Source organism: Candidatus Poseidoniia archaeon, from assembly GCA_030748895.1.
Taxonomy (GTDB): Archaea; Thermoplasmatota; Poseidoniia; order MGIII; family CG-Epi1; genus UBA8886.
Window position 1 is genome coordinate 1 of the sequence record JASMLC010000011.1, and the last position, 49,542, is coordinate 49,542.

The 49,542-nt window shown below is 62.9% G+C and carries 42 protein-coding genes, 1 tRNA gene and 1 pseudogene; 24 read left to right on the forward strand and 20 right to left on the reverse strand.

The window, feature by feature from the left end; all coding sequences use genetic code 11:
• Positions 1–941: hypothetical protein (locus QGG57_05320; GenBank protein ID MDP7007588.1), on the forward strand; the 941-nt coding region annotated here is incomplete at its 5' end.
• A gap of 26 nt (positions 942–967) precedes the next feature.
• Positions 968–2,461: a sodium-dependent transporter gene (locus QGG57_05325; GenBank protein ID MDP7007589.1), complete on the forward strand. Its 1,494-nt coding sequence runs from the start codon at positions 968–970 to the stop codon at positions 2,459–2,461.
• On the opposite strand, the gene QGG57_05330 is transcribed toward QGG57_05325, so the two are convergent.
• From QGG57_05330 to QGG57_05345, 4 genes are read right to left on the reverse strand one after another with little or no spacing between them, the layout of a single operon-like run.
• Positions 2,458–4,551, reverse strand: coding sequence for a HEAT repeat domain-containing protein (locus tag QGG57_05330; GenBank protein ID MDP7007590.1), 2,094 nt, complete (start codon positions 4,549–4,551; stop codon positions 2,458–2,460). The two genes, QGG57_05325 and QGG57_05330, sit on opposite strands and share 4 nt — an antisense overlap.
• A 52-nt stretch (positions 4,552–4,603) precedes the next feature.
• Complete coding sequence (gene dnaK / locus QGG57_05335) at positions 4,604–6,460, reverse strand: molecular chaperone DnaK (GenBank protein MDP7007591.1); 1,857 nt, start codon at positions 6,458–6,460, stop codon at positions 4,604–4,606.
• A gap of 2 nt (positions 6,461–6,462) precedes the next feature.
• On the reverse strand, positions 6,463–6,999 hold the full coding sequence (locus QGG57_05340; GenBank protein MDP7007592.1) for a nucleotide exchange factor GrpE: 537 nt from the start codon (positions 6,997–6,999) through the stop codon (positions 6,463–6,465).
• 59 nt (positions 7,000–7,058) lie between these two features.
• Entirely contained in the window at positions 7,059–7,460 is a 402-nt protein-coding gene (locus tag QGG57_05345) for a hypothetical protein (protein MDP7007593.1), read from the reverse strand.
• Between the two features lie 73 nt (positions 7,461–7,533).
• Between QGG57_05345 and QGG57_05350 the strand changes: the two genes are divergently transcribed.
• On the forward strand, positions 7,534–8,733 hold the full coding sequence (locus tag QGG57_05350; protein MDP7007594.1) for an aminotransferase class I/II-fold pyridoxal phosphate-dependent enzyme: 1,200 nt from the start codon (positions 7,534–7,536) through the stop codon (positions 8,731–8,733).
• On the opposite strand, the gene QGG57_05355 is transcribed toward QGG57_05350, so the two are convergent.
• Positions 8,730–8,897: a hypothetical protein gene (locus tag QGG57_05355; GenBank protein ID MDP7007595.1), complete on the reverse strand. Its 168-nt coding sequence runs from the start codon at positions 8,895–8,897 to the stop codon at positions 8,730–8,732. The two genes, QGG57_05350 and QGG57_05355, sit on opposite strands and share 4 nt — an antisense overlap.
• A gap of 98 nt (positions 8,898–8,995) precedes the next feature.
• Here QGG57_05355 and QGG57_05360 point away from each other — a divergent pair, with 98 nt between their 5' ends.
• Positions 8,996–9,973, forward strand: coding sequence for a malate dehydrogenase (locus QGG57_05360; protein ID MDP7007596.1), 978 nt, complete (start codon positions 8,996–8,998; stop codon positions 9,971–9,973).
• Here the strand turns inward: QGG57_05360 and pckA are convergent.
• Entirely contained in the window at positions 9,970–11,538 is a 1,569-nt protein-coding gene (gene pckA / locus QGG57_05365) for a phosphoenolpyruvate carboxykinase (ATP) (protein MDP7007597.1), read from the reverse strand. The genes QGG57_05360 and pckA overlap by 4 nt on opposite strands.
• Positions 11,539–11,600: 62 nt before the next feature.
• Here pckA and QGG57_05370 point away from each other — a divergent pair.
• Together QGG57_05370 and rsmA are read left to right on the forward strand one after the other, a co-directional pair.
• Positions 11,601–11,676: transfer RNA gene (locus QGG57_05370), tRNA-Val, on the forward strand.
• Positions 11,677–11,695: 19 nt separating this feature from the next.
• A pseudogene (gene rsmA, locus QGG57_05375) lies at positions 11,696–12,415 on the forward strand (16S rRNA (adenine(1518)-N(6)/adenine(1519)-N(6))-dimethyltransferase RsmA).
• Between the two features lies 1 nt (position 12,416).
• Here the strand turns inward: rsmA and QGG57_05380 are convergent.
• The 6 genes from QGG57_05380 to QGG57_05405 form a co-directional block, all read right to left on the reverse strand.
• Positions 12,417–12,755: an SCP2 sterol-binding domain-containing protein gene (locus QGG57_05380; GenBank protein MDP7007598.1), complete on the reverse strand. Its 339-nt coding sequence runs from the start codon at positions 12,753–12,755 to the stop codon at positions 12,417–12,419.
• Positions 12,748–13,425 carry a ribonuclease HII gene (rnhB, locus tag QGG57_05385; protein ID MDP7007599.1) on the reverse strand — a complete coding sequence of 226 codons (678 nt, stop codon included), beginning with the start codon at positions 13,423–13,425 and terminating at the stop codon, positions 12,748–12,750. The genes QGG57_05380 and rnhB overlap by 8 nt, the downstream gene beginning before the upstream one ends.
• Positions 13,422–14,633 (reverse strand): DNA primase small subunit PriS, encoded by a 1,212-nt coding sequence (locus QGG57_05390; GenBank protein ID MDP7007600.1) that lies wholly within the window; start codon positions 14,631–14,633, stop codon positions 13,422–13,424. Before QGG57_05390 ends, rnhB begins: the two co-directional genes overlap by 4 nt.
• Positions 14,630–15,025 (reverse strand): hypothetical protein, encoded by a 396-nt coding sequence (locus tag QGG57_05395; protein ID MDP7007601.1) that lies wholly within the window; start codon positions 15,023–15,025, stop codon positions 14,630–14,632. Before QGG57_05395 ends, QGG57_05390 begins: the two co-directional genes overlap by 4 nt.
• On the reverse strand, positions 15,022–16,638 hold the full coding sequence (pheT, locus tag QGG57_05400) for a phenylalanine--tRNA ligase subunit beta (protein MDP7007602.1): 1,617 nt from the start codon (positions 16,636–16,638) through the stop codon (positions 15,022–15,024). Before pheT ends, QGG57_05395 begins: the two co-directional genes overlap by 4 nt.
• A gap of 161 nt (positions 16,639–16,799) precedes the next feature.
• Positions 16,800–17,210, reverse strand: coding sequence for a hypothetical protein (locus QGG57_05405; protein ID MDP7007603.1), 411 nt, complete (start codon positions 17,208–17,210; stop codon positions 16,800–16,802).
• A 56-nt stretch (positions 17,211–17,266) separates the two neighbouring features.
• Between QGG57_05405 and QGG57_05410 the strand changes: the two genes are divergently transcribed.
• Together QGG57_05410 and asnS are read left to right on the forward strand one after the other, a co-directional pair.
• The gene (locus tag QGG57_05410; protein ID MDP7007604.1) at positions 17,267–17,872 is read left to right on the forward strand and encodes a LysE family translocator; all 606 of its coding nucleotides are present in this window, start codon (positions 17,267–17,269) and stop codon (positions 17,870–17,872) included.
• 39 nt (positions 17,873–17,911) lie between these two features.
• Positions 17,912–19,252 carry an asparagine--tRNA ligase gene (gene asnS / locus QGG57_05415; GenBank protein ID MDP7007605.1) on the forward strand — a complete coding sequence of 447 codons (1,341 nt, stop codon included), beginning with the start codon at positions 17,912–17,914 and terminating at the stop codon, positions 19,250–19,252.
• Positions 19,253–19,259: 7 nt separating this feature from the next.
• Here the strand turns inward: asnS and QGG57_05420 are convergent, their stop codons facing one another.
• Positions 19,260–20,054, reverse strand: coding sequence for a HEAT repeat domain-containing protein (locus QGG57_05420; GenBank protein ID MDP7007606.1), 795 nt, complete (start codon positions 20,052–20,054; stop codon positions 19,260–19,262).
• Between the two features lie 59 nt (positions 20,055–20,113).
• Here QGG57_05420 and QGG57_05425 point away from each other — a divergent pair, with 59 nt between their 5' ends.
• The 5 genes from QGG57_05425 to QGG57_05445 are packed head-to-tail and all read left to right on the forward strand — an operon-like array spanning position 20,114 to position 23,461.
• Complete coding sequence (locus tag QGG57_05425; GenBank protein MDP7007607.1) at positions 20,114–20,800, forward strand: glycerophosphodiester phosphodiesterase; 687 nt, start codon at positions 20,114–20,116, stop codon at positions 20,798–20,800.
• 24 nt (positions 20,801–20,824) lie between these two features.
• A complete protein-coding gene (locus QGG57_05430; GenBank protein MDP7007608.1) occupies positions 20,825–22,090 on the forward strand; it encodes a tRNA pseudouridine(54/55) synthase Pus10 in 1,266 nt (421 codons plus the stop codon).
• A complete protein-coding gene (locus QGG57_05435; GenBank protein MDP7007609.1) occupies positions 22,087–22,377 on the forward strand; it encodes a 50S ribosomal protein L21e in 291 nt (96 codons plus the stop codon). Before QGG57_05430 ends, QGG57_05435 begins: the two co-directional genes overlap by 4 nt.
• Before the next feature lie 2 nt (positions 22,378–22,379).
• Positions 22,380–22,919 (forward strand): hypothetical protein, encoded by a 540-nt coding sequence (locus tag QGG57_05440; GenBank protein MDP7007610.1) that lies wholly within the window; start codon positions 22,380–22,382, stop codon positions 22,917–22,919.
• Between the two features lie 2 nt (positions 22,920–22,921).
• The gene (locus QGG57_05445; protein ID MDP7007611.1) at positions 22,922–23,461 is read left to right on the forward strand and encodes a DUF655 domain-containing protein; all 540 of its coding nucleotides are present in this window, start codon (positions 22,922–22,924) and stop codon (positions 23,459–23,461) included.
• Positions 23,462–23,464: 3 nt separating this feature from the next.
• Here the strand turns inward: QGG57_05445 and QGG57_05450 are convergent, their stop codons facing one another.
• The 3 genes from QGG57_05450 to QGG57_05460 are packed head-to-tail and all read right to left on the reverse strand — an operon-like array spanning position 23,465 to position 25,819.
• Entirely contained in the window at positions 23,465–24,391 is a 927-nt protein-coding gene (locus tag QGG57_05450) for a hypothetical protein (protein ID MDP7007612.1), read from the reverse strand.
• A gap of 23 nt (positions 24,392–24,414) precedes the next feature.
• The gene (locus QGG57_05455) at positions 24,415–25,521 is read right to left on the reverse strand and encodes a Mur ligase family protein (protein MDP7007613.1); all 1,107 of its coding nucleotides are present in this window, start codon (positions 25,519–25,521) and stop codon (positions 24,415–24,417) included.
• Positions 25,522–25,528: 7 nt separating this feature from the next.
• The gene (locus QGG57_05460; protein ID MDP7007614.1) at positions 25,529–25,819 is read right to left on the reverse strand and encodes a UPF0175 family protein; all 291 of its coding nucleotides are present in this window, start codon (positions 25,817–25,819) and stop codon (positions 25,529–25,531) included.
• An 82-nt stretch (positions 25,820–25,901) separates the two neighbouring features.
• Here QGG57_05460 and QGG57_05465 point away from each other — a divergent pair, with 82 nt between their 5' ends.
• On the forward strand, positions 25,902–31,898 hold the full coding sequence (locus QGG57_05465; GenBank protein ID MDP7007615.1) for a FixG Ig-like domain-containing protein: 5,997 nt from the start codon (positions 25,902–25,904) through the stop codon (positions 31,896–31,898).
• Entirely contained in the window at positions 31,895–33,073 is a 1,179-nt protein-coding gene (locus QGG57_05470; protein ID MDP7007616.1) for an NAD(P)/FAD-dependent oxidoreductase, read from the forward strand. Before QGG57_05465 ends, QGG57_05470 begins: the two co-directional genes overlap by 4 nt.
• On the opposite strand, the gene QGG57_05475 is transcribed toward QGG57_05470, so the two are convergent.
• The gene (locus tag QGG57_05475) at positions 32,993–33,889 is read right to left on the reverse strand and encodes a hypothetical protein (protein ID MDP7007617.1); all 897 of its coding nucleotides are present in this window, start codon (positions 33,887–33,889) and stop codon (positions 32,993–32,995) included. The genes QGG57_05470 and QGG57_05475 overlap by 81 nt on opposite strands.
• Positions 33,890–33,959: 70 nt before the next feature.
• Between QGG57_05475 and QGG57_05480 the strand changes: the two genes are divergently transcribed.
• The 7 genes from QGG57_05480 to QGG57_05510 all read left to right on the forward strand — a co-directional run bounded on the left by QGG57_05480 (position 33,960) and on the right by QGG57_05510 (position 44,970).
• Positions 33,960–35,471 (forward strand): hypothetical protein, encoded by a 1,512-nt coding sequence (locus QGG57_05480; protein ID MDP7007618.1) that lies wholly within the window; start codon positions 33,960–33,962, stop codon positions 35,469–35,471.
• Positions 35,468–36,451 carry a bifunctional N(6)-L-threonylcarbamoyladenine synthase/serine/threonine protein kinase gene (locus tag QGG57_05485; GenBank protein MDP7007619.1) on the forward strand — a complete coding sequence of 328 codons (984 nt, stop codon included), beginning with the start codon at positions 35,468–35,470 and terminating at the stop codon, positions 36,449–36,451. The genes QGG57_05480 and QGG57_05485 overlap by 4 nt, the downstream gene beginning before the upstream one ends.
• A complete protein-coding gene (locus tag QGG57_05490) occupies positions 36,442–37,056 on the forward strand; it encodes a KEOPS complex kinase/ATPase Bud32 (GenBank protein MDP7007620.1) in 615 nt (204 codons plus the stop codon). The genes QGG57_05485 and QGG57_05490 overlap by 10 nt, the downstream gene beginning before the upstream one ends.
• Positions 37,057–37,308: 252 nt before the next feature.
• Positions 37,309–39,906: a hypothetical protein gene (locus tag QGG57_05495; protein MDP7007621.1), complete on the forward strand. Its 2,598-nt coding sequence runs from the start codon at positions 37,309–37,311 to the stop codon at positions 39,904–39,906.
• 43 nt (positions 39,907–39,949) lie between these two features.
• A complete protein-coding gene (locus QGG57_05500) occupies positions 39,950–40,450 on the forward strand; it encodes an ArsR family transcriptional regulator (protein MDP7007622.1) in 501 nt (166 codons plus the stop codon).
• Positions 40,450–40,956, forward strand: a complete 507-nt coding sequence (locus QGG57_05505; protein MDP7007623.1) for a hypothetical protein — start codon at positions 40,450–40,452, stop codon at positions 40,954–40,956. The genes QGG57_05500 and QGG57_05505 overlap by 1 nt, the downstream gene beginning before the upstream one ends.
• Before the next feature lie 24 nt (positions 40,957–40,980).
• Positions 40,981–44,970: a M6 family metalloprotease domain-containing protein gene (locus QGG57_05510; GenBank protein ID MDP7007624.1), complete on the forward strand. Its 3,990-nt coding sequence runs from the start codon at positions 40,981–40,983 to the stop codon at positions 44,968–44,970.
• Positions 44,971–45,030: 60 nt separating this feature from the next.
• Here QGG57_05510 and QGG57_05515 read toward each other — a convergent pair whose 3' ends face one another.
• From QGG57_05515 to QGG57_05525, 3 genes are read right to left on the reverse strand one after another with little or no spacing between them, the layout of a single operon-like run.
• Positions 45,031–46,095, reverse strand: a complete 1,065-nt coding sequence (locus QGG57_05515) for a hypothetical protein (GenBank protein MDP7007625.1) — start codon at positions 46,093–46,095, stop codon at positions 45,031–45,033.
• Complete coding sequence (locus QGG57_05520) at positions 46,092–46,589, reverse strand: CRISPR-associated ring nuclease (protein MDP7007626.1); 498 nt, start codon at positions 46,587–46,589, stop codon at positions 46,092–46,094. Before QGG57_05520 ends, QGG57_05515 begins: the two co-directional genes overlap by 4 nt.
• Before the next feature lie 57 nt (positions 46,590–46,646).
• The gene (locus QGG57_05525; GenBank protein ID MDP7007627.1) at positions 46,647–47,294 is read right to left on the reverse strand and encodes a DUF6293 family protein; all 648 of its coding nucleotides are present in this window, start codon (positions 47,292–47,294) and stop codon (positions 46,647–46,649) included.
• A 52-nt stretch (positions 47,295–47,346) separates the two neighbouring features.
• On the opposite strand from QGG57_05525, the gene QGG57_05530 reads away from it, so the two are divergent.
• Both QGG57_05530 and QGG57_05535 read left to right on the forward strand, forming a co-directional pair.
• Positions 47,347–48,309: a viperin family antiviral radical SAM protein gene (locus tag QGG57_05530; protein MDP7007628.1), complete on the forward strand. Its 963-nt coding sequence runs from the start codon at positions 47,347–47,349 to the stop codon at positions 48,307–48,309.
• Positions 48,302–49,542, forward strand: a 1,241-nt coding sequence (locus QGG57_05535; protein MDP7007629.1) for an AAA domain-containing protein, incomplete at its 3' end; no start/stop codon positions are given. The genes QGG57_05530 and QGG57_05535, both read left to right, overlap by 8 nt.

A 49,542-nucleotide genomic window follows, 5' to 3' on the forward strand; every position in this document is an offset into this window, starting at 1 on the left:
ACGAGGACCCGCCGCACGAGCTTTACATGGAAAACCAGGTCAAGGGACTGATGGCCGCCACCGGCTACGGGAACTGGAAGGACCAGGGTGGCTACAAGGTTTCGGGCGACTTCACTGACCAGCTTTACGGCATGCAGGGCTCATTTTCCTACACCGTCGAGCTGAACAGCTGCGGAAGTCAGGGAGGTCTGCAGGGTGGTTTCCACGCCGACCCGCTGCTCATCCGCCCCACCGTGCGGATGCACCTGCTGACCAACATGCATCTGCTGGACGAGTCACCCGAAGCCCGGATTGGGCAGATGTTCCCTGACTATGGAGACCTTAATGGCCCCGGAATCCACTCACCGGAGCAGACCCTGATGCCGTCGTTGACCCTTCTCTCGAAGGGGGAGAGCATAGGCTTCCAGTCCGACACCGAAGTTGACTTCGGCGACTACTACTCGGATGACAAGCTGCCGGTAAGGATTAAGGTAGCGAACGCCCAGTTCATGCTGAAGGATTCGCTGGTCCTGCGGTACCGGACGGCCGAAATGGTGGCCGGTGCCTGGAACGAATTGCCCATGTCCTGCATCGTTGACTGTGACCCGCGGGATTACTCGGATTTTAGCCCCAACCTCACGATTCCGCAACGTGAATCTGTCTTCCGGGCCTACATCCCCGCCACCGAATCCTCCACACACATCCAGTTCTACGCTGTGGCGCAGGACTCCCGCCTCGCTAACGAATTCGGTGGCGGTTTCGTCTACACCGGTTACGGAGCTGCCGCGCCTGTCAAGATTTTCGTCGACGACATCATCGGCTTCGGCAACTCTGTGCTGGACTTCATCGCAGTCGGCTTCATGATGGTCATCATCTACGGCGTCATCTGGGGCGGGCTCTACCGCATGGTGGACCTCGCCATCGCTGCGGAGCGGCGCAAGCGGGCGGAGGAAGACGGTTGAAAGAAACGGCCGCCGGAGGCGGCGAGGTGTTCTCCTCACGACTGGGGTTGATTCTGACCACCATCGGTGCCGCAGTCGGCACTGGCAATATCTGGCGCTTCCCGCGCGAGGCGGCCGCCAACGGAGGCGGGTCGTTCATGATTGGCTGGTTGCTCTTCCTCTTCGCGTGGTCGATTCCGCTGCTGATGGCCGAGTTCGCCATCGGCAAGAAGACGCGACTCGGCACCATCGGCTCGATGCGCGACATGGCGGGGCGCAACTGGACCTGGATGGGGATGTGGATGGTGTGGGTCGGCGTCGCGGTTGGATTCTACTACGCGGTCGTGATGGGCTGGACCATTCGCTACTTCTGGGTTGCGCTCTCTGGTGAAATCAACCTCGCGACCGATACTGAGGCGACAATGCTGATGTGGGAGAACTTCATCCACGATTCGCCGCTGGAAGTGGTCATGTTCCAGCTCATCGCCGTCAGCATCTCGGGGGTAATAGTCTACGGTGGTATCCGCGGGATTGAGCGCGCCAATACCATCCTGATTCCCTGCCTGGTCGGCTTCCTGATTATCGCGATGATTTATCCATTTATCCTCAACCCGTCGGGCGCGGCGACCGGCCTGCGCTTCCTCTTCATCCCACAGTGGGACTATTTCTTTAGGGGTGAAACCTGGATTCGGGCGCTGACGCAGTCGGCCTGGTCCACTTCGGCCGGCTTCGGGATGGCGATTACCTACGCCGTGGCGATGAAGAAGAAGGAGGACATCGCGCTCAACGCCTTCCTCACCGGCCTGGGCAATAACTCGGTCTCGCTGATTGCGGGTGTCGCCGTGCTTGGCACCATCTTCGCCATGTCCGAAACCACGGCCGACGGCCTCGCCGCAGTCGAGGCCGGCTCCTCCGGCTTGACCTTCGTCCACCTGACCGCGCTCTTCGCGGCGATGCCGGCGGGGCGACTGATGGGCGCCATATTCTTCCTGGCGATGTCGTTCGCCGCGCTGACGTCGATGATTGCGACTGTCGAGATTGCGGCGCGCAATTTTGTTGATATGGGCTGGGAGCGCAACGAGGCGGTGAAGTACATCTGCGTCGCCATCGCACTCTGCGGGTTGCCTTCAGCTTACAGCCTCGAGTTCCTTGACAACCAGGACTTCGTCTGGGGCACCGGGCTGATTGTCTCAGGGCTGATGGTGGCGGTTGTCGTGATGCGGTTCGGCACCAGCGAATTCCGCGAGACTTTCATCAACACCGAATACAGTGACCTCTACATCGGCAAGTGGTGGGAATACATCATCCGCTACGCTTTCCCCCTCGAGTTCGCGCTAGTCTTCGGCTTCTTCATCTACGAGAAATTGCAGGATAGCTCGTCTTCGCCGATTGGCGGCATGGACCTCGGGCTCTTCACAATCCTGACGATGGTGGTGCAATGGCTGATTATCATTTCCCTCTTCGCCTTCGGCTTCAACGACCGCGTCGCCGATAAAATCAAGGCCGGGCCGCTCACGGTCGCCGAGGCTGAGGAAGTCTAGGCCAGGATTACCGGCGCGCCGCAGCCGCCGCAGAACTTCTGCCCGGCCTCCAGCGCACCGCCGCACTGCCGGCAGCTAGTGGGCGCCTCCGGTTTGGCTGGCGTCGCGCTACCGCAGCCGCCGCAGAACTTCTGGTTCAGCGAGAGCGGTGAATTGCATTCGAGGCAGTGGTAGCCGGTATCGCTGCGCTCGACTCGCTCGCGCAGCCGGACGCCACACTTGCCGCAAATGCGGAAGTCGGACGGCAGGCGTGCACCGCAATTGTCGCAGTCGATGTGGAAGTGGCGAGTGACGACAGAGGTCTGCGTCTCCGGCACTACGGTCGCGCCGACTGCCGAGGCAAAGAGCTCGCGCGACTCGAATTCGGTCGAGTCATTCACCTCGACGATATCCTGTTTCTGCTGGTGGAAATTAGCTCCCTCGAAGCTGTGATAGACCACGTCCACCGTCAGCGGTACCAGCCCCTTGCCTTTCGGGTAGACCTCGATTTCCAGCGTGCGCTTCTCGGTCGCCTCCATGCCGTGCAACAGCGTCTGTCCACGCGTTGCAAAGCTGTCGCCGAAATCCAGCGTTATCTGCCGCGCGACCGCGCCGCCGATGTTTTCCAGCTCCAGCGACAGGACGCTCCAGTCGTCGGGAACCAGCGGGCTCTCGACCCGCCCTCGCAGGACGATATCGGGCCGTGATTCGACCGCCTGCTGCTGTGAGAGCAGGAGCGCCTGCTCTGCCTTCTCATGCGCTTCCTTGTAGCGCTGCTTTTCCAAAAGCTTCTCCGCCTCCGCCAGCAACGCTTCGGCCGCGGCGATCGAGACGCCTTTGTGGGAAACCGACTGGATAGTTGACTCGGCGCGGGTCAATGCCGCCTTCACCCGGTCACTCTCCTTCTCAGCACGCGCCGCGATATCTTCGGCGCGTGTGGAATAGTCCATGCATTTCGGGTAGTCACCGCGCCCGTACGCTTTCTCGGCGTCCGCCAGCAACTTATCTGCTTGACCGGTTGCGACGCCGAAGTTCTGCGCCGAATGGAGGACGCCGCGCGCTGATTCGAGCGCTGCGGACGCCTTCTGGAGGGCATCGTAGTCGAGCGAGGAGACCTTGATTTCCTCCATAGCCTTCGCCGCCGCGGTCCGCACAAGGTCGTCACCGTCGTTGAGCGCGTGCACCAGCGATGGCACCGCGTCCTTGATGAGGCTCATTTTCTTGCGCCCCATGATTCCCAGCAGCAGCGCCGCCTGTTCGCGAATCTCCCAGCGCTGGTGGCCAAGGTCATGCGCGAGGTGGCGCACCGCCGGGGCGAACAGTCCCGGGTCGCGCTCAGCCAGCGGCTGCGCGGTCAGGATGGCGTGCAGTCTCAGTTCCGGGTCGACCTTGCGTGCGGTCAGCGGCCGCAGCAGCAGCCGCGGCACCGCCGCGACGCCCGCCGCGCCGGCCGAAATCAGCATCAGCCCCGCCTGTTTCTGGATAGCAGAATTGCGGTGCCCGAGCAGCTTCACCAGCCGCGGTGCCGCGCGGGCGAGCGCTGCCGGCTGTTTTTCGGCCACCTGTTCCAGTAGTGCCAGCGCGTTCCGGACGGTCGCCGGCTTCCTCGAGCCGAGCTGCTTCGCCAGCTGCGCCGCTACCGCCGTGGGGGCGCGGCGCCCGAGGTCAGTAATCAGCTGCAACAGCGGTGCCTGGACTCCCGGCTGGGGGTTGTCCAGCCGCTCGACCAGCTTGGCCAGCTGTGGCAGCACCGCCTTAGGTTCCTGGCGGGCGACCTTGTCGAGCAGCTCCAGCGCAGTGGTGCGATTGTCCATGCGGGTGTCCTGCACCAGGCCCGCCAGCGGTCCGCTCGCTTTCGCGAAGCCTTTGGGATGGAGGTCGAACAGGTGCTGCAGCAGCAGCACCGCCTGATGGCGCACTGCGGGATTATCGTCGGAAAGCAGCTTCGTGACTTGCGGCAGGAACTTGGGAACCAGCCGCGGCACGAAGTGGTCATGCAGCTGGCGTACGAGGGTGATACGCCGGTCCGCCGAGGCTTCGGCGATAGACTTCAACCGCCGTTCAATCTGGGTTGCTTCATGAGCAGCCCTGATATCTTCGCCAACACCCATGGGAGTTACTCTCCCGCCATAGGACGCACTGCAGGATATAGCGTTTGCCCAGCTATTTCTCGTCGACTTCTTCGTAGTCAACGTCGACTACGTTCTCGTCGGCGGCAGGTGTGTCGCCCTCACCGCCGGGAGCCTGCTGTGCAGCCTCCTCGGCCGCCTGCTGGTACATCTGCTGGCCGACCACCTGCGAAGCGGTCATGTACGCCTCGCTAGCTGCCTTCAGCGCGTCGAGGTCGTCGCCCCGGATGGCCTCCTCGAGAGCAGGCTTCGCCGCCTCGATGCCCTTGCGGGTCTCCTCGTCGACCTTGTCGCCCAGTTCCTTGAGCGACTTCTCGGTGGCGTAAATCAGCGATTCGCCCTGGTTGCGCGTCTCGACGAGCTCGCGCAGTTTCCTGTCCTCCTCGGCGTGCGCTTCCCCCTCCTTGACCTTGGCCTCGATTTCCTCGTCGCTCAGGTTTGACTTGGCCTTGATTTCGATTTTCTGCTCGTTCCCGGTGCCCAAATCCTTGGCGCTGACGTTCAGGATACCGTTGCGGTCGATGTCGAACTTGACCTCAACCTGTGGTACGCCGCGCGGCGCGGGGGGGATGCCGGTGAGCATGAACTTGCCGAGCGTCGTGTTCTGCCCCGCCATAGTGCGTTCGCCCTGCAGGATGTGGATTTCGACGCTGGGCTGGTTGTCGGCCGCGGTCGAAAAGGTGTTCTGCTTGCCAGTAGGAATGGTGGTGTTGCGCTCGATGAGCGGCGTCATCACGCCCCCCTCGGTCTCGATGCCGAGCGTCAGCGGCGTCACGTCAAGCAGCAGCACGTCCTTGACGTCGCCCGCAATCACGCCGCCCTGCAGGGCCGCCCCCATCGCGACGCACTGCATCGGGTCGATGCCGCTCTCCGCCTTGCGGCCGATGATTTTCTCGAACCGTTCGCGGACAATCGGCATGCGCGTCGGCCCGCCCACCAGCAGCACGCGGTCGACGTCGCCCGGCTTGAGCTTGGCGTCCTTGAACGCCTGCTTGATGGGCTTGTCGCACTTGGCGAGCACCGGCTCGACCAGTTTCTGCAGCTTTGCCCGCGTCAGGTCCACTTCCAGGTGCTTGGGACCAGCCGAATCAGCCCAGATGTAAGGGAGATTGATGGTCGCCTTGACCGTGCTGGAAAGCTCGATTTTCGCTTTCTCGCCTGCGTCGCGCAGCCGCTGGAACGCAGCGGGGTCCTGCCGCAGGTCGACGCCGTTATCGGCCTTGAAATTCTCGGCCAGCCAGTCGATAATCGCGTCGTCCATATCGGTCCCGCCAAGGAGGGTGTCTCCCGACGTGGAGAGCACTTCGAAAACGCCTTCGGCCATCTCCATGATAGTGACGTCGAAAGTGCCGCCGCCCAGGTCCAGTACGGCGACCTTGTGTTCGCCCTCACGGTCCTGGTCGAGGCCGTACGCCAGCGCAGCCGCGGTCGGCTCGTTGATGATGCGCTCGACCTCGAGCCCCGCGATATGGCCGGCGTCCTTGGTCGCCTGCCGCTGGTTATCGTTGAAGTAGGCGGGGACCGTGATTACGGCCTTGCTGATTTCCTGTCCCAGATGCGCCTCGGCGTCAGCCTTGATTTTCTGCAGAATCATCGCCGAAATTTCCTCGGGCGAGTATTTCTTCTTGCCTATCTTGACGCGCTCGTCGGTTCCCATCTTGCGCTTGATGCGCATGATGGTGCGCTCGGGGTTGAGGACCGCCTGCCGCTTGGCCAGGTCGCCCACCAGCCGCTCGCCGTCCCTGGTGAAGGCGACGACCGACGGGAACATCTTGCCGCCGAAGGTCGACCCCTCGGCCGAGGGGATGATGGTCGGGCGGCCGCCCTCAAGGTGCGCCGCTTCCGAATTCGTGGTTCCGAGGTCTATGCCGATTATGATTTCCTTAGCCATTTTTACTCCGTTGTTTCAATTTCTGTTGCCGGTTGGGGTGTGCGGCTGACGATGACCCGCGCGGGTCGCAGCAGCTCGCCCTGCAGGAGGTAGCCCGGCTGGACCACCTCGATAATCGTTTCTTCCTCGAGGTCTTCACGCTCGACCGCGCTCAGCGCCTCGTGCAGTCGGTGGTCGAACTGGCCGGCGGGGTTAATCGCCTCAAGGCCCAGCGCGTCCATCGCCGCCTGTAGCTGTTTCTGGATTCCCGTCAGGCCAGCGACCGCCGCCTCGACGTCGGGGTAGCTCGCTTCCGCCGCCTGCGCCGCAGTCTCCAGCACTTCGAGGAATGGCGTCGCAACGGCGCCGCGCGCCCGTAGCGCATCGCGCGAGCGGTCGCGCTCGACCCGCTTGCGGAAGTTGTCGAAGTCAGCGGCGACGCGGTGCAGCTGCTCCTGCACTTCGCCCAGCTCCGCCTGCGCTGCGGCGAGCGGGTCTGCGACCTCCACTTCCGCCTCTTCTGCGGGCTCTTTTATGGCTTTCTTCGTCTTGCGTGGCATCGGTAGTCAACCTCAGGTTGTCAACCTGTCATTACGCCACTTTGGGCCTGTATATAAAATTACTTGAGTCCGAACCTGCGCCCTGCCTCGAGCGCGCGCTTCCAGTAGCGGCTCGGGAGCTGGTAGCGGCTCATCTGCTGTAGCTCGGTCCACTCGCGCTGAAAATTCGCCTTTGAGTTGACGGCGATTAGTTCTTCAAAGCGCGCCATGTACCAGCGCACCAGCCAGAGCTGGTAGCTGCTGACGGCGAGTAGCACGATGCCGAAGACCAGTGCCCAGATGTCGTATTCGCCCAGCGCCTCGAGGATGGCGCCCGGCGCCCAGCTTTCGGTGCGATACCATGTTCCAATGGCGCCCACCAGCGCCAGTGCGCCCGAAAGGATGGTGCCGACAGTCGCCAGCGCCAGCATGTTCTCGCGTCGCCATTCGGCGAAATCTTTGCGCCATTGCTCGAAGTCCATTGCCGCGGCACCCGGCCCGCCTTCAAAAAAGTGGCGTCCGAATGCTCTTAACAGCAGCGGGGGTCGCCGCGGCATGTCGCGCGTCGCCGCTCGCATGGGTCGCCTGGGCACCGAGACCGCTATGGCCATCTCGGTCGAAGCGGGTGCGCACGCGGCCGCCGGCAACCGCGTTTTCCCGTTCCATCTCGGCGACCTGAACCTGCCGACTCCCGCGCCGGTACGCGACGCAGCCAGCGCTGCGCTCGGGGCGGGCCACACCGGTTACTGCCCCGCGGCCGGGATTCCCGCGCTGCGCGAGGCGCTGGCGGCCGACGTCGGCGGGGCACGCGGGCTAGACTACGGCGCCGCCAACGTCTCGGTCCAGCCTGGCGGCAAGCCCACCATTGGCAAGTACATCGCCGCGGTGATGGAGCGCGGCGACGCGGTACTCTACCCCAACCCCGGCTACCCCATCTACGAGTCGCAAATCGAGTTCTTCGGTGGCGTTGCGCATCCCTACGGCTACGTCGATACGCCCGACGGGCTGCGGCTTGATTTCGACGCCATCGAGGCCGGCATCGCCGTCGGCGCGCGACATTTGTTCTACAATAACTACAACAATCCCACCGGCGCCTCTTCGCCGCCGGCGGAGATGGAGCGGCTGGCGCAGCTCGCCATCGAGCACGACCTGCTCGTGGTGAGCGACGAGGCGTACTTCGATATCCTGTTCGACGGCGAGCCGCGCTCGATTGCGAGCCTGCCGGGGATGCGCGCGCGGACGCTGATTCTCTACACCTTCTCGAAGAAGTTCGCGATGACCGGCTGGCGGCTGGGCAGTGCCATCGGCCCGCGCTGGCTGGTCGATGAAATCAACCGGCTCAACGTCAACGCCGAATCCTGCACCGCCCATTTCGTCCAACACGCTGGCGTCGCTGCGCTGGCGCTGTCGCGGGACGCGACAGCGCCACTCGTCGACCGGCTGCGCGCGCGGCGCGACCGGCTGGCGGGGCTGCTCAACGACATCGACGGTGTTTCCGCGCACCTGCCGGAGGCGGGTTTCTACCTCTTCCCGCGCGTCACCGGCCTGCTGCAGCGCACCGGCTTCGACGACCCCGAGGAGTTCCGCAAGGCGGTGCTGGCGGAAACGGGGGTCAGCTTCTGCGGCCGGCACCACTTCGGGCGGCCACTGCCGGGCGAGCGCGAGCATTACCTGCGCTTCGCCTTTTCCGGGATTTCGCTGGACGCCCTCGCGGAAGGCGCCGCGCGGCTCGCGGAGTGGGCTGACAGCCGCTAGGCGATGGTAATGGCGACCTTCTTGATGAGGACCTCGTCACCACTCTTGACGAAGGTCACGTAGGTTTCGCCAGCAACCAGGTTGAGTTCCTCCTCGACCCAGCGGGGAAGGTAGATGCGCCGGTTCATGTCATACTTCTTGACGTCGGTAACGGCTGGTGCCATGCCTTGCCACCCCTTGTGGCCTAAAAGGGTTATGTGCATTTAGGGTGTTTGACAGGCGGGCGAGGATTGCCTTTATCTCATCCCCGCAGTCGCCCGTTATGTCCTCCGCAACCACGGTCGCCGTCACCGGTGCCGCCGGCCAGATTGGCTACAGCCTGCTGCCGCGGATTGCCGCCGGCGAGATGTTCGGCCCCGACCGCAAAATCCGCCTGCAATTGCTCGAAATCCCGCCGGCACTCGACGCGCTGCGCGGAGTCGCGATGGAGTTGCAGGACTGCGCCTTCCCGCTGCTCGAAGAAGTCATAACCACGACCGACCCCGACATGGCGTTCGGTGGCGCAAACTGGTGCCTTCTGGTCGGCAGCAAGCCACGCGGTCCCGGCATGGAGCGCGCCGATCTGCTGCTCGAGAACGGCCGCATCTTCGTCGGACAGGGCGCAAGCATCGACGCCCGCGCGGCCGCCGACTGCCGCGTCGTCGTCGTCGGCAATCCCTGTAACACCAACTGCATGATAGCCGCTGCGCAGGGCTCACGGCTCGGGCCGGAGCGCTACAGCGCGATGATGCGGCTCGACCAGAACCGCGCCACGGCGCTGCTGGCGCAGAAGGCGGGCGTCGCCGTCGGGGAAGTCAGCGACGTCATCGTCTACGGTAACCACAGCCCCAGCATGTATCCCGACGCGACCAACGCGCGCATCGCCGGCCAGCCAGCCCCGGAGGTCATCGGCGACGGGGAGTGGCTGCGCGGCGAGTTCCTCGAGACTGTTGGCCAGCGCGGCGCAGCAATCATCGCCGCGCGCGGCCTCTCGAGCGCGGCCTCAGCCGCCAACGCATTGGTGGACCACGTTCGTGCGCTCAACACACCCGGCAAGACGCTCCACGGCCTGGCGGTCTGCTCGCGCGGTGAATACGGAATGCCGCGCGGCGTCTGGGCGGGGCTGCCGGTGCGCACCGCCGCCCCCGGAGTCTTCGCGGTGGTGGAAGGTATCGAGCACGATTCTTTCGCCCGCGACGCCCTCGAGAAGACGGGTGCCGAACTGGCACACGAGCGCGAACTGGTCGCTGATTTTCTTTAAATATCGGTCTTCGGGAACGCCGCATCCAGGCCGGCGTGGTCGCCATACTGCGCGAAGTTGGTATTGAAGAGCTGTGCCAGCTCCCGCGCCTTGGTATCGTAGGCGTCGCCGTCCGCCCACGTCGCGCGCGGGTCGAGCAGTCGCGAATCAACGCCCGGGACCGCCTGCGGCACCAGTACGCGGAAAACCGGGTGCGGGGCGAACTCGGCGTCGCTGAGTTCGCCGCCCAGAATGGCGGCCAGCATGCGCCGTGTGTCGGCCAGCGCCATGCGCTGCCCGCTCCCGTAAGGCCCGCCGGTCCAGCCGGTATTCACCAGCCACGCCTGCGTCGCGTGCCGCTCCAGCTTTTCGCCCAGCAGCTTCGCGTAGGCGGCGGGGTGCTGCGGCATGAAGGGCGCGCCGAAGCAGGTCGAGAAAGTAACGGTCGGCTCGGTGACACCGCGCTCGGTCCCGGCGACCTTGGCGGTGTAGCCGCTCAGGAAATGATACATCGCCATTTCGGGCGTCAGCTTCGCGACCGGCGGCAGCACGCCGAACGCGTCGCATGTCAGGAAGATGACATTGCGCGGATGGCCGCCGCGGCCTGACGGCTCGGAGTTGGCGATGTGGTCGAGCGGGTAGGAGACGCGGGTGTTCTCGGTAATCGAGCCGTTAGCGTAATCGACGCTGCCGTCGTCACGCACGACGACGTTCTCGAGCAGCGCACCGGGCCGGATGGCGTCGTAGATTTCCGGCTCGCGGGCGCGCTCGAGCTCGATGGTCTTGGCGTAGCAACCGCCCTCGAAGTTGAAAATTCCGCTGTCCGACCAGCCGTGCTCGTCGTCGCCGATGAGTCGCCGTGCGGGGTCGGTCGAAAGCGTCGTCTTCCCGGTGCCGCTCAACCCGAAGAAGAGCGCGGTGTCGCCGTCGCCGCCGACGTTGGCCGAGCAGTGCATCGGCATCACGCCTTCGAGCGGCAGCAGGTAGTTGAGTACGGTGAAAATTCCTTTCTTGATCTCGCCGCCGTATTCGGTGCCGCCAATCACGATGAGCCGCTGTTCCAGGTTGACGGCGATGAAAATCTCGGAGTTCAGCCCCAGCTCTTTCCAGTCGTCGGCGCGGGCGGAGATGGCGTTGAGCACCGTGAACTGCGGCGCGAAATCGTGCAGCTCCTCGCGCGACGGGCGGATGAACATGTTGTGGGCGAAGTGCGCCTGCCACGCGCGCAGCGTCACGACGCGCAGCGGCAGCCGGTAGCGCTCGTCGGCGCCAGCGTAGCCGTCGAAGACAAACAATTCTTCGTTTGTCATCGCCTCGCGGACGAGCGCATGCAGCCGCTCGAACGCCTCCGGCGCGAGCGGCTGGTTGACCGCGCCCCAGTCAATGCGCGCTTCCGACGGCGGCTGCCGCACGAAAAAGCGGTCCTGCGGCGAGCGGCCGGTGTAGATGCCGGTGCCGACCGCGACGGTGCCGGACTCGGTCGCGACACCTTCGCCGCGGTGCAGCTCCATATCGCGGTAATCCTGCTGCGAAAGGTTGCGGTGCACCAGCTTCGGCGAGAGCCCCAGCTCGCCCGCGAAATCCATGGCGGCGGGACCAGAGCGTGCATTAAATAGTTGGGTGTCCCGTCGGGCGGGCGCTTATCTGCGGGCCGGTGGTCTAGGGGTTATGACGTCGCCCTTACAAGGCGAAGATCGGCGGTTCAAATCCGCCCCGGCCCACCAATCCCCACGCCGCCGCAAGGCGCTGGGGCAGCACTTCCTCGTCGACGAGAACCTCGCCGACCGCATCGTTGCTGCCGCCGAAATCGCCCCGGGCGAGCGCATCCTTGAAATCGGCCCCGGCCGCGGCGTCCTGACCGAGCGGCTGGCGCCGCTTGGCAAGCTGGTCGCGGTCGAGAAGGACCGCTGGCTGGCGGCGGTGCTGCGGCAGCGCTTCGGCGACGCGTTAACGCTCATCGAAGGCGACGCGCTGGAAGTCGAGCTGCCGCCGTCGGACGTCGTCGTCGCCAACCTGCCCTACGCCATCTCGTCGCCGTTGCTGTTCCGCCTCTTCGACGTCGAGTGGGGGCGGGCGGTGCTGATGTTCCAGGAAGAGTTCGCCCGCCGGCTCGCCGCTTCGCCGGGAACGAAGGCGTACGGTCGCCTGTCGGTGATGGCGCAGCACCACGTCGCCTGCCGCAAGCTGTTCCGTGTCTCGCGCACCGCGTTCCTGCCGCAGCCGCGGGTGCATTCGCTGGTGGTTCGGCTCGAGCGGCGCGCGCCGGACTACGAAGTCCGCGACTTCGCCATCTTCGAGCGCGTCGTCGCGACGCTGTTCCAGCACCGGCGCAAGACCGTCCGCAACGCGCTGCGCCTCGAGTTCCCCGACGCGGCGGTCGAGCGGCTGCCGCACCTGCAAGAGCGCGGCGAAGTGCTGACGCCGGCGCAGATGGCGGGGCTGGCGGACTTGCTATCGGGCTGATTCAGAAAAACTTCTTCATCATCAGCAAATCGCGGAAGCTCGCCTTCACCTTCAGCTCGCCCTTTGTGTAAGCCTTGATGGGCGAGAGCTCGCGCTTCAGTAGCGCCAGCAGCGTGGCCGCGCTCGCCTTGACGACCACGTCGGCGTCGGTCGAGTCGCCCTCGGCGAACTGCGGCAGGCTGCCGCCCTCGAGCCGCGCGATGAGCGTCGGGCCGTCGATAATGATGATGGCGACGGTGCGGTCGTTGCCCTCGACCAGCTTCGCGAAGCCTTCGTCCTCGGCGACGCGCACGTTGAACGCGGCAGCCTTGGCCTGCAGCTTCTCCAGCATTTCACTCATCGTCGGTTCCGAAGTCGTCCAGCGTTACCCGCGGCTCCAGTCGCTCGAGCGTCTTCCAGCTTTTGCGGGTGCCGGGGGGCCACTTCCCGCGCTCACGCCGGTATTCCTTCAAAAACGTGATGGTCCGCTCGTCGGATGGATAGCCGCTGCCGCATTCGCCCAGCTCCTCGCGTAGCCGCGCCATCGCCGCCTCGCGTGCCTCCTTGGCCAGGATTGACGCCGCTGCGGCGGCCGGGATGTTCTGGTCAGCTTTCGTTCGCGCGATGACCTGGCACTCCAGACCGGGCGGCAGACGGCCGCTGATGCGGGCGCCCACCTTCTCGCCATCCAGCTCGGGCGAATCGACGAACGCCACCGTCGGCGCCAGCTGCGCAATCAGTCGCGCGAAGGCGCGCTCCTCAAGCCGGTTGAGCCCCCCTTCGGCGACGAAGCGGTCGATGGTCTCCGGTTCAATGAGTTCCACCGCGCATTCGCAGCTCTGCCGGATGGCAGCGGCGAGCTCGGCTCGCCGCTGCGGCGAGAGCTGCTTCGAGTCGCGCACGCCGAGTGCCCTGAGTGCCTCTTCGTCGTCGGTCGCGACAATCGCGACCGCCATCGGCCCCAGCACCGGTCCGCGCCCCGCCTCGTCGAGTCCGGCGACCAGCCCCGGCCTTTTCGCGTCGTCATTCACGCCTCAACCTCCAGCGTCGCAAAGCCGCGCGCCATGAAGTAGGCGCCCTGCGCCGCGGGCAGCTCGACGACTTCCCCCGGCTCCAGCGCCGCAATATCGCCCATCGCGACCGGGTGCTTCACTGCCGACCGCACTTTTACGGGCGCGTCGCCCAGCACGGTCGCCTGCCGGTAGGGGTCGAAGTCGCGCAGTTCGTTGAGCGTCACGCTGCGTGCCAGCAGTCCCGTGCCGCCATGGAGCGTCCCCGGCAGCCGGATGAGTCGATGCAGGTCCCCCGTCACCGGCTCGTCGGCGTGCACTGCGCATGCGCTGAGCGCCGCGTCGCGCAGTGCAGTTTGTGCGCGGCGCGGCAGCGCGTCGAAAACTTCCTGCGGTGTGCCGTCGAGCTGCGCCTGCTTTGCCAGCTTGGAGCCAACGCCCGGCAGCGACTCCAGCCGCGCCAGCCGCTCCTTCGCTGGGAGTGCCTGCGCCTCCTCGAGCCATGCGCTCGCGTAGCGCGCGACGCGTCCCTGCCAGCCCGGCGCGTCGGTCGCAGGTAGCCGTAGCTCGCCCGTCAAGTAGCGTTTGTCGCCATACTGCCGCGTGTGGCCCGCGTCGACCAGCAACCGCTCTTTGTCGGCATCGAGCCCGGTCAGGTAGTCGGCCAGCTCGCGCCGCGCCCCCGACGGCAGCTCAAGCACCGCCGGCGCACGCACGTGCACGTGGTAGCCGCGGCCGCCGCTGAAGACCAGCTGCAGGTCCTCCAGCGCAAGGCCAAGGTCGCCGAGCAGGAAGTCCTCGGCGAGCCGCACTGCCTGCCCGCGGGTGATTTCCATTAGCGCCCCGAAGCTGGTCTTCCCCTGCTTGAGCAGCTCCATCTCCGGCAGGTGGTCAGCATCAAGGTCGAAAATCAGGTCGGCCGCCTGCCACTGCTTTTCGTCCATCTTGCCGGCCGACGGGTGCGCGTAATACGCCACGGAGTGATAGACGTGCGCGGGCGCCTCGCGCGCCAGCTTCGCCTGCAGCTCGCCCTCGCTGCGGAACGCCAGGTGGCGTTGCATCAGCTTGCCGCCCCAGCCGAGCATCCCCCACTCGCGCGCGGTGAACCGTGGTGGCAGTTCTGGCTCAGCCGTGGCGTAGAATTCGCGGAAGCGCGCCTGCAGCCACTCCTGCGTGTAGCGCAGCGGCAGGCTCGCCTTGTGCTTCGCGATGTCCTCCTTCAGGCTCATTTCAGCGCCGACTCCCACTTCTTTCGCGCGCCGCGCACGGTCAGCAGCCCGACGCGCAGCCGCTGGCCGAACGTGAATTCCCACGGCCGCCGCGGCAGCCCTTCGGCGAAGGCGGCGAGCAGCTCGCGCCGCGGTTCCGCGTCGCCCCGCGCCTCGAGCCAGGTGACGCTGCCGCTGCTGCCGGGCGTCTCGGCCCAGAGCTCCAGCAGCAGGTCGCCGTGCGGGATTTCGTAGCGGAAGAGATGTGCGGCGCGCTGGAACGGGATTACCAGCGCTACCTGCGTGAAGGCGCGCGTATCGTCGCTGCGGCTGTATTCCCACCCGAGCCGTTCGAGCGTTGCACGCAGCGCGGTGGCTGCCGAGCGCGGCTCGAAGCAGACCGGCAGCTTCACCACAGCACTTCGCCGCCGATGGCGGGATACCCCAGCTCGCAGCCCTCGAGCACGCGCGGGTGGATTTCGCCGAAAACCAGCGCGTCGCCCAGCGACGCGCAGCGGCCGGCGATGAACATCCCGTCCTCGACCGGCTGCGTATCGCCCGCGATGCCGAGCCGCTGTGCGACCGCCACGGCTGTCGCGCGCGCCTGCGAAAACGGGGCGCGGCTGTTCAGCTCGACCCAGCCCAGCGCCAGCCGGTTGGCGTGGTCGCGCACGACCCAGCCGACCTCGAAGATGCGCTGCGGCAGCTCGTGGTGCCGGTTGGTGCGCAGCAGCTCGAGCAGTCCCGGCAGCAGCGCCGGCCGCAACAGGTGGTATTCCTCGCCGACCGGGTTCGCAACGTGCGCCTCGCCTGCCGGCTCGCGCGCCGGCAGCTCGTGCTGCGCGCGCGCCGAGCTCAACGTGAGCGAAACCACTTCCTGAAATCCAAGCCCGAGCAACGCCTCGCGGCATTCGCGCTCGCGCTGGCGCGACGCGGTCTCGCGGCCGAAAGTGGCGAGCTGAGGCAGCTGTTCGGGGATTTCGTCGTATTCGAGCCCGATGGCGAGCTCCTCGAGCAAATCCACAGGGTGCAGCAGGTCCGCTCGCCAGGCGGGCACCTGCACAATCCACTCACCGTCGCGCAGCACCCCCTCGAGCCCGCAGCGGCCGAACGCGCGGCGCACCTGCTCCTCGCCGGGGTCCCAGCCGAGCAGCCGCGTCAGGTAATCGTGGTCGGCGCGGTGTTCGCGCGGCGCCATGTCGGGGACGATGTATTTCTCGCTCGGGTAGCGAATCTCCAGCGCCTCGGCACTCCCGCCGCGCTCGACGAGCGCGGCGGTGACGATGTTCAGGCAGGTCTCCACGGCCTGCCGGTCCAGCCCCTGGACGTCAATCAGCACGTCCGTGGTCGCTTCGGAGAGGGCGGTCAGCTGGCCGTTGATAATCGGCGGCATCGAGAGCACCTGTTCCTGCGAGTCGACAATCAGCGGGTAGCGCTCTTCATCGGCGATGATGTGCGCATACGCGACGCCTTTCGGATGCTCCTGCAGGATTTCCTCGGGCGTCATAGGCTCGTCGCAGCCGAGCGGGATGAAGGCGGGTTCGTGCGGCGAGCAGCCGTAGAAACGGAAAGGCGGCTTGAGTGGCGCCATATCATGGATGCCGATGGACGCCTTGCGGCGGCGGCGGCCGAGCGTGACGTGCAGCTTCTCCTGCAATTCCATCAGCGACCGCAGCGCCACGTCGTCGAGCGTCACGCCGCGGACGATGCCGCCCAGGAACCAGGGGCGGATGTCGGTGATGCTCGGCTCGACCGAGAGCCATGTTTTCGGCTTCGCGACGGCGCAGCGCGTCAGCCCCGGCGCCTGCCCCGTGAAGGCGCGCAGCGCCCGCGCGACGCCTTCGGTCGAGAGCAGGTCGGGTCGGTCGGGGAAGAACTCGATGACCGTTTCGCGGTCGCCAATCTCGTCGGGGTCGGCGCCGAGCAGCGGGATGGTCTCGCGCAGTTCCTCGGTCGAAAGCGGCTGCGGCAGCAGCCGGTTCAGGTCTTCAAGGTCGATGGTGATAACCGGCATCGGGTAAACCACTCCAGCGGGGCTTTTAGCGCTACTTGTTGCGGCGGCGCTCGCGCTTGCGGCGGCGCATCTTCTTCTTGCGCCACTTCCAGCGCTGCTGGCCCTTCTTCTTCCAGACGCGGGAGCTCCGTTTCATGCCTGAGAGTGGGCGCACCCAACCGCCCTATTAAAAGTCAGACCTTCGCCAGCCAGCCCGGCCGCGGTTCGCAGAGCGTGCCGTCGGCGAGCAGCGCCGCCAGCATCTCGCGCGCCCGCTCCTCCGGGATGCGCGCCGCGCGTGCCCGCGCCAGCAGCGCCTCCTCCTCGATTTCGCCGTCGGGCAGCGCCGCGAGCAGCCGCGTCCGCATGTCGCCTTGCGGGGGCGCCTCCGACGGCGCTGCTTCTGCCCGCAGCGCCGGTGCCGCGAGTTCGTTCCTGACGCGCGCGATGGCGCCCGCCAGTTCCGGCTGCGAATCGCACCGCTCCCAGATGCGCACTTTCGTCAGCACCATGCGGTAGCCGCACCGCTGGCAGCCGGCGCTGCGGTGCGCCAGCTCGACCGACCGCACGGAACGGCATTTGGGACAGGCGACGACGCCGAACACGGCTCGGGAATGCGCCGGCCGCATAATGTTTTCACCCACTCCGCCTCCGCGTCGGCATGGAGCTGGCGGTGCTGGCGCAGATTGGCGCAGTCTGCGTGCTGGGGGCGATGTCACCCGGCCCGAGCCTCGCCGTCGTGCTGCGCAATACGGTCGCCGGCGGGCGGCTGCGCGGCGTCATGACCGGGCTCGGCCACGGTATCGGCTTCTTTTTCTACGCGCTGCTCGCCGTCTCGGGACTCGCAGCGGCGATGGACGCGAGCGACGCCGCCGCCCGCGCGTTGCAATGGGGCGGCGCGGCGGTGCTGGTTTGGCTCGGCTGGCAGTTCCTGCACTCCGACGGAGTGGTGGCCGACGAGCACGACAGCGGCGGTCGCGAAGGCTTCGTGGCGGGCTTCCTCGTCGCGTTCCTCAACCCGAAGATACTGGCGTTCTTCGTCGCGGTCTTCTCGCAGTTCATCGAGCCCGGGCTCCCGGCAGGCGACCGGCTGGCGGTCGCGCTGCTCGCCGGCACCATCGATGCCAGCTGGTACATGCTCGTCGCGACCGCGATTGCCGGCACGCCGCTACTCGACGCGTTGCGGCGCCACGCGCAGGGCATTGACCGCGTCGTTGGCAGCGCGCTATTGCTACTCGCGGGCGCGCTGCTGCTGCGCCTCGCCTGACGGCAAAGCGTTTTCACCCTTGGCGCGGTCGGCGGCCCGATGGCGTACCCGGAGTTCCCCGACCATTCGCGCTTCACCCCCGTCGCGAGCGTGCTCGCTGGCGCCGCCGAAGGCGAAGTCATGGTGCGCGGCTGGGTCTACCGCACCCGCTCCTCGGGTAAGCTGGCGTTCGTCGTACTGCGCGACTCGACCGGCATCCTGCAATGCACCGTCTCGCAGGCGAAAGTCGCCGCGGATGACTTCGACGCGGCGTGCAGCGCGCTGCGCGAGTCATCGGTCATCGTTACCGGCACTCCCGCTGCCGACGGCCGCGCGCCGGGCGGCTACGAGCTCAGGGCAACTGCCTTCGAAGTATTGCACCACGCCGAGCCGTTCCCGATTACGCAGGACCTCGGCGACGAGCACCTGCTCGACAACCGCCATTTGTGGCTACGCAGCCGGCCGATGGTCGACGCGCTCAAGGTGCGCGCGACCGCCTTCGGCGCGTTCCGCGCTTTCTGGGACTCGCAGGGCTATACGGAAGTGCAGTCGCCCTCGTTCGTCTCGGGCGCCTGCGAAGGCGGCTCGAGCCTCTTCGACACATACTACCCCGACGAGTCGGCCGAAGGTGGCAAGTCATTCTACGCGCACCTGTCGCAGTCGTGGCAGCTCTACGCCGAGGCGACCATGTTCGGACTCGAGCGCATCTACACGCTGGCACCCTCGTTCCGCGCCGAGAAGTCGCGGACGCGCCGCCACCTGACCGAGTTCTGGCACGGCGAGGTCGAGGCGGCGTGGGTCCACAACGACCAGATGATGTCCCAGGAAGAGGCGATGCTCGCCGCCATCATCGCGGCAGTGCTGGCGCGCAACCGCCCCGAACTGGAGCGGCTCGGCCGCGACCCCGCCGTGCTGGAGGCGGTGCAGCCGCCATTCGAGCGGCTGCGGTACGAGGCGGTGCTCGAAATGCTGAACGGCATGGGCTTCGATCTGGCGTGGGGCGACGATTTCGGCTACCGCGAGGAGAAGGCGCTGACGCAGGAGCGGACGCAGCCGCTCTACATCACTCACTTCCCGCGTGAGAAGGGTTTCTACCACCGCCCCGACCCGGCCGACCCCAAGGCGCTGGTCTGCCACGACCTGCTCGCGCCGGAAGGCTACGGCGAAATCATCGGCGGCGGCGAGCGCGTCTGGTCGCCCGAGGAGCTGGCGGAGCGCATTATCGAGCAGGGCCACGAGCCGGAATCGTACGGCTGGTACCTTGACCTGCGCAAATACGGCAGCGTCCCGCACTCGGGCTTCGGGCTGGGGCTCGACCGGCTGGTGGCGTGGCTCTGCGGCGCCGACCACATCCGCGACGTCATCCCTTTCCCGCGCACCATGCGGCGCACGACCCCGTAGGCGACCTTTAGCCGCCGCGCTTGAGCAGCGTCCGTGAGACGTTGCCCTGCTTGTCAATGTAGTAGAGCCAGCCCCGCTCGCGCGTGACGCCCGCGTCGGCCACCTTTTCGGCGCCGCCGCCCGGCACCGTGCCGCGCGCCATGCGGGTGCGCCAGACGTCGCCATCCTTGCCGAGGTAGTAGAGGAAGCCCGACTCCTTCTCGAGACCGGTCTCCACGACCACGCCCCCCTCGCCCTCCGGCTTTGGTGCCGGCGGCCGGAACTTCTTGCGCAGCGCGCGCCACCGCCCCGGTTTCCAGCCCTCGACCGCAGCCTTGCCGTCCGCGCCGTGCCGCATCAGCGACGCCGCCACGCGGTCACGCACCAGCGGGTGGCGGTCCCGGAGCGCCTCGGTCAGCGCAGCCGTCGCGTCGCCTCCGGGGAATCGCGCCAGCCCTTTCGCCGCCTGCCAGCGAACGTAGTGGTCGGAGCTGGTGAGCCCCTTCACGAGGTACGGCACGCCCGCGTCCGCGCCGACGCGGCCGATGGCATCCATCGCGGCGCGCTGGACGAAGAAGTCGTCCGAGTTGAGCCCGCCGTTGATTATCGGCTCGAGCGCCTGCTCGCTCATCCTGCTGAACAGTGCCAGCGCCGACTGCCGCACGAAGTGGTTTTCGTCGTCGAGATGGTCGACCAGCGCCGTTGCAACCTGCTTTTCGCTGTGAGGAATTTTTGCTTCAAGCTGTGTTATCGCGCTGCGTCGTCCAGCGTCGTCATCGCGACCAAGGTGCGAAATCAGTTCTTCAATATCGTTACGGGCCATAGGTTCACCTGTCCCGGCCCACGCTCCTCAGCATATTAAAACCTCGCGCATCCCGCCCCGTGCGCCTCATCGCCCACCGCGGCCGTTCGGCAGCGGGCCATCCCGACAACACCCTCGCGGCGTTTGCAGCGGCGCTCGACGAGGGCGCCGACATGGTCGAGTGTGACGTCCACCGCCTCGCCGACGGCAGCCTCGCCTGCTTCCACGACGCCGCTATCGCCGACCGGCCGCTGGCGGAGCTGTCGCACGCCGCGCTCGAGGCGCTCGCCGGCTTCGCGGTGCCGCGGCTGGCGGAAGTGGCACAGCTCTGCCGCGACCGCGGGGCGGGGCTCGACCTCGAGCTGAAGGCAGGGGGCTGCGCCGCCGACGCGCTCGTCGTGGTGGATGGCCTTGCGGAGCTGTGGGTCAAGTCGTTCTACGACGACGTCGTGCGCGAAGTGCGGGAGGCGCAGCCCGACACCTACGTCGGGCTGCTGCTGGGCGTTCCGCGCGGCGGCCTGCGTGTCCGCCTCAGCGAGCTGTTCCCCGTAAGGCGACTGCGCGCCTGCGGCGCCCGTTTCGTCGCGCCCAACTGGCGGCTGCTGCGGCTCGGATTCCTGCGCCGCATGCGCAGCGCCGGCTTCCCGGTGCTGGCCTGGACCGTCAACGACCCGGCGCACGCGGAGCGGCTGGCGGCCGCCGGCGTTGCCGGCATCGCGACCGACCGCCCGGCGGAGCTGCGCGCCGTGCTCGAACCGCGCGCTTAAAGCGGCCGGCAGGTGCGCGCGGGCGTGGACCTCAAGGCGATTACGGAACTGGCGGAACAGCATTCGCTCTGCCCCGGCTGCACCGGCCGGCTGGCTGCCCGGCTGGGCCACGGGCTGAGCAACCGCGCCCGGGGCGAGGCGCTGCTCGCGACGCGCGCGATGCTGGCAGAAGCGGCTGACGAGACGGGCGCGGCGCCGTTCTTCCACGGCGGTGCGCCCGCCCCGACGCCGGACGAGTGCGGCCTCTGCGCGGGGCTCTGTGGCGAGGTGGAGTCGCTGGCGCAACTGGCGCTCGACGCCGTTGGGGGCGTTGAACTGAAAACTTTCCAGGTCGGCACGCTGGTCGATGCCGAAATCCTGTCGCGCGAGAAGGAGTTGCAGGCCGAGCTCGGTAACCACGGCGAGCCGCTCAAGTCGCAGCTGAATCGTGAAATCGGCTCACGCGTCGCCGATGCGAGCGGACTCGAGCCGCAGCGCGACAGCCCGGACGCGGTCATCGTGGTCGACACGCGCTACGACACCGTTGATTTGCAAATCCGCTCGCTCTTCATCGAAGGCCGCTACACCAAGGCGGACCGCACTATCCCGCAGACGCGCTGGCCCTGCCGCCACTGTCGCGGCCGCGGCTGCGAGCAGTGCGACGGCAGCGGCCAGATGTATCCCGATTCGGTCCAGTCGCTGGTCGCTGGTCCGCTGCTCGCGGCGGCCGGCGCAGCCGAAGATAAATTCCACGGCATGGGGCGCGAGGATATCGACGCCGCGATGCTCGGTACGGGGCGGCCGTTTGTACTCGAATTGCGGCAGCCGAAGGTGCGTAGCCTCGACCTGCCGGCGCTCGAAAAGGAAATCAATACCGCTGCCGACGGCCATATCACCGCCAACGACCTGACGTGGGTCGCGCGGTCGCGCGTCGCGGAGCTGAAGGAGACGGTCTGCGACAAGACCTACCGGGTCGACATCCGCTGCGACTCGCCAGTCGAAATCGAAAGGCTTAAGAAAGGCGCGCAGCGGTTGGCCGGCGAGGTCGTCGAACAGCGCACTCCCACCCGGGTGTCCCATCGACGAGCGGACCTGGTCCGGCCGCGCCGTGTTGAGAGCATGAAACTGCTTTCCGTCGACGGCGCGACTGCCGAACTGGAAATCCGCGCGCAGCATGGGACCTACATCCGGGAACTGGTGAGTGGCGATGGCGGGCGCACGTCGCCCAGCCTCGCCGAGCTGGTCGAGGCCGAATGCCGGGTGGAAGTGCTGGATGTCCTGCACTTGCATCTGGAGGAGCCAGAAACATGAAACGGTCGCAGGGACTTCGCAGCGGGTCACGCAAAAAGCTCACCCGGGCCAAGCGTGAGCGCGGGCTCTCTCCGATTACTCGCATACTCGAGCAGTATGGCGTGGGCGAGTCAGTCAACATCGTGATTGACCCCTCGATTCAGGGTGGGCAGCCGCACCACCGTTTCCACGGCCTTACCGGCACAGTCACCGGGATGCAGGGCAAGGCGTGCGTCGTGAGCGCCAAGGAGGGCGACGCCGTGAAGCAACTAATTATACGACCAGAGCACCTGAGGCGGGCGAAGTAACCATGGACGAACCACAGCCGGTGCCGCTGGGCGTAGTGAAAGAACTGCTCGAAGCAGAGCTGGGCGTTCGCGAGAACCGCCTGCGCTGCGTCGACTGCGGCCATTTCCAGGCAGTCCCGGACGAAGAGCCGGAACCAGAACCTGTACCAGAGCCGGAACCCGCGCCCGAGCCAGATGCCGAAGCGGCCGAGGGCGAGGAAGGCGAAGAGGCGGAGGCGGCGCCCGAAATCCCGACAGGCCCTGCCTGCGAGGAGTGCGGGTCCTACCGCATGAACCTGATTGAGCAAATCCAGTACGAACACAAGCTGGCGCTGGACCACGTGCGCCACCTGACTCGCATCACCCGTCCCAAGGCGGAGGCGGTGATGGCGGCGCTCGACGGACTCGAGCATGTTGATGCATATTACGCCGCCAAAATTGCGGACATCCTGCCGGCCCACCCCGACGACGTGCGCGCGATTTTTGCGCGCGAGCGTTTCTCGGTCGGGAACGACGAAATCGAAGCTATTATTGCGGCGGTTCAGGAGAACACGGAGGCGTAGCGATGGAGGAGTATGCGTGCGTGCTGGATATCCTGCCGGAAGGCCGCCCGGATGACCGACGACAGTTTCGCCGTGAGGCCATTATCTACGGTCTTGGTGTTGACGAGTTCAAGATTTTCGAGATGGCGCCGATACCGGGAGCCGTAATCAATATCGGCGACCGCGTCTTCATCGGCAAGGAGACCGATGAGCGCAAGCAGATTGAGCGGGTCCGCGCCCGCGTCAGCTACTCCGAGCTTACGCACACTGCGCAGTCGGAACTGGGGTTCCTGCTGGAGGAACTGGTTCTCGAACAGGAAGAGAAGTTCATTGAGTTCTACAACCATGCCGGACCGATTTCGCGTCGCTACCACTCGCTCGAGCTTCTGCCCGGGCTGGGCAAGAAGACGATGGAGGCAGTCCTCGCGCACCGCCCCTACACCAGCTTCGCCGAGGTCGAGGAGAAAGTCTCCAACCTGCGGCATCCCGAGAAGTTAATCGCCGCTCGCATCGAGCACGAAGTTCGCGAGCCCGAGCAGAAGTACCGGCTTTTCGTGCGTTAACCGTCAGAGCGTCCAGCCGTACTCAATCGCGCCAGCGACAACCAGCCGTACGTTGGCGTTGCCGCTCAGCGAAACCTGTAGCGTCCAGTTGCCGCTGGCGCCAGTCACGACTCCCAGCTCCTGGAAGCTGTTGCCCGGCGTAAACACCTCGGTCAGTTGCTCCCCGTCGTGGTCGCGCAGCACCAACTCGCCGCTGCCGGAGCCGCCGATATCCGCCTCGAGCCAGTAGACGACGTAGTTCCATGGTCCGTAGCGCACATGTCCGTCGTTGGCGAAGGCGGTGTCGTAGAACTCGAAATCCGGGCCCGAGAACTCGCCCTCGTACAGGTCACCGCCGCGACAGAACCACGCCTCGCCCGTGAAGCCGGAGCCAGCTTCGACCAGCGTCATCCGCAGGAGCTCGCCGTCGCCGTCGCTGCGCACGAAGCTGGAGAGCCAGCCGCTGGCGCGGTCGTAGACATACTCCAGCCGGTCGCCTGACGGGGATTCGGCCGCCACGGTCGCCCGTCCGTCGGCGACAGCCGTCACGCTGGCGTCGAAGCGCTCGACGCCAAAGAGCGTGAAGTTCCAGCTGGCGCCCGTTTCGAGCGGGAATTGCAGCAGCAGCTGCGGCTCGTTCTTCTCATAGAGCGCCATGTCCGCCACCCGGACGCGCCCCAGCGCCGGGTTGTGGTTCAGCACCGCGTGCCGCTGCGCGTCGACCAGCTGGCTCGAGCCGAGGTGGTAGTCGGTCTCGTCAACGTTGCCGACGACCATCGTCGTCACCACTTCCGCTTCGGGAATCACGACCGCGTAAGTCCACCACTGCCCCGCTTCCCAGGCCGGAGCGGCGATGACGCTGCCGTCATCACCGTCGTCCCCGCCAGGCGACGCGTCGAGGCAGCCGGCCGCCAGCAGGAGCAGCACCGCGGTCGCGGAAGCCAGTCTCATCACGGGCCGAGTACCGGGTGATATTAGGGTTCATCGCTGCCCGGCAGCCCAAGGTCACGACGCGCTTCAGCGACGAGATAGCTCGACCCCACAACGAGCGTCGGGCGCTCGCCCGCTAGCTCGAGCGCCTCCGCTACCGAGTCGCAGGCGCGGCCGCGTCGCCCCAGTTTCCCGGCCGCCGCGACGACTGCGGCTGCGCTCCGTGCGCGGGGCGAGTCGGGCGCGCACACCAGTAGCTCCGTCCCAGTCGGTAGCAGCGCCAGCATCTTGGCGAGCGGCTTGTCGCGCAGGCACCCAAACACCACCACCGCCGGCTCCACGATACGCGCCAGCAGCCACGAGAGCGCGTGCGGGTTGTGCGCGCAGTCGAGCATAATATTCCCGGCCCGTTCGCGCCGACCCGGTGGCCGCGTCTCGCCTACCTCGGCCGCGATACCGAGCTGCTCGAGCGCCAGCGTCGCCCACTCGCGCGCCGAATCGCCGCTGGTGAGGCTGGCGCAGGGCGGGATGAACTGGTGGAATTCCGGGAGCCAGCCGGTGATAACATGCGTCCCGGGCCGCACGATACCGGCCTTGGTGCGCGCAATCGCCTCGAGGTTATCGCCGAGCCAGTCGGTGTGCTCGAGCGCCAGTGTTGTCAGCACCGCCACCTCACCGTCAACGACGTTCATTGCGTCGAGTTCGCCGCCGAGGCCAACCTCGAGGATGGCGACATCGACCTCGCGCCGGGCGAACCACACCAGCGTTATCGCAGTCAGTACCTCGAAGTAGCTGGGGTGCTCTGCCATCGCGCAGCACGCCCGCTGCACCTCGGCGGCTAGCGCCGTGAAATCGGCCCTGCCGACGGGCACACTGTCGAGCCGTAGCCGCTCGCGCACGCTATGCAGGTGCGGCGAAGTCCCGCAGCCGACGCGGAAGCCAGCTCGGCAGAGGGCCTCCTCGAGTAGCCAGCAGGTGCTGCCCTTGCCGTTGGTACCGCCGACGATGACTGCGCGCAATTGCTGCTGCGAGTCGCCGAGCGCGGCCATAAGCTGGCGGATGCGCGCCAGCCCCGGCTTAACCTGTGCCTCACCTAGTTCATCAAGCCAGGCGAGTGCAGTATGGTAGTCCCACTTTTCTCGACGATTCATATTTAAATTATTCGATTGATTCCCACTCGACCGTATCTGGCAGTACAACACCCTGGTCTCGCAGGATTTCGCGAAACGCCTCGGGACGTAGCGAGGCAATCTCGGCGCCCTTGGTCAGCGTTGCCTGGCCGCGGCGGTAGAGCTCGACTGCCGCAGCGGTTCGGAAGTGCTGTTTTTCTTCGAGGAAGAACCGCAGCGCTTCCTTTACTACGTCGGAGCGGCTGCTGAAATGGCCTGAAGCGACAAGGGCGCCAATCTGTGCAACCAGCAGTTTTGGGAGCGAAAAGGAGCTGCTCATGAAATAATAATTAGTAACTATTATTTATAGTTATTTAGCAACCTTTATATGGGGTGTGTTTGTCTAAATCTCGGTGCGTAATATGCACAATACCAATCTGAACACGCCTGTAAGGGTCGCGCTGCTCTTTGCAGTGGGGCTAGCCATGCTCGTATTCATGCCATCAGCAGAAGCGAGCGAGTCATTCACAGTCGGAGTCACACCATCTACCCAAAATGGCGAGCCCGATGAAACACTGACCTACACAATTACTGTAGAGAACACTGGTGATAATGATGACTCCTATAACCTCACTATAACAAGTACAACCAGGGCGGGCTGGAATGAGTATATCCTTCCTACATCACTTGATGTCAAGGACGGGCAGTCTGAGACCGCCACACTCTATGTCGAAATTGGCGACCGGGATGATGCTCCGGCCGACATCACTGAATTCGTTACCTTCAAGACGGAATCTATTACGCTTGATGCCGGTGCCACGAGTAAGTCAGTGACTGCGAAGGTGGACCAGGTCTATGGCAACACCCTCACGATTAATGGTACAACCACGCAGAATGCGGACCCGGATGCCACTGTGACCTTCGCCGTCAAGGTGTTCAATGATGAAGGCAATGGCAAAGATACCATCACCTTCAGTCAGACCAGCTCCGGGACGGATGATTGGTCGTTTGTGTTTCCTGGAAGTGTCACGCTTGACAAGGATGAGTCAACCGAGATATCTTTTTCGGCAACTCCAGATATCAATGCTCTTGCCGGGCTGAAGAGTATTAGCCTGTTCGCCACGTCCGAGGATAGCAGTACAGCGACATCCGTTACGGTTACCGTGCGCGTGAATAAGCTGCCTGACCTCAACGTGGTCAAGGTTGGCTCCAGCGCCGAGGATGTTGAAGCTGGCAAGCGAGTCGATTACTCCTTCTCAGTGACTAACAAGGGCAATGCCGTCGATTCTTACGACCTCGAAATCGAGAACGGCAGCTGGTACGACAAGGGCTGGGAAGCTTCGCTTGACAGTGATGAAATCAGCAGCCTGGACGTAGACGAGAGCATCAACCTGACCGATGTACTGGTCATCAAGGCGCCCACGAATGCTGTGGCCGATGAGGAGGTAACTATCAGGGTCAAGGTCTCCTCGCAGGAAAACACCTCGGTCTACAAGACCTACACCTCTCGCACCACGGTCCTGCAAGACTTCGAGCCGAAATTGAAGGTGAGTGGGGGGGATACCCAGTCGGCGCCACCGGACGAGGAGGTCTCCTACACTATCAACATTACCAATGATGGTAACGGCGAGGATGACATCACCCTCTCGCTCCACGGCGGAAACGCTACTTGGGGTACCCTCGCCGAGTCTTCCTTCACCCTTGCAGCCGGCGAGAGCGACGAGACTACCCTGCGCGTCACTGCTCCCGACGGGACACTGGCGCAGAACGGCTATTCGATTACTGTCCGGGCTACCTCCGAGGATACTACTACTAAGGCGAACCGCGCTGTTTTCCTGAACGTCCAGCAGGTGTACGAGGTCTCCGTTTCCGTTTCAGGTGACTCGACCAAGAATGGAGACCCTGGAGCATCTGTATCGTACACAATCACGGTCAAGAACAAGGGCAACGGCGATGATACCGTCAACCTTGCCCTGGAGGGCGACAACCCAGACTGGGGTTCAATAGTCGAGGATGTAGATCTCGAGGCTGGGGAGTCTACTAGTGTTAATCTGTCCGTCAACATCGATGAGGAGGCTAACTTTGGCGACTATACCATTATCGTCAACGGCTCTTCCGACGAGGCATCCTCCGATGTCTACGATACTACCATAGTGACTGTGACGGTAAACAAGGAATACCAGGTTGATTTGCTGATTAACGAGGCCCAGAAGAGCGGCGACGCCGACAGCTCAGTTGTGTATGATATTATTGTCAAGAACAAGGGCACCGGCGACGACACCATCCGTCTTTCAGTTGACGAGTGGCCTACGGGCTGGACGGCCAACTTCAATGAGACCGAGATCGACATCGGTCCCGGTAAGGATGCACCGGTGAACCTGACGGTCGCGATCAAGGAGAAGGAGGACAACCAGGCTTTCTACGTCAATATCACCGCTATCTCGGTTGGTGCCAAGGACGAGGATGTTGATGTCAATGCAACTGCTTCCACGATTACCACAGTCAACCAGTACTACGAGTTCCGCATGACCTCCGTGCTGACCTACACCAAGGCGGACCCGGAGGACACCTTCACTGTTGACATCCTGCTTGACAACAAGGGCACTGGCGATGACACGATTGACCTAGAGGTCACCGGCCCCGAAAATGCGACCGGCTGGGTAACTGACATAACTCCCTCAGTCGAAGTTCCAGAGGGAGAAAACCGGACCGTAACCCTCACTGTGACTGTTTCGGAAGACGCGGTCAAGGATTCCTACTACATCACGGTTACTGGGGTCTCGGCTGACGAGGCTTCCGAGACGCACGACGTAACCATCCAGGTTGATGTCAGCCAGCGCTACGAGGTGCAGATGCTGCCCCGTACGGAAACAAAGGCGGCCGAGGCCAACGACATACTGGAATTTTCGATTACCGTCAAGAACAAGGGCACTGGCGAGGACACCTTCGACCTTGAACTGGGCGGCGAGGTCGGTGTCAGCTGGGGCTCGCTCTCCAACGTCAGCCTCACGATTCCCGCTGGTGGTTCGGCGGATGTAATCCTAACGGTCGAGGTGCCAGCCGATGCGCAGCCCAAGACCGAGGGTGCCTACGAAATCCTGGTGAACGCTACTTCGGTCGACAACACGACTGCTGTCGACTCGGTTGTACGTTATATAGACGTCGAGAAGAAAGAACTCGAAGTTGAGATAACAGCTGATTCATCCACTTCACAGGCTGAACCGGGCGACATCGCCTATTTCGATCTCAATGTCAAGAACGTGGGTAACGATGTTGATACAGTCGTGCTGACCTTCCAAAGTGACCTCCGCAAATGGGCTACCTTTGTGGAGACCGGGACCAATACGCATTCGTTGAACCTGACAGTGAACCAGCAGAAGACAGTCCGTGTCCAGGTATCTCTTCCGGAGTACAACGTTGCTACTGGCGCAAATAAGACTGCTCTGGAATCCAGCACTTATCAGGTAATAGCCAAGGCGACCACGGGTGATGGCAGCCAGTCGGAGATAGTCTCTCTCAGTACCAGTATCCAGCAAATCTATGGTGCTGAGCTCACCGCGCAGGGCGCCAGCACTGTCATCACCTATCCCTCAACCGAGACAAGTGCTAGTGAACGCCAGGAAAAATTCAGTTTCGATGTCAAGAACCTGGGTAACAAAGTGGACACAATTGATGTGGAGGTGAGCGGTTCCGGCTCTACATTCCCTGACGATTGGGAGGCTTCCGTTCATGGATCTTCAAGCTGCTCCGGCACCTTCACTGGTTCGGTGGGTGCAAGCAATTCGAAGAAGGTCTACCTCTGTATCACGCCCGACGTGGAGACTGAACCGGGTAACTACACCGTCTTTATCGAGGCCAAGGCACGCAACGGTGCTGACGAAGCGGTCGTCACCAACGTGACGGTCGAGGTACGTGACCCGACCCGTAGTGTCACTCTTTCCGCGGACGAGCCGAGCCTGAATCTCGCACCCGAGGTAGGTGATACCGAGAAGAATACGGCCCGTTTCAAGGTGGTAATCACGAACAGTGGCAGCCACGATGACAAGTTCATTGCTGAGCTGGACGATGTCCTGGGCACTGGCTGGAGCACTGACTTCTATACCAAGAACACGGCTTCTAGCAGTGACGAGTGGTCTTCCTCCGGTGAGGAAATCGAAGATGGCCAGACCGACGACCTATGGTTCATTGTCGAGGTTGATCCGGATGAGGTTGATGAGGGCAACTACACAATGTCGGTTACGGTCAAGAACTTTGAAGAGGATATTTCACAGTCCGTTACCCTGACACTGCAGATTAGTGCCCCGCAGCGCGGCCTGACAGCGACCGTGATTGACCCTTCCAAGGAGATATCTCCTGAGTACAAGGCGTCTGGCAGTTCCACGAAGAACATGGTCAAGTTCAAGGTCAAGCTGGAGAACAGCGGCACGCACCCGGACAGTTTCATCCCCGAAGTCGAGTCAACGCTTGATGATGACTGGGAGGTTAGTTTCTACCAGGACAGCTCCAAGACACAGCCCTGGTCAACTTCACAGGGCGTTGAAATCGAGTCAGACGAGCTGGACGATTTGTGGATCTTCGTAGACGTTGACGATGGGGCTGACGAGGGCAATTACACCCTCACTATCTCGGTCCGTAACACGGAGGATGATCCCAGTGCACGGCAGGAGTTCGAGTTGACCGTTGAAGTCCAGCGCTCCGACATAACCCTGGCCGCCAGCGACATCCAGCTGGAGGCTGACGGCGTCGTTGGCAATGCCTCCGCTATCAAGGATGGCGACACAGTAACCGTACTTGTCGAGGTCACCAACAGTGGTATCGCTGACGCGGATGACGTGCAGGTGGAGATTTTCTACTACCCCAAGAAGGTACCGGAAGATCAGAATGATATCGATGACTTGATTAACAAGGGCTTCGAGCTGGACGAGGGCAAGAACACCTACATCTATTCACTCTACAAGAAGAGCACCAACCTGAAGGCGGGCGCGACCAAGTCGCTTGCATCAGACGACTGGATCATTGAGGGTGGCGAGTGGTATGTGGAGGTACGCGTCGATTACGACGAGGATGACGTCGACAACGGCGAAATTCTCGAGACCAACGAGAACAACAACGACGCACGCTACTCCGAACTGCTGCGCATCAAGCCCGACCTCGCCATAAGCGACCTGCGCGTTGACTCGCGCTTCGCGGGCCTCACGTCCAAGACGCCCAACGTCGACGATCAGGTCACCTTCACGGCGACCGTGGTCAACAAGGGCGCCGCTGACGTCGATAATGCGCGGCTGTACATTACAGCTGACAGCAGCGACGAAAGTGGTGTTATCCTCCAGGACCGTGGTACCAAAGACCACGTCGAGTTCAGCATCGATGCTGGCGCGACTGAGACCATCCGCTTCCGCTGGAAGGCGGTGAGCGGTGAGTGGACTACCTTCCGTGCTGAGGTAAACCCGAGCTGTAGCGACGTTAGCATCAACATTTTTGACTGCGAGCAGCAGGGTGACGGCGCCGGTACCGAGACCGATCACCTGTACGACGAGCTGAAGCGATACAGCGATAACATCTATCCGGTGGGCGGCGACGCGTTCCAGCAGGATGGCGCTGAGGTCATGTTCGAAATCCTGCCCGATTTCTTCATCAAGGAAGTGAAGATGGACCCGCGCGTACCGGAAGTGGGTGACGATGTCGAGATTACGGTGGTAATCGAGAACAAGGGCAATGCCGACTGGAAGACTGGCAGTCAGCTGCTTTCGGTGGTTTTCGAAGACGGTGTTGGTGGCACAATCACTACGCAGGTGAGCGGCGACATCAATGAGGGTGACGAGATTGAAGTCAAGTTCACCTGGAAATTCCCCGACGAGGACAAGGACTCACTGCTCCTCACCTATGAACTTGATGTTGGCAGTGGCAACTGGGAGATAGACCAGACTGACAGTTCCAATGACGAATTTGAAGAGAACGTCGCAGTCATCCAGCCCGCAGTAGTGGGCGAGATTGCTGCCCTGGATGTCTTCAGCCGTGAACTGGTGCGCGGCACCGGCTTCAAGGTCTACCACTTCGTGGCGCTGATGCTTGTCGCCGTCTTGGCGATCGCGGTGCCGATAGTTGTTTCCCGCCGCATGCGTCGGGGAGCTGCTGTGGTACCCGAGGAAGATGATGCAGCGCCGGAAGCGGCCGAGGCACCTCCAGTCAAGATTGCGCTCGCGATTCAGTCAGCGGTTGATGGCAAGACCGCGAACGTGAAGGTACCCTCTAACATGCCAGTTGAGCGACTGGTCCAGAATTGCGTTGGAAAGTTCCCGCTCCCGCACGCCAACTTTGCGGTACATGTGAACGGCGAGGCGGTCGATTCAGGCCTCTCGCTAGCTGACGCAGGTCTTGTAGATGGCTCCGAAATCCAGCTGGTTTCGCTCGAAGAGTGATTGACGCGCTGGTCGTCGGCGCCGGCCCCTCCGGCAGCCGCGCCGCGTGGAAGCTGGCCGAGGCGGGTTACTCCGTCGCCATCGCGGAAGAGGACGCGCGCGTTGGCGACCCGTGCCAGTGCGCCGGACTCGTAACGCCGCGCACCCTCGACTACCTCGGCTACCGCCTGCCGGTGCTGCAGGAGATGCGCGGCGCGCGAGTCTGGGGGCCACACGACAGTTACCTTGAGTTCGAAGCGTCCGAGACCAAGGCGCTGGTGATTGACCGTCCCGGGCTGGACCGCTCAATCGCGGAGCGCGCCAAAAAAGCGGGCGCCGAAATCTGGACCTCGACGCGTTACACGCGCGGCTGGCGCGAGAACGGCGGGATGGTCGCCGAGTTGCAGGGGCCAAATGGCCCGCGGCAGGTGCGAGCGCGGCTGCTGATTGGTGCCGACGGCCCCGCCTCGCGGGTGGCGCGCGATGCCGGGCTGCACAACAAGCGCGAAGTGATGGCCGCCTTCGGGGGCGACATCAGCGGCTACGCGGCGCGCGACGGCTATGTCGACCTCTTTGTCGGCTCCGAGCTGGCGCCGCGCTTCTTCGGCTGGGCCATCCCGACCGGCGGCGATACCGGCCGCCTCGGCGTTGCGACGACACTGCCGCACCGGCCGCGCAAGTTCTTCCGCGACTACTTTCGCAGGGGCGCGCCGTCGCGGCTGCTCGACGGCGCCAAGCTGACCGCGCGCGTCAGCGGGCTGATTCCCTTCGGGCTGCGCGAGCCCGCCTTCGCTGACCATGTGCTGCTCACCGGCGACGCGGCGGGCCTCGCGAAGCCGACCTCGGGCGGCGGCATCTACACCGGGCTCGTTTCGGCTGACGCGGCGGCCGAGACCGCCATTGCGGCGCTCGAAGCGGGCGACGGCTCGGCGAGTCGCCTGGCGGGTTACCAGCAGATGCTGCGCGACCGCATCGCTGGCGAGCTGCAACTGGGGGCACGGCTGCGGCGCGCGTTCCTAGCGCTGGACGACGAGCAGCTGGCGGAGATTATCGGGATGCTGGGCGACCCCGAAGTCCTGACGGCTATCCGGCAGGCGGGCGACCTGGACTACGCCTCAAGGGCGGCGTTCGCGGTGCTTAAGGCGCAGCCGAAGCTGGTTAAGTTTGCCCCGCTGCTGCTGAAGCCATTTGTTTAGCCCGGGGTAGGTACCCTCTTCTTCAAGGTAGAAAACTACCGCCAGTCCGGCAAACATCACTGTCAGCCCAATCATGACGTAGAGCGGCCACTTGGGAATCGGCTCCTTGACGCCGAAGCTCGAGTCGGGAATCACCCCGTCCACCCCCAGTGCGGTCAGGTTGATGTTACCGGGCGCCCCGTCGGGGACGTCGGTCGTGGCGGCCTCCCATTCGGCCATGCTCCAATGGCCGCGCGAGAGCATGCTGCGCGCGGTCCCGTTGTGGTCGAACTCGAAGCTGAAACGGACGAAATAGGTTCCTTCCGCCGTGCCGGTTTCGCAGCGGCTGCCGAGCAGCGTGCAGCGCAGCCACGACCGTTCCTCGGTCGACTGGATGTCGGCCGTGAAGTGCACGCTCTCGCCCGGCGCCAGCGTTCCCGGGCTGAAGGTCGCGCGCTGCGGTGCAGGCGCCGCAGCGCACTCGCGTTCTCCGTCGGGGAGCCGCGTCCAGCAGCCCTCCTCAACGCGCGGTCGCGCGTCGGCCGCGACGGAGTCGATGGTTTCCGAGCCGTCGATATCAGCACGCATGTAGATTTCCATAGTGACGACGACGTTCTCGAGCGGCTCCGCGTAGCGGTTCGTGACTTCAAGCGTGAAGGGTCCGCTGCCGCCCGGCGCCAGCTGCGGCGTCGTGAAGTTGTGGAAGTCAGGGATATTGCCGGGGTGGCTGACGTAGGGGTCCCAGTCGGCCCCGCCCGGCTGCGCCACGAACAGCGCCAGCGCCAGCAGCGCCACGGCCGGTCTGAGCGCGCTCCGCGTCGCCGTTTCCCGTTGCATCGTCGCCCCACGGGGCCGGGGTTTTAACTCTCTGTCGAGAGACTTATATCCCGCCGCCGCTCGCGCCGCGATGCGATTCGGGGCTGGAGTGCTGCAGGTCGTTGCGCTGGCTGTCTTGCTGGGCGGCGCGTTGCTGCTGGCGGAGGGCGCCAGCGCGCAGCCGGACTACCGGAACCTGACCGTCGCTGCGAACGAGACGCTGATGCTCGCCGATGGCGAGTTCGAGGTTGAGGGAAACATCGAGGTTTTTGGAGAGCTGGTGCTCGATAATTGCACCCTGGGAATGAAGATGGCTTCCACTTCGGGTGAGGGAGAGATTCGTATCCAGCCGGGAGGGTCGCTGACGGTCAGTGACTGTTCCATGAACGCGATAGGGAACCTGAGCTTCTACCAGTTGGTACTTGACCAGATGGTCGAGCAGGACCCGGCGAATTCCTCCTCTTATGAGCAGTACTATTCCAGCCTTGCGAACGCCTCGGCGCAGTTCCGCGTCGTCCTCGACGAGGGCGAACTGGCGCTGAGCAACGTCACGGTTTCACAGGGTCGCTTCTGGATGGTGGGGGGCAACGCCAGCATGTTTGACGTTTCCAGTAGCGGCCTCAGCCCTATCTACGACATTGGCCTCTTCATCGAGGACACAACGTTCCTCGGCGACAGCATTGAGCTCGCCAACTACGCGGTTGGCGTGCGCGCTATTGGCACCTCGCCAACGCTGCTCGACACCAGCTACGTCAACTGCACCGTCGACCGTACGCAGGAGTGGTGGCTCACGGTCACCGTCCACGATGGCGATGGCGCGCTGCTCGAGGGTGTCCACGTCGTGCAGCGAGATGCGGAAGGGCAGACGGTTGATATCGGCGACCCACAAGGCGACGGCAGCAGTGTCCTCTGGGCGCGAGAATACGAAGTGGTCGCCGGCGTGCGGCAGGATACGCTTTCCACCATCTTCGCCGAGAAATATTTCGGCCTCTATTCGCTGAGCGGGAGCTGGAGCGGAAGCATCTCCGATAACCTGCAACTCGACCTGGTGGTCAATACCGACACTTCGCAGATTCGCTTCAGCGACCTGCAGCTTTCGGTCAATGGCGCTTCCGTCACGCCGGGGCAGTCGGTCGCCAAGTGGAGCACGCTGACAATCAACGCCACCATCGAGAACCCGACCGACTACACGCTGAATTTCGGGGTGCTGCTGGCGGTCAACAACATCAGCGGCTATGCCTCGGGCTGGGTCGCGCTCGAGCCGCGCAGCAGCGGGACGGTGACGCTGGCGTGGAAGGTTTCGCTCGAGGGCTTCCTCGTCGTGAGCGTGCTGGCCGACGACCGCACCATGCCGCTTCCCGACCTGCGCACCAACAGCCATATCCAGGTCGCCTCGACCGCGCCCGTAGCCGAGGAGGAACAGCCGTGGCTGGCACTGCTGCTGCTGCTGGCGCTGGCGGGCGGTGCGGCGTGGGCGCTGCTGGGCGAGGAGGAACAGGACGCCGACGCGGCCGAGGCTGAATCGGCCGACGCTGAGCCCGAAGAACCGGCCGATAATGAAAGCGCCGACGACGAATCCGGCGACGAATCCGCCGAAGATTGAGCGACGCCGTCCTGGGCATCGAGTCCACCGCACACACCGCCGCTGTCGGCATCGTATCGCCTGACGGGGAAATCATGGCCGACCGCAAGGCGACCTTCACGCCGCCGGCGGGGAGCGGCATCCACCCCCGTGAGGCGGCCAACCACCATGCCGTGGCGTTGCCGGGGCTCGTCCGCGAGGCGCTCGCTGACGCGAAGCTGGCGCCGTCCGAGCTGGCGCTGGTCGCCTACGCGCGCGGCCCCGGCTTGGGGCCGTGCCTGCGCACCGGCGCGACCGCCGCACGGGCGCTGGCGCACGCCCACGGACTGCCGTTTTTAGGGGTGAATCACTGCGTTGCGCACCTTGAGATTGGCTTGCTCGAGGGCGCCAGCGACCCGGTGCTGCTCTACCTGAGCGGCGGCAACACGCAGGTCATCGGCTACGCTCACGGCCGCTATCGCGTCTTCGGCGAGACGCTCGATATCGGCATCGGCAACATGCTTGACAAGTTCGGCCGCGAGGCGGGGCTTGAGTTCCCCGGCGGCCCGAAGCTCGAAGCGTTGGCCGAGGGGCCGGAGCTGGAGCCGCTGCCCTACTCGGTGAAGGGCATGGACCTGGCGTTCTCAGGGCTGCTGACCGCGGCGCTGCGAAAGCTCGCCGACGGGATGCCGCTGCCGCGGCTGGCGTACACCATCCAGGAGACAGCGTTCGCGATGGCGTGCGAAGTCGCCGAACGCGCGCTGGCGCACACCGGCAAGACCGAGCTGGTGCTCGGCGGCGGCGTCGCCTGCAACGCGCGGCTGCGCGAAATGGCAACGACGATGGCGGACGAGCGCGACGTTGCCTGCTTCGCCCCCACGAAGGCGTTGTGCGTCGACAACGGCGTGATGATTGCGTGGCTGGGCCACGTGATGCGCGCCGGCGGCTACGAGGCGGGACCGGTCGACGACAAGGTCGACCAGCGCTTCCGCACCGACATGGCGGAGGTATCGTGGCGCTAGAGGCGCGCGGCGCCGAGGCAGTGGTCACGGCCTGCGAGTGGCACGGCCGCCCCGCGGTCGCGAAGCACCGCAACCGCCGCAGCTACCGCCACCCCGACCTGGAGGCGCGACTGGTGGCGGAGCGGCTGCGTGCCGAGGCGCGGCTGCTCGAGCGCGCAGCCGAGGCGGGGCTGCCTGTGCCGGCGCTCTACGCGGTCGACCCCGCCGCGGCGACGCTGGTGATGGCGCGACTCCCGGGCGACCCGCTCGAGCGGGCGCTGCGCGCTCCCGACGGCGCGCGCTGGCTGCCGCAGCTCGGCGCACTACTGGCGCGCATCCACGCGGCGGGCATCGTCCACGGCGACCCAACCACCAGCAATTTTGTTGCTGACGGCGAGCGCCAGCTCGCCGTCATAGACTTCGGCCTTGGCTCCGCGAGCGACGATGACGAGCAGCGCGCGACCGACCTGAGGGTGCTGCTCGAATCGCTCGAGGCGCACCACCCCGAGCTCGCGGCGCGCGAGCCGCTGCTCGCCGCGTACGGCGAGTGGGGCGGCGCTGCCGGCGTGCTGGAGCGGCTGGCGGCGCTCGAGCAACGCGGGCGCTACAACTTGGTGCGCGGTTAATCCACTTTCCCCGTTTTCCGCAAAAAGGTGGGACACACTTTTCATCTCTAATACATTTTGCCGTTAACTTTAAATATAATCAGTTATACTTGATACATCCGTGATTGGTTACCTGAAACTCCTCGTGCTTGTGTTGCCGTGGGAGCTTTTCCTGTTGCCGCTCATCTTCGGCCACTGAACTTTTTACGCTGTCGCAGCGCCGCACTTTTGCGCTTGACGAACCGTTAAGAACGCCGACGGCTTCGCCGGCCGATGGCGAGCGGCGTGGACGCGGGAGGCAGCCGGGCGCACCGCGCCGCCGGCGCGAGCTTGCTTCTGCTCGTGGCGCTGGCGTACCTCACGCTTGGGGCCGACGCCGAGAAGGCGCCGGAGTGGGAATATATCCTGCCGAGCCCGGCGACCGACATCGCGCTCTCGGACGACGGCGTCAACCTCTCGGCGGGCTGGGGCAACAGGCTCGGCTGGTTCTACAGCAACTCGTCGGTGCCGCTGAAGAACTTCCAGCGCGACGCCGCGGGGCCGATGGCGCTCTCGGCCGACGGCAAGTACCTCTTCGCCGCCGGTGAGGGCAATGACGGCGGGCAGAAGCTGACGCTGTGGGAGGAGCGCGCCAAGGAGTGGAATCCGCCTTACGGGGCGGCGATGACCATCACCGACGTTGACGCCTCGGCCGACGGCGCATACCTCGTGGCGGGCGACTACAATGGCAACATCTACGTCTTCCGCCGGCAATCGAGCACCCCTATCTGGACCGCCTCGCTGAGCGAGATTGGCGTGCTGCAGGTGGCGATTTCGCCCGGCGGAACGTGGGTCGCGGCGGGAACGCAGAGTGGCGAAATCCACCTATACGAGCGCTCCTCGGGCAACGAGTCCTGGGTCTATCCCAGCGCTCCGCGAATCTATGACTTGGAATTCGCGCGCGAGGCGCCGCTGCTGGCGGTCGCGTCGGGCTCCGCAAACTCGGGCCAGCTCTACCTATTCTCCAACGCCAGCAGTGAGCCGCTGGTCGACTACCCCATCTCGAAGGCGGTCACGTCCGTCGCGGTCCACCGCAATGGCAGCTGGCTGGCGGGTGGCGCCGACGACGGCAAGGTCTACCTGATCTCGGCGCAGACCGGCCTCGAGGCGTGGAGCTACAGCCTCGGCACCTCGGTCGACGACATCGCCGCCAACGGCGTCGGGACGCACCTGCTGGCGGGCGGCGGCAACAAGCAACTGGCACTGCTCGCGGTGGCCGACGGCGTGCCACTCTGGACTACGACGGTCGAGGACCCCATCACCTGCGTCGCCGCCTCATGGCGCGGCGAATACCTCGCGGTGGGGCAGGATGACCGGCTGGCGCTCTTCTACGAAGCGGCGCTCGACAACCAGCCGCCCAACGCCACCATCGTCTCGATAGCGCCGTCGACCGCAATGCCGGGCTGGAACGTCACCTTCAGCGGCAGCGGCGAGGATTCGGACGGGAACGTCGTCGGCTACTACTGGCGCTCGTCGCGCGACGGCGGGCTCTCCAACGAGGCGCAGTTCAACGTCTCGTGGCTCTCGGCGGGCTACCACACCATCTTCCTGAAAGTGCAGGACAACGACGGTCTCTGGGGCGCCGAGGTCTCGACCGAGGTCGCGATTGGCGACTTCCCGACCGCGACGCTCGAGCCAGTCATCCCCTGCCCCGGGGCGGGCGAGTGTGTCGTCAACCAGGGCGACGCAGTCACCTTCACCGGCAGCGGGACGCCGCTCACCAACGTCTCGGCCGCCATCAACGCCTTCTGGTGGGAGTCGTCACGCGACGGCCCGCTCTCGACCGCGGCGCAGTTCTCGACCAGCGCGCTGTCGCGCGGCTGGCACACCATCACTTTCCGCATCAGCAACACCGACGGCTTCTGGTCGCCCAACGTCACCGCCACGCTGCGCGTCAACGGGCAGCCGACCGCCTACATCGCCAGTGTCTCGCCCAACCCGGCGCTGGTGGGGCAGACGGTGATGCTCTCGGGCGACGGCCTCGACCCCGAAGACGACGCGGTCACCTACCTCTGGAACTCGAGCCGCGACGGCTTCCTCGGCGACAGCATGCTGCTCTACCTCGGGCAGCTCTCGGTCGGCGAGCACCTCGTCACGCTGGCGGTGCGCGACTCCGACGGCTTCTGGAGCGCTTCGGTCAACCGCACGCTGGCGGTCTGGTCGCCGCCGACCGTTACCGCCCTTTGCCCTGAGGACGGCATCGTCGGCGAGGAATTGAACTTCAGCGCCAACGCGAGCGACTCCGACGGGCAGGTCATCCTCTACGAATGGGACTTCCAGTCGCCGACAGGGGTGTTGCTGAAGGTGGATGACTTCGGCGCGACGCCCGACGCATACAAGATCTACGATCGCATGCCGCCAGACGAAGAGAATCCTTTCTACAACGTCGTGCTGCGAGTTACTGACAACGACAGCCTCTCGTCGACCGCCAACTGCGTCGTCTTCATGTCCGAGCCGGCGCTGCCGGCCACGACTGGCGGCGCCGGCGGCAGCGGAGGCTTCTCGCTCGACCTCGGCGAGGTGGCCGGCATCCCCGCTACAACGCTACTCGCGGGGACGCTATTGCTAGTGCTGCTAATGGTCGGCGGAACCATGTTCATGACCCGCGAGCGGGCGCCGCCGCCGCTGGTCGCGCCCACCCCGCTCCCGCCCCCGGCCGCCGCACCATCGCCCATCAGGCGACGCAAGAAGCGGGTGCGTCGCAAGGCGGCCGCGGAGACCGTGACTATCGAATGCCCCGGCTGTAGCGCACGCATGGAAGTGCCGAAGACCGGCGGGGTGCAGACGGTAGAGTGCGACTCCTGCGGCCTCTCGGGCGAGATGGAGCTGTAGGGCCCTCCTTTTTATCGGTGCTCGCCATCACCGGCGCAGCCATATGAAACGTACCAAGTTAATCAACGACCCGGCCGAGCTGGTAGCCCTGTTCCGGTCGGTGGATTCGCCCGAGCGACGTGCGGTGCTCGCACTGCTGGCGGGAGGCTGGACTCTGACGAGTGAGCTGGCCGAGAAGTTCGGTGACGAGGCGTTCGCCGCCATCACCTATTTCGAGAAATTCAAGCTGGTTGAGTCGCGCTGGGAAGTGAAGGATGGCAAGCCCGAGAAGGCATACCGCACCTTCTACAACGCGTTCCAGGTCTCGACCTCGCTCACCTTCGAGGAGACCGAGCAGCTGCTGACAGTAGTGCTTATGACGCCCGCGGAGTTCGATGAAATCGAAGGAAAAATCATGGAGATGGTTGGTGACGAGGGGCGCTTCGCCAATGACATCTCGCGCGAGCTTGAGCTGACCTCGTTACAGCTCAAGGGGCTGGTGCGCCGCTCGGTCAAGTTCGACTTCCGTGGCCATAATATAATCCCTATTCGTGAGGAGAAGTGATGGACGAACCCGATATTGACGGCAGCCTGCCCGGCGACGAGGAAGAGGAGGAAGAACAGCCGGTGCGGCGCGAAAGCGAGCCGGCGGTACGGCGTCAGGGCACGCCCCCCGCCCCGCGTTCCGCTCCCGAGTCGGCGAGCAACTGGGGCGACTTCTCCGAGGGCGCGTCGTCAGACGCGATGCGTGAGAAGCTGTCGCTGATTGCGGGCGCCGGCTTCACGACGCTGCTGGCGTACTTCTATTTCTTTATCTACATGGTCGAAAAGGATATGCTACAGCTGGCGATAGTAGTCACCGTCCTGGTTGCAGTCTCGCTCTGGTTCTACATGCGTGGCGCTGCCCGGATGGATCCGGTGCGCGCCAACTTTTTCGCCGGAGTCATTGGCATCCTCGCGCTCATCGTGCTGTGGCAGGGATGGGACGCTGCAAAGCAGCACCTCATCATCTCGGCGCTGCTCTCCGCATTCTCGACCTTCTGCTTCCTCAAGGCGTCCGAACTGGAGTAGGGTTTGACTGGCATGCGCGGCTCCGTGCGTTGGGCAATTCTGTTCCTGCCGCTACTCGCGCTGCTACTGCTGCCGCCAGCGGCCGCGGTGCCGGCGCTGCCGTACGACCTCGCGCCGCAGCCGCCGGGCCACGCGCCGCCGCAGGACCAGCAGACCGAGCAGCCGCAGCTGGCGCAGCGCGACTGGATTGGCGACGCGCACCTGCTGGTGCTGCTCATCCAGTTCCCCGACTATCCGGCCGACAGCGACCACGACATCGCGTACTACGAGGAGCTGCTGTTTGCGCGCGAGGCGGGCTCGATGTGGGACTTCTTCGACGAGAACTCGTACGGGCAGTTCAACATCTCGGGAACGGTCGTCCCGCAATGGCTCAACGCCAGCGAGAACATGTCCTACTACGGTGAATACGAGTTCCAGAATTCGGAAGCGCAGGGTAACGCGCAGACGCTGGTACGCGAGGCGGTCGCGCTGGCGCAGCCGTTCGTCAACTTCAGCCACTTCGACCGTGACGACGACGGCAATCTTGACCACCTGATCATCGTCCACTCGGGGCCGACCGACGAGTCGAACGGCGGCGGCGGCCCCGCCGGTGACGACGCCATCTGGTCTCATCGCTGGGCGATTTCGGCCGAATACCGCAACGGGACGCGCATAAGCGGCTACGCGATGCAGGGTGAGGGGACGCCAATGGGAGTCTTCGGTCATGAGTTCGCCCACGACCTCGGGTTGCCGGACCTTTACGATACAGACTATTCTTCCTCAGGCATTGGGCACTGGGGCATGATGTCAGGCGGCTCCTGGCTCAATGGCGGTGACACACCAGCCCAGCTCTGTGCCTGGTCCAAGATATTCCTGGGGTGGGTAGAACCTGCCCTGCCCCTCGCGGGGGAAGGGGAGTACAACCTCTCGCGTGTCGAGGACAATGCCTCTATCATGAAGATTCCTATTGACGGCCTCGGCGGCCGCGAATACTTCCTGCTCGAGAACCGGCAGAACGTGGGCTACGACACCTACCTCCCCGGGCATGGCCTGCTAATCTGGCATATTGACGAGGACGGTAGCCAGTCGAACGACGCGCATAGGCGAGTTCACCTGGAGGAGGCCGACAACAACAACAACCCGAAGCAGTCGAGTGATCCGTGGGCAAATATCACCAGTGGCTTCACCAATATCTCGAGTCCGGACAGCGACGACTATGACGGAGCGGAGACGCACATAGGTGTCATCAATATATCAATCTCGGGCAACGTGATGACGTTCGAGCTGCAGCTTCCGTCCGATCTGGCGATAATACGTGCCGACCCCGCCTGGGCCGAGGTTCACCAGCCGACACTGCTGCAGATTGTAGTGGAGAACACTGGCTTCGAGCACTTGAATGCGACGCTGGTCCTGGAGGGAATGGTAGAGCGCACCGTCGCGGTACCGTGGCTCCCACCCGGAGGAAGCTGGGAGTGGAGCGAAGCATGGACCCCGGACGCATGGGGGGATTATGCGTTCGAGGCGGAGCTGCTGGTAGATGATGACGAGCCGGACAATAATGCCCTCTCGCATTCGTTCTCGACTACAGTCGTCATAATGTTCGAGGAATTCGAGAACGGCCTTGCGTGGCCAGTTGCCAACGACAGTCTCTGGAACACGACAGATACACGCAGCTATGGCGGTGAAAGTGCGCTCTGGTGCGGTGCTGGGACAGGCTATAACGATGACATGGACGACGTGCTGCTGCTGCCGCCACTCGAACTCGGAAACTTTGACTCGGCATGGCTTGATTTCGCACACTGGTATCGAACCGAGGCGAACTACGACGGCGGCGTAGTCGAGTATTCCACCGACGGCGAGAACTGGACGCTGCTCGAGCCCGAGGGTGGTTACCCTGGCAGTGCCAGCGCCGCGAACGGCAGCGCCTTCGCCGGCGGCTCGGGCGGCTGGGTGAAGGCCAGCTTCAACCTGACCGGCTTCGACAGCGTGCAACTACGACTACGTTTCGCGAGTGACTTCGGTTCGGTTGATGAGGGCTGGTTCGTTGATGACCTGCTAATCCACGGCCGCCCCTACTACGGTGTCGCTGCGCCACCCCAGATATCGTTCATAATCCCACCTGATTCGGTCGGCAACACGAGCGTCCTGTTCACCAACACTGGCGTCTTCGATGACGATTATATGATTTCCTTGGACCTCCCGGCGGGCTGGAACGGCAGCGTTCCCGCCGACTCCAGTGCCACTGCGGGTGAAACAGTCGGATTAATGCTCGAGCTCCAGCTGCCCGAGCAGGTGCTGATGGGCAACTACAGCGGCTGGCTGAACATCACATCGCAGACTGACGCGAACTCCACCGTATCGGTGTGGCTACACATCGAGGTACCGGATGTGCACCTGCTCGCGGTCACGCCTCTGGCGCCGGCGAGTGGCCTGCCGGGGACGAACATCACCTTCACGCTTACGCTGCGCAACGACGGCAACGTGCCGGAGAGCGTTGCTGTCGGAATCACGGCTGGCGCGTGGGCGGTCGCGGCGCCCGCTAATCTCACCATCGGACCGTACGCGACGCTCGAGTTCAACGTCACCGTCACCGTCCCCGAGGTGCTAGCGGGCAGCCTGCTGTCGACCACGGTCAATCTCGCAGCCGAGGAGACGAACGCAAACGCATTACTGCGATTAACAGTCGAGCAGCGGGAGCAGCCTGGAATCGAGCTGGCGCTGCCGGGCGAGTTCCGCCCGGCCGAGACGCGCAACACCACGCTCACACTCTACAACTACGGCAACGGCTTCGCCAGCATGGAGCTGGCGCTCGCGGCGCCCGCCAACTGGACCATCGGTGGCTGGAACGCGACGTCGACGGTGGCGGCGTGGAGCAACATCACCGTCATCGTGCAGCTTACCGCTCCCGCCGGCGACATCGTCGCCGGCAGCGGAGCGCTATACGTGCAGCTCCAGCACGGCAGCGAAGCGGCGTTCGCTAACGACACGCTGCTGCTGAACCAGACCCACCGGCTGCGCGTGCTCGTCGCCGGCGACAGCGCGCTCCCGGAGCAGAACGGCACCGCCACCGCGACCATCCGCAACCGCGGCGACGGGCTGGTGCGAATTGTCCTGACGGCGAGCGGCGACTGGGAACACGAGCTCTCGCAGACGGTGCTCTGGCTGGCGGCCGGCGCCGAGCAGGATGTGACGCTGCGCGTCGCGGTGCCGGCGGGCACGCTTGCCGGCACTCTCGGCGGCTTCGCGGTCAACGCCACCGACGACGATGGCGCGACCAACGAGGCGGCCGGCACGGTCGAGGCGTTGCAGTACAGCGGCGCGCGGTTCAACGGCGTCTGGGACGCGCTGGTGATCGACGGCGTCCCGGGCTCGCAGATGCTGTCGCTGGTGAGCGAGAGCAACGGCCCGCAGGAGGTCACGCTCGAGGTCCACAGCGACACGGCGTGGGGCTGGAGTCTCGTCCCCCCCTACGACAACCTCGGCGCGTGGGAAGCGCAGGCGCTACAGCTGCTGTTCCAGCTGCCCTACGGCACCCCCGCCAACACCACCGCCAGCGCGACGCTCCAGTGCTGGCGCGGGGGCGAGCTGCTCGCCGAACGAGAATTCAGCGCGACCGTCCTGCCGGAGGAGAGTTACGGCTTCATCGCAGAGTCGTTCGTCTCGGTCGAGCCGGGTGATTCGGTCGAGCTGCCGGTAGAAGTGTGGAACTACGGCAACGTCCCGCACAATGCGCGCATCGTCGCGGTCGTCCCGGGTGGCTGGCAGCCGCTCCCCGTAGACTTCGTCCTCTCCCCGCGCGAGCGGCAGGTGCAGCAGCTGACGCTCTTCATCCCCGGAGGTGTCGAGCCAGGCGTCCGCCAGATCGAGCTGCAGCTGCTCGGCAACGATGGCGTACTGCTCGCCTCCACGGAAATGCAGGTCTCGGTCGTCGGCGATGAGTCGAGCCTCCCGGCTGCCGCGATTTTCTTGTTCACGGGCGTGCTGCTGGTGGGCGGAGTGGTGGTGGCGTGGATGTGGAGACTGGCGGGGAAGTGAGGAGGAGAAGAATGGTGCTGGGTTTGCTATGTTCCGTCATTCAACCTCGTGATTAGAAAACTAACTCTTAGGAAGAAAACCTCTATTCTTCATATCCTCCAATACACCGTGCGCTTTCCTGAAAGATTTAGCGAGGTTCCCCTCAATTTTCACTTTGATGTGCCCTCGGTTCCAGTCCTCCACTTTCTTTCCGTGCCAAATCGAATAAAGCTCGACCCCACCAAGCCGTGTCATGCCAAAGACCATTGTCCCGTAGTAAATGATTCTTGAAACGAAATCTAGGGGAATGGGATTGTTTTTCAGATGTTTTTGGAGCTCCGGGATACTGTATTCCACATACTGTGTTTTGAATGATTTCTGAACTGCCATCTCGACGAAATTCTTGTCTGCGCTGAACAATACGATTTCCGCGTTTCGATCCCCTTCGAACTTCTCGTAGCCTTTTATGATCTCCAAATCGTCCTTTTCTGACGGGGCTTCGTGAAACACGTAGTTCTCTTTCATATTTTTTATCTCGGCCATTCCAATCCGGTGCAGACGTGCACTCAGGGTGGGCTGGTAGAGGAAGTTGGCTGCTTGGGGAAAACCAGTCGCCAACTCTTCCACTTTCTGGAACTTGTACTTGTAGTCCATCCCCTGCATCAATTCCTCGGTTACACCTCCTGCAACCACATGCCCAATCGAATTATCCAGTTTGTGGAGTTTAAGAAAATTTATGATGTTGGAATGGAAGGAACGCCGGAGGACACTGGTGTCATAACCAACCCACAAAGGTTTGCCCCCATGAAATGTATTTCTGCTCTGCGCAGGAGACTTTAGAAAATTCTCGGCTTTTGTCGGGGGAGGGAGGCCCGCGCAGAAAAATGCCTCCATGAACTGGTAGTAGGTTGGTATATCTGACTTGCATCCTGGATTTTTTGAGATAAAGTCCCTTAACTTTGCATCATACTTATTGCGAGGGATTATCTTTGCCTTGAGGTTTCTGAGGGCAAATGTCGCCACCTTCCCAATCGGTGGAAAGAACCATTCAATGGGAGTTTTTTTCTCATAGAGAAGATTGGTAACCAGCTGTAATTCACGGATATTGCAGTTTGGATTCCTCCACAGGGTCTTATCTTTTTTCATTCCCCCAGAATCTCCTTCTTCAGATCATACAACGTCATGAGGTTTGATGGAACCATGGGAAAGGGCTGTCCCGTATGGTTCTTCAGGCCCTTTACATGCAGATAGTAGATTCTGTCTGCCCTATGTTTCACGTCCGCCCCCACACCCATGTACATTGCAAATGCGGACATGTACTTTCTCCCAGGCGTCATATCAATTACAACGGTATGGCCTTTTGTCTTTTCTTCATGGACTATTGATTCCAATTTTTTGGCCAAGTTAGCGAATTCAGTCTCAACAACATCATGAACAATTGGTGTTTCTTGACTACCGTATCTGTTGAGTACGCACTGGTATCCCTTCAGTGCGGCGGCCAGATATCCCTTTTCCTTCACCATTTCGTCGGCGATCAAATGAACACGGTCAGGAATGAACCCCTCTCTCATTATCGCAGCCCAGAGAGTATTGACCCCAGCAAACTTGGAGGTACTCACATTCGTAATCCACACTTTCATGAATTCGCAGACGGTTTCAATCTATATAATCATTTCTAAGTTATTGATTGAATCACACTAAAATGCACGGAGCGCTACTTTTCCAAGAGGTGTGAGACGTATGAGGGTGGCTCTCCCATCGCTTTCATGGGCCATTATGTTCAGGTATCCATATCCTTCAAGACTCTTGCAGTTGTAATTGACCTTCTGGATACTTATGTTCAAGGTATTGTGGATCTGGGTTTGAGTCTGAGGTCTTTTATCGACAGATTTAACAATTTTTCTCTGGATTTCAGTCAGATCCTGAGGCGGAATTTTTGGCGGTGTGAGTTCGATGCTTTTTTCATCATCCTCTCTAACGTAGTAGGCAATCGCACCAATATAATTAGCACCGACAAGAGCCGCGCAAGACATCACCTTCGTTCCCCCTGTCACATTTACGTAAAAATTTGCTTTGGGTTCGATTTTCCGTTCTTTCCCATGGATCTCAATTATTTTTCCGATGATATCAGTGAAATTAAAGGGGTCTATCTCTATTCCTACTACCTCCAGACGCCTGAATAACTTTAGTTCATTGCTAATCTCTCGAATGGCTTTTTCGTGCGAACACAGAAGATACAATCTAGAGATGTTCTGATAGTTCTGAAACGTTTCGATTACAGGCCCCTTCGAGATGGCTTCTCCCTTCGCATGCCCTACTGTGACGAAATGAATATTCAAACTCATATTAGGAATATCCTACAACAAGTATTAATAGTTTTCGGGGCAGGTCTAATTCATGGAAGATGCTGCTGTCCTATCACAAGCCCAAGTACCGTGGGTCCAATCTCCCTCGCAAGGCTATCACAACAAGCGTCCCTCGCCCGAAGAGCCGCTATCCGTAAACTGGACAATCACCACTATATGCAATTATGAGTGCCGGTTTTGTTTTGCACGGTTTCCAGAGATCAAGATTTCGCTCTCTGCGGAAGAGATGCGACAAGTACCTCCAATGTTGAGAGATGCTGGATGCGATAAGTTGACCTTTGTCGGCGGTGAGCCGACACTGAACCGGAACCTCCCGGATCTGCTGAGGATATCCAAGGAAGCTGGATTGACAACTATGATTGTCACCAATGGCACTATACTGAATGAACACTTTATGAATGAGAACCATGAATTTATCGATTGGCTCTCACTCAGTGTTGACAGCCAATTCGAGCAGATTGAAAAAGAACTAGGGCGAGGGACAGGAGAGCATGTTCAGCAAACCGTTGACAATGCAAAGCTTGCCCGTAAATTTGGTGTCCGGTTGAAGATGAACTCAGTGATCACCAAACTGAATTACATGGAAGACATGTCGAAGTTCATACTTGAACTCAAACCGGAACGCTGGAAGGTTTTCCAGGTGCTGGAAATTGATGGACAGAACGACCTTAGCGTCGGACCGCTTCTTCTGAAGGATGATGAATTCGAAATATTCAAGTGTAAGCACCGTTCTCTTATTAAGAAAGGATTGGATGTGGTATTCGAGGACAATGACCTAATGCGTGGTTCATATGTGATGCTAGACTCTCTCGGACGGTTCTTTAACAACCATGAAGGCGGACACGACTATGGTCCTTCCATATTCGACGTGGGTGTCTCCAAGGCTCTCGAATATGTCCGGTGGGATGTCAAAAAGTTCGTTCGGCGCGGCGGACTATATGGATGGCGTGCTGGCCCGAAGTGCGACACGCGATGCGGGAGTGTGAATGGCTAAATTACACTACGCGAATCTGGGTAAGGAAATACCTGAGAAAACCATGGCAGACGCTTTCTATCGTTTAAACCCCATCAAACAGTATATTATGAGAGCGATAGAAACCATGGAAAATCTCCAATATAAATTGAAATGGGAACTAGTACTTGGGGTTAAACCTCCTGAAAAAGTAGATAGGCTAAGTCACCGCCCATTATCACAGAGTGAAAAACATAACCACGGCGAAATTACCACTAATAGGATTCACATATATTCGGATGACCCCCTTACCTCACAAAAAGTTTTCGATGATTTTCACGAAGCCAAATATATACTAGATAGTTCCGGCAAACAAACATGGAAAAACTCTATAGAAGTGCTTGATACAGAACCCAAAGAGAATGTCTTGGTGGTTAACAGAATTCCAAAAACCCCACATATATACTTGCGCCCAAACACCCATGGTTTAACTCGACAAATGCGGGCCCTTCACTTCTTACAGCATTCGCCAAGGAAGGAATACCTGCCACTCATAACACTCACAGAGAATGAATACTCTGCAAAGTGGCCCCAGTTTAAAAAAACTAAAATTTCAAAGTGGGAAGTGCTCACGGATAGAAGCAGACCGGGCACTGATTTGCAACGCGAATTCGTTCAAATCGCACTGCCCACGCCTAAAACTGGAACGCCGGACTTCGCAATACTGGAAGGGCCTCCCGGCTCTGGGAAAACAACAGCAATCTGCGAACTTGTTATCCAGGCAATCAAGAACGGTTTGAGGGTCCTGCTCTGCGCCTCCACCCACATAGCTGTTGACAATGTCCTTGAGAGATTGAAAGACCAGAAGGAAATTATCGCGGTGCGAATCGGGCTCGATATCGGCCGTGTGAAAAAGTCTGTGAGAGGGCTGACTTTCCAGAGGCGCAAGGACACAGAGAGAGAATCCATCATCGACTATCTGAATAAACTGGGTGGGCGGAGGAACGATTCACAAGAATATCTGCTCAAGGCATTAAGGTCGGACGAAGGTGACAATGTCATCACCAAAATCATTCTGGATTCAGCCAATCTGGTCTGCGGCACGACAATGGGTTTTCTCCAGCATCCGGACATCAAAGCCGCGAGAGATCCGGAACCACTTTATGACATCATGATCCTTGATGAAAGCAGCAAGACCACGTTCCAGGAGTTTCTTGTTCCGGCACTTTATGCGAAGCGCTGGATACTATCCGGCGACGTGAAACAGTTATCGCC

Excerpts from the sequence above, each read along its gene's own strand:
- QGG57_05330 (MDP7007590.1), bottom strand. The coding sequence starts at position 4,551 with ATGGGTGTTGGCGAAGATATCAGGGCTGCTCATGAAGCAACCCAGATT.
- dnaK (MDP7007591.1), bottom strand. The coding sequence starts at position 6,460 with ATGGCTAAGGAAATCATAATCGGCATAGACCTCGGAACCACGAATTCG.
- QGG57_05340 (MDP7007592.1), bottom strand. The coding sequence starts at position 6,999 with ATGCCACGCAAGACGAAGAAAGCCATAAAAGAGCCCGCAGAAGAGGCG.
- QGG57_05345 (MDP7007593.1), bottom strand. The coding sequence starts at position 7,460 with ATGGACTTCGAGCAATGGCGCAAAGATTTCGCCGAATGGCGACGCGAG.
- QGG57_05350 (MDP7007594.1), top strand. The coding sequence starts at position 7,534 with ATGTCGCGCGTCGCCGCTCGCATGGGTCGCCTGGGCACCGAGACCGCT.
- QGG57_05355 (MDP7007595.1), bottom strand. The coding sequence starts at position 8,897 with ATGGCACCAGCCGTTACCGACGTCAAGAAGTATGACATGAACCGGCGC.
- QGG57_05360 (MDP7007596.1), top strand. The coding sequence starts at position 8,996 with ATGTCCTCCGCAACCACGGTCGCCGTCACCGGTGCCGCCGGCCAGATT.
- pckA (MDP7007597.1), bottom strand. The coding sequence starts at position 11,538 with ATGGATTTCGCGGGCGAGCTGGGGCTCTCGCCGAAGCTGGTGCACCGC.
- QGG57_05380 (MDP7007598.1), bottom strand. The coding sequence starts at position 12,755 with ATGAGTGAAATGCTGGAGAAGCTGCAGGCCAAGGCTGCCGCGTTCAAC.
- QGG57_05390 (MDP7007600.1), bottom strand. The coding sequence starts at position 14,633 with ATGAGCCTGAAGGAGGACATCGCGAAGCACAAGGCGAGCCTGCCGCTG.
- QGG57_05410 (MDP7007604.1), top strand. The coding sequence starts at position 17,267 with ATGGAGCTGGCGGTGCTGGCGCAGATTGGCGCAGTCTGCGTGCTGGGG.
- asnS (MDP7007605.1), top strand. The coding sequence starts at position 17,912 with ATGGCGTACCCGGAGTTCCCCGACCATTCGCGCTTCACCCCCGTCGCG.
- QGG57_05420 (MDP7007606.1), bottom strand. The coding sequence starts at position 20,054 with ATGGCCCGTAACGATATTGAAGAACTGATTTCGCACCTTGGTCGCGAT.
- QGG57_05435 (MDP7007609.1), top strand. The coding sequence starts at position 22,087 with ATGAAACGGTCGCAGGGACTTCGCAGCGGGTCACGCAAAAAGCTCACC.
- QGG57_05440 (MDP7007610.1), top strand. The coding sequence starts at position 22,380 with ATGGACGAACCACAGCCGGTGCCGCTGGGCGTAGTGAAAGAACTGCTC.
- QGG57_05445 (MDP7007611.1), top strand. The coding sequence starts at position 22,922 with ATGGAGGAGTATGCGTGCGTGCTGGATATCCTGCCGGAAGGCCGCCCG.
- QGG57_05450 (MDP7007612.1), bottom strand. The coding sequence starts at position 24,391 with ATGAGACTGGCTTCCGCGACCGCGGTGCTGCTCCTGCTGGCGGCCGGC.
- QGG57_05455 (MDP7007613.1), bottom strand. The coding sequence starts at position 25,521 with ATGAATCGTCGAGAAAAGTGGGACTACCATACTGCACTCGCCTGGCTT.
- QGG57_05460 (MDP7007614.1), bottom strand. The coding sequence starts at position 25,819 with ATGAGCAGCTCCTTTTCGCTCCCAAAACTGCTGGTTGCACAGATTGGC.
- QGG57_05465 (MDP7007615.1), top strand. The coding sequence starts at position 25,902 with ATGCACAATACCAATCTGAACACGCCTGTAAGGGTCGCGCTGCTCTTT.
- QGG57_05475 (MDP7007617.1), bottom strand. The coding sequence starts at position 33,889 with ATGCAACGGGAAACGGCGACGCGGAGCGCGCTCAGACCGGCCGTGGCG.
- QGG57_05480 (MDP7007618.1), top strand. The coding sequence starts at position 33,960 with ATGCGATTCGGGGCTGGAGTGCTGCAGGTCGTTGCGCTGGCTGTCTTG.
- QGG57_05495 (MDP7007621.1), top strand. The coding sequence starts at position 37,309 with ATGGCGAGCGGCGTGGACGCGGGAGGCAGCCGGGCGCACCGCGCCGCC.
- QGG57_05500 (MDP7007622.1), top strand. The coding sequence starts at position 39,950 with ATGAAACGTACCAAGTTAATCAACGACCCGGCCGAGCTGGTAGCCCTG.
- QGG57_05505 (MDP7007623.1), top strand. The coding sequence starts at position 40,450 with ATGGACGAACCCGATATTGACGGCAGCCTGCCCGGCGACGAGGAAGAG.
- QGG57_05515 (MDP7007625.1), bottom strand. The coding sequence starts at position 46,095 with ATGAAAAAAGATAAGACCCTGTGGAGGAATCCAAACTGCAATATCCGT.
- QGG57_05520 (MDP7007626.1), bottom strand. The coding sequence starts at position 46,589 with ATGAAAGTGTGGATTACGAATGTGAGTACCTCCAAGTTTGCTGGGGTC.
- QGG57_05525 (MDP7007627.1), bottom strand. The coding sequence starts at position 47,294 with ATGAGTTTGAATATTCATTTCGTCACAGTAGGGCATGCGAAGGGAGAA.
- QGG57_05530 (MDP7007628.1), top strand. The coding sequence starts at position 47,347 with ATGGAAGATGCTGCTGTCCTATCACAAGCCCAAGTACCGTGGGTCCAA.